The 54,663-nt window shown below is 67.4% G+C and carries 53 protein-coding genes, 1 tRNA gene and 1 pseudogene (1 of these 55 running past the window's edge); 23 read left to right on the forward strand and 32 right to left on the reverse strand.

The window, feature by feature from the left end; genetic code table 11:
- Positions 1–447, forward strand: the 3' portion of a protein-coding gene (locus tag ACN6PJ_RS10770; protein WP_427995851.1) for a DUF1828 domain-containing protein. It extends 318 nt beyond the left edge of the window; 447 of the gene's 765 nt are visible here — the last part of the coding sequence; its start codon lies off the left edge, out of view; its stop codon occupies positions 445–447.
- 8 nt (positions 448–455) lie between these two features.
- On the opposite strand, the gene ACN6PJ_RS10775 is transcribed toward ACN6PJ_RS10770, so the two are convergent.
- Together ACN6PJ_RS10775 and ACN6PJ_RS10780 are read right to left on the reverse strand one after the other, a co-directional pair.
- Complete coding sequence (locus tag ACN6PJ_RS10775) at positions 456–728, reverse strand: hypothetical protein (protein ID WP_427995852.1); 273 nt, start codon at positions 726–728, stop codon at positions 456–458.
- Positions 729–1,036: 308 nt separating this feature from the next.
- Positions 1,037–1,783, reverse strand: coding sequence for an ArsR/SmtB family transcription factor (locus ACN6PJ_RS10780; RefSeq protein ID WP_427995853.1), 747 nt, complete (start codon positions 1,781–1,783; stop codon positions 1,037–1,039).
- 85 nt (positions 1,784–1,868) lie between these two features.
- Here ACN6PJ_RS10780 and ACN6PJ_RS10785 point away from each other — a divergent pair, with 85 nt between their 5' ends.
- Positions 1,869–3,128, forward strand: a complete 1,260-nt coding sequence (locus ACN6PJ_RS10785) for an MFS transporter (RefSeq protein ID WP_427995854.1) — start codon at positions 1,869–1,871, stop codon at positions 3,126–3,128.
- Here ACN6PJ_RS10785 and ACN6PJ_RS10790 read toward each other — a convergent pair.
- Entirely contained in the window at positions 3,088–3,720 is a 633-nt protein-coding gene (locus ACN6PJ_RS10790) for an FMN-binding negative transcriptional regulator (RefSeq protein WP_427996052.1), read from the reverse strand. The genes ACN6PJ_RS10785 and ACN6PJ_RS10790 overlap by 41 nt on opposite strands.
- Before the next feature lie 528 nt (positions 3,721–4,248).
- Here ACN6PJ_RS10790 and ACN6PJ_RS10795 point away from each other — a divergent pair.
- From ACN6PJ_RS10795 to ACN6PJ_RS10850, 12 genes are all read left to right on the forward strand, one after another.
- Positions 4,249–4,866, forward strand: a complete 618-nt coding sequence (locus tag ACN6PJ_RS10795) for a YiiX family permuted papain-like enzyme (protein ID WP_427995855.1) — start codon at positions 4,249–4,251, stop codon at positions 4,864–4,866.
- Between the two features lie 27 nt (positions 4,867–4,893).
- Positions 4,894–6,258, forward strand: a complete 1,365-nt coding sequence (locus tag ACN6PJ_RS10800; RefSeq protein WP_427995856.1) for a hypothetical protein — start codon at positions 4,894–4,896, stop codon at positions 6,256–6,258.
- Between the two features lie 87 nt (positions 6,259–6,345).
- Entirely contained in the window at positions 6,346–6,543 is a 198-nt protein-coding gene (locus ACN6PJ_RS10805; protein WP_427995857.1) for a hypothetical protein, read from the forward strand.
- Between the two features lie 59 nt (positions 6,544–6,602).
- Entirely contained in the window at positions 6,603–7,031 is a 429-nt protein-coding gene (locus tag ACN6PJ_RS10810; protein WP_427995858.1) for a VOC family protein, read from the forward strand.
- A 99-nt stretch (positions 7,032–7,130) separates the two neighbouring features.
- On the forward strand, positions 7,131–8,033 hold the full coding sequence (locus tag ACN6PJ_RS10815) for a LysR family transcriptional regulator (protein ID WP_427995859.1): 903 nt from the start codon (positions 7,131–7,133) through the stop codon (positions 8,031–8,033).
- A gap of 185 nt (positions 8,034–8,218) precedes the next feature.
- Positions 8,219–9,157, forward strand: coding sequence for a hydroxymethylglutaryl-CoA lyase (locus ACN6PJ_RS10820; protein ID WP_427995860.1), 939 nt, complete (start codon positions 8,219–8,221; stop codon positions 9,155–9,157).
- Between the two features lie 10 nt (positions 9,158–9,167).
- Complete coding sequence (locus ACN6PJ_RS10825) at positions 9,168–10,139, forward strand: SMP-30/gluconolactonase/LRE family protein (protein WP_427995861.1); 972 nt, start codon at positions 9,168–9,170, stop codon at positions 10,137–10,139.
- 92 nt (positions 10,140–10,231) lie between these two features.
- Positions 10,232–11,254 (forward strand): TRAP transporter substrate-binding protein, encoded by a 1,023-nt coding sequence (locus ACN6PJ_RS10830; RefSeq protein ID WP_427995862.1) that lies wholly within the window; start codon positions 10,232–10,234, stop codon positions 11,252–11,254.
- 3 nt (positions 11,255–11,257) lie between these two features.
- Positions 11,258–11,851 (forward strand): TRAP transporter small permease, encoded by a 594-nt coding sequence (locus ACN6PJ_RS10835; RefSeq protein WP_427995863.1) that lies wholly within the window; start codon positions 11,258–11,260, stop codon positions 11,849–11,851.
- Positions 11,848–13,128 (forward strand): TRAP transporter large permease, encoded by a 1,281-nt coding sequence (locus tag ACN6PJ_RS10840; RefSeq protein WP_427995864.1) that lies wholly within the window; start codon positions 11,848–11,850, stop codon positions 13,126–13,128. The genes ACN6PJ_RS10835 and ACN6PJ_RS10840 overlap by 4 nt, the downstream gene beginning before the upstream one ends.
- 47 nt (positions 13,129–13,175) lie before the next feature.
- Positions 13,176–14,354 (forward strand): CaiB/BaiF CoA transferase family protein, encoded by a 1,179-nt coding sequence (locus ACN6PJ_RS10845; protein ID WP_427995865.1) that lies wholly within the window; start codon positions 13,176–13,178, stop codon positions 14,352–14,354.
- 114 nt (positions 14,355–14,468) lie between these two features.
- Complete coding sequence (locus ACN6PJ_RS10850) at positions 14,469–15,434, forward strand: Bug family tripartite tricarboxylate transporter substrate binding protein (protein WP_427996053.1); 966 nt, start codon at positions 14,469–14,471, stop codon at positions 15,432–15,434.
- Positions 15,435–15,949: 515 nt separating this feature from the next.
- Here ACN6PJ_RS10850 and ACN6PJ_RS10855 read toward each other — a convergent pair.
- From ACN6PJ_RS10855 to ACN6PJ_RS10865, 3 genes are read right to left on the reverse strand one after another with little or no spacing between them, the layout of a single operon-like run.
- The gene (locus tag ACN6PJ_RS10855) at positions 15,950–16,210 is read right to left on the reverse strand and encodes a hypothetical protein (RefSeq protein ID WP_427995866.1); all 261 of its coding nucleotides are present in this window, start codon (positions 16,208–16,210) and stop codon (positions 15,950–15,952) included.
- 34 nt (positions 16,211–16,244) lie between these two features.
- On the reverse strand, positions 16,245–16,715 hold the full coding sequence (locus ACN6PJ_RS10860; RefSeq protein ID WP_427995867.1) for a carboxymuconolactone decarboxylase family protein: 471 nt from the start codon (positions 16,713–16,715) through the stop codon (positions 16,245–16,247).
- A gap of 12 nt (positions 16,716–16,727) precedes the next feature.
- Positions 16,728–17,153 (reverse strand): cupin domain-containing protein, encoded by a 426-nt coding sequence (locus ACN6PJ_RS10865; protein WP_427995868.1) that lies wholly within the window; start codon positions 17,151–17,153, stop codon positions 16,728–16,730.
- 110 nt (positions 17,154–17,263) lie between these two features.
- On the opposite strand from ACN6PJ_RS10865, the gene ACN6PJ_RS10870 reads away from it, so the two are divergent.
- Positions 17,264–18,670, forward strand: a complete 1,407-nt coding sequence (locus tag ACN6PJ_RS10870) for a PLP-dependent aminotransferase family protein (protein WP_427995869.1) — start codon at positions 17,264–17,266, stop codon at positions 18,668–18,670.
- Positions 18,671–18,690: 20 nt separating this feature from the next.
- Here ACN6PJ_RS10870 and ACN6PJ_RS10875 read toward each other — a convergent pair whose 3' ends face one another.
- The 6 genes from ACN6PJ_RS10875 to ACN6PJ_RS10900 form a co-directional block, all read right to left on the reverse strand.
- Positions 18,691–19,140 (reverse strand): N-acetyltransferase family protein, encoded by a 450-nt coding sequence (locus ACN6PJ_RS10875; RefSeq protein WP_427995870.1) that lies wholly within the window; start codon positions 19,138–19,140, stop codon positions 18,691–18,693.
- Positions 19,141–19,239: 99 nt separating this feature from the next.
- On the reverse strand, positions 19,240–20,235 hold the full coding sequence (locus tag ACN6PJ_RS10880) for a tripartite tricarboxylate transporter substrate binding protein (protein ID WP_427995871.1): 996 nt from the start codon (positions 20,233–20,235) through the stop codon (positions 19,240–19,242).
- A 36-nt stretch (positions 20,236–20,271) separates the two neighbouring features.
- Positions 20,272–21,417, reverse strand: coding sequence for an alpha-hydroxy acid oxidase (locus tag ACN6PJ_RS10885; RefSeq protein WP_427995872.1), 1,146 nt, complete (start codon positions 21,415–21,417; stop codon positions 20,272–20,274).
- Positions 21,414–22,325 (reverse strand): NAD(P)-dependent oxidoreductase, encoded by a 912-nt coding sequence (locus tag ACN6PJ_RS10890; RefSeq protein WP_427995873.1) that lies wholly within the window; start codon positions 22,323–22,325, stop codon positions 21,414–21,416. The genes ACN6PJ_RS10885 and ACN6PJ_RS10890 overlap by 4 nt, the downstream gene beginning before the upstream one ends.
- Before the next feature lies 1 nt (position 22,326).
- Positions 22,327–23,520, reverse strand: coding sequence for a fumarylacetoacetate hydrolase family protein (locus ACN6PJ_RS10895; protein ID WP_427995874.1), 1,194 nt, complete (start codon positions 23,518–23,520; stop codon positions 22,327–22,329).
- Positions 23,521–23,522: 2 nt separating this feature from the next.
- The gene (locus ACN6PJ_RS10900) at positions 23,523–24,497 is read right to left on the reverse strand and encodes a Bug family tripartite tricarboxylate transporter substrate binding protein (protein WP_427995875.1); all 975 of its coding nucleotides are present in this window, start codon (positions 24,495–24,497) and stop codon (positions 23,523–23,525) included.
- A gap of 271 nt (positions 24,498–24,768) precedes the next feature.
- On the opposite strand from ACN6PJ_RS10900, the gene ACN6PJ_RS10905 reads away from it, so the two are divergent.
- Genes ACN6PJ_RS10905 through ACN6PJ_RS10915 form a run of 3 tightly spaced genes read left to right on the forward strand, consistent with a single transcriptional unit; the run spans position 24,769 to position 27,777 of the window.
- Entirely contained in the window at positions 24,769–25,551 is a 783-nt protein-coding gene (locus ACN6PJ_RS10905; RefSeq protein WP_427995876.1) for an enoyl-CoA hydratase-related protein, read from the forward strand.
- Between the two features lie 35 nt (positions 25,552–25,586).
- Entirely contained in the window at positions 25,587–26,807 is a 1,221-nt protein-coding gene (locus ACN6PJ_RS10910) for a CaiB/BaiF CoA transferase family protein (RefSeq protein WP_427995877.1), read from the forward strand.
- 40 nt (positions 26,808–26,847) lie between these two features.
- Positions 26,848–27,777: an amidohydrolase family protein gene (locus tag ACN6PJ_RS10915; protein ID WP_427995878.1), complete on the forward strand. Its 930-nt coding sequence runs from the start codon at positions 26,848–26,850 to the stop codon at positions 27,775–27,777.
- A gap of 59 nt (positions 27,778–27,836) precedes the next feature.
- Here ACN6PJ_RS10915 and ACN6PJ_RS10920 read toward each other — a convergent pair whose 3' ends face one another.
- The 4 genes from ACN6PJ_RS10920 to ACN6PJ_RS10935 form a co-directional block, all read right to left on the reverse strand.
- Complete coding sequence (locus ACN6PJ_RS10920; protein WP_427995879.1) at positions 27,837–28,754, reverse strand: transcriptional regulator GcvA; 918 nt, start codon at positions 28,752–28,754, stop codon at positions 27,837–27,839.
- A gap of 137 nt (positions 28,755–28,891) precedes the next feature.
- Complete coding sequence (locus ACN6PJ_RS10925) at positions 28,892–30,478, reverse strand: aldehyde dehydrogenase (NADP(+)) (RefSeq protein WP_427995880.1); 1,587 nt, start codon at positions 30,476–30,478, stop codon at positions 28,892–28,894.
- 45 nt (positions 30,479–30,523) lie between these two features.
- Positions 30,524–31,855, reverse strand: coding sequence for an MFS transporter (locus tag ACN6PJ_RS10930; protein ID WP_427995881.1), 1,332 nt, complete (start codon positions 31,853–31,855; stop codon positions 30,524–30,526).
- Between the two features lie 95 nt (positions 31,856–31,950).
- Positions 31,951–33,084, reverse strand: a complete 1,134-nt coding sequence (locus tag ACN6PJ_RS10935) for an iron-containing alcohol dehydrogenase (protein WP_427995882.1) — start codon at positions 33,082–33,084, stop codon at positions 31,951–31,953.
- 129 nt (positions 33,085–33,213) lie between these two features.
- Here ACN6PJ_RS10935 and ACN6PJ_RS10940 point away from each other — a divergent pair, with 129 nt between their 5' ends.
- On the forward strand, positions 33,214–34,155 hold the full coding sequence (locus tag ACN6PJ_RS10940; RefSeq protein ID WP_427995883.1) for a LysR family transcriptional regulator: 942 nt from the start codon (positions 33,214–33,216) through the stop codon (positions 34,153–34,155).
- A gap of 128 nt (positions 34,156–34,283) precedes the next feature.
- Here ACN6PJ_RS10940 and ACN6PJ_RS10945 read toward each other — a convergent pair.
- Positions 34,284–34,359, reverse strand: a tRNA-His gene (locus tag ACN6PJ_RS10945).
- Between the two features lie 184 nt (positions 34,360–34,543).
- On the opposite strand from ACN6PJ_RS10945, the gene ACN6PJ_RS10950 reads away from it, so the two are divergent.
- Positions 34,544–36,001 (forward strand): phospholipase D-like domain-containing protein, encoded by a 1,458-nt coding sequence (locus tag ACN6PJ_RS10950; protein ID WP_427995884.1) that lies wholly within the window; start codon positions 34,544–34,546, stop codon positions 35,999–36,001.
- A 32-nt stretch (positions 36,002–36,033) separates the two neighbouring features.
- Positions 36,034–36,948 carry a LysR family transcriptional regulator gene (locus ACN6PJ_RS10955; protein WP_427995885.1) on the forward strand — a complete coding sequence of 305 codons (915 nt, stop codon included), beginning with the start codon at positions 36,034–36,036 and terminating at the stop codon, positions 36,946–36,948.
- A 20-nt stretch (positions 36,949–36,968) separates the two neighbouring features.
- Here ACN6PJ_RS10955 and ACN6PJ_RS10960 read toward each other — a convergent pair whose 3' ends face one another.
- From ACN6PJ_RS10960 to ACN6PJ_RS10985, 6 genes are all read right to left on the reverse strand, one after another.
- On the reverse strand, positions 36,969–37,355 hold the full coding sequence (locus tag ACN6PJ_RS10960) for a type III secretion system chaperone (RefSeq protein ID WP_427995886.1): 387 nt from the start codon (positions 37,353–37,355) through the stop codon (positions 36,969–36,971).
- 37 nt (positions 37,356–37,392) lie between these two features.
- The gene (locus tag ACN6PJ_RS10965) at positions 37,393–37,863 is read right to left on the reverse strand and encodes a type III secretion system chaperone (RefSeq protein WP_427995887.1); all 471 of its coding nucleotides are present in this window, start codon (positions 37,861–37,863) and stop codon (positions 37,393–37,395) included.
- A 43-nt stretch (positions 37,864–37,906) separates the two neighbouring features.
- Positions 37,907–39,868, reverse strand: coding sequence for a hypothetical protein (locus tag ACN6PJ_RS10970; RefSeq protein WP_427995888.1), 1,962 nt, complete (start codon positions 39,866–39,868; stop codon positions 37,907–37,909).
- A 182-nt stretch (positions 39,869–40,050) separates the two neighbouring features.
- Entirely contained in the window at positions 40,051–40,842 is a 792-nt protein-coding gene (locus tag ACN6PJ_RS10975) for an enoyl-CoA hydratase (RefSeq protein ID WP_427995889.1), read from the reverse strand.
- Positions 40,843–40,854: 12 nt separating this feature from the next.
- Positions 40,855–41,826, reverse strand: coding sequence for a Bug family tripartite tricarboxylate transporter substrate binding protein (locus tag ACN6PJ_RS10980; protein WP_427995890.1), 972 nt, complete (start codon positions 41,824–41,826; stop codon positions 40,855–40,857).
- A 20-nt stretch (positions 41,827–41,846) separates the two neighbouring features.
- Entirely contained in the window at positions 41,847–43,028 is a 1,182-nt protein-coding gene (locus tag ACN6PJ_RS10985; RefSeq protein WP_427995891.1) for a CaiB/BaiF CoA transferase family protein, read from the reverse strand.
- Between the two features lie 258 nt (positions 43,029–43,286).
- On the opposite strand from ACN6PJ_RS10985, the gene ACN6PJ_RS10990 reads away from it, so the two are divergent.
- On the forward strand, positions 43,287–44,261 hold the full coding sequence (locus ACN6PJ_RS10990; RefSeq protein WP_427995892.1) for a Bug family tripartite tricarboxylate transporter substrate binding protein: 975 nt from the start codon (positions 43,287–43,289) through the stop codon (positions 44,259–44,261).
- A gap of 12 nt (positions 44,262–44,273) precedes the next feature.
- On the opposite strand, the gene ACN6PJ_RS10995 is transcribed toward ACN6PJ_RS10990, so the two are convergent.
- The 8 genes and pseudogenes from ACN6PJ_RS10995 to ACN6PJ_RS11030 form a co-directional block, all read right to left on the reverse strand.
- Positions 44,274–44,702 carry a PaaI family thioesterase gene (locus ACN6PJ_RS10995; RefSeq protein WP_427995893.1) on the reverse strand — a complete coding sequence of 143 codons (429 nt, stop codon included), beginning with the start codon at positions 44,700–44,702 and terminating at the stop codon, positions 44,274–44,276.
- A 92-nt stretch (positions 44,703–44,794) separates the two neighbouring features.
- On the reverse strand, positions 44,795–46,897 hold the full coding sequence (locus tag ACN6PJ_RS11000) for a 3-hydroxyacyl-CoA dehydrogenase NAD-binding domain-containing protein (protein ID WP_427995894.1): 2,103 nt from the start codon (positions 46,895–46,897) through the stop codon (positions 44,795–44,797).
- Positions 46,898–46,921: 24 nt separating this feature from the next.
- Complete coding sequence (locus ACN6PJ_RS11005) at positions 46,922–48,055, reverse strand: acyl-CoA dehydrogenase family protein (RefSeq protein WP_427996054.1); 1,134 nt, start codon at positions 48,053–48,055, stop codon at positions 46,922–46,924.
- Positions 48,035–49,219: pseudogene (locus ACN6PJ_RS11010) on the reverse strand (acyl-CoA dehydrogenase family protein); the annotation flags it as partial. The gene ACN6PJ_RS11005 and the pseudogene ACN6PJ_RS11010, both read right to left, overlap by 21 nt.
- Entirely contained in the window at positions 49,209–49,871 is a 663-nt protein-coding gene (locus tag ACN6PJ_RS11015; protein WP_427995895.1) for a 3-oxoacid CoA-transferase subunit B, read from the reverse strand. The pseudogene ACN6PJ_RS11010 and the gene ACN6PJ_RS11015, both read right to left, overlap by 11 nt.
- Entirely contained in the window at positions 49,868–50,557 is a 690-nt protein-coding gene (locus tag ACN6PJ_RS11020) for a 3-oxoacid CoA-transferase subunit A (protein ID WP_427995896.1), read from the reverse strand. Before ACN6PJ_RS11020 ends, ACN6PJ_RS11015 begins: the two co-directional genes overlap by 4 nt.
- An 8-nt stretch (positions 50,558–50,565) precedes the next feature.
- Positions 50,566–51,726: a thiolase gene (locus tag ACN6PJ_RS11025; protein WP_427995897.1), complete on the reverse strand. Its 1,161-nt coding sequence runs from the start codon at positions 51,724–51,726 to the stop codon at positions 50,566–50,568.
- Positions 51,723–52,115 carry a Zn-ribbon domain-containing OB-fold protein gene (locus ACN6PJ_RS11030; protein WP_427995898.1) on the reverse strand — a complete coding sequence of 131 codons (393 nt, stop codon included), beginning with the start codon at positions 52,113–52,115 and terminating at the stop codon, positions 51,723–51,725. The genes ACN6PJ_RS11025 and ACN6PJ_RS11030 overlap by 4 nt, the downstream gene beginning before the upstream one ends.
- Positions 52,116–52,328: 213 nt before the next feature.
- On the opposite strand from ACN6PJ_RS11030, the gene ACN6PJ_RS11035 reads away from it, so the two are divergent.
- Entirely contained in the window at positions 52,329–53,201 is an 873-nt protein-coding gene (locus ACN6PJ_RS11035; protein WP_427995899.1) for an NAD(P)-dependent oxidoreductase, read from the forward strand.
- Positions 53,202–53,207: 6 nt separating this feature from the next.
- On the opposite strand, the gene ACN6PJ_RS11040 is transcribed toward ACN6PJ_RS11035, so the two are convergent.
- A complete protein-coding gene (locus ACN6PJ_RS11040; protein WP_427995900.1) occupies positions 53,208–54,476 on the reverse strand; it encodes an MFS transporter in 1,269 nt (422 codons plus the stop codon).
- Between the last annotated feature and the right edge of the window lie 187 nt (positions 54,477–54,663).

Here is a 54,663-nt window from a genome sequence, read left to right on the forward strand (position 1 = left end):
GCGGTAAAGCTGGCGATGGCGCTGTCGTTCCAGTGCGCCAAGTGGATGCCCAGGTTCAGCCAGCTGCGCTTTCGCGCGCAGGTGGGCCGCGCATTGGCCGAGGGCGTGGGCGCGAACCGCGTGCTCAAGGGCGCCCGCGCCAAGGGCAGCAGCGGCCACGCGGCGGATTTCGCTTTCGCGGTGCGCGCATCCGGCAGCACGGCGCTGACCTATATCGAGCCGATCGCCCTGAAGGCCGGCAAGAAGATGGACTGGACCCAGGTCTATCAGACCCACGGCAAGATGTCGGACGTGAAGATGGCAGACGCGCGCAATTCGCGCATGGTCATTCTGGAAGACGGCGCCTCGGCCGACGAGTTCAAGAAGGCCGTGACCATACTCGAACAATCCGCCAGCGTGCAGACGCTGGCCAAGACCCGCGACTGGCGCGAAGTCTTTTCCGGCTGATGGCCGGGTCAGGACGGCACGTTGGTCAGGCCGTCGACAATCTCCCGCCCGTGCAGGATGGCCGCATGCACCGCTTCGCGCGGACTGAACACGAAGCCGCCATCGGCAAAGCACGGGACGGGGTATTCGTCGCCGCCTTCAAGCACGGCGCCCGCCTGGACCACCATAATCGACGCAATGAATACGGGGCCGCTGGGTGGCGCTTCAACCTCGGCGCCGGCGCCCCGGGACACTTTGGCAGTAAGCCGGTATCCCTTGTAGATCAAGTTGTTCTGATGCACTTCGGATGCCCTCTGTCTACGATCCAGCATACTCCGGCTATACATGACAGTTCAGATATGTTTTGTAACCCGGGCAGAAAATAGAAACATTGTTGCATCGCAAGGATTGCGTCCCCGTTTCTAGACCGCAGCGCTGCCGAAACGCGCATCCGCCGCATGGCCAGGCCTGACGCGGCCTGCGCGCGAATGCGCAACACTCGCGCCGCGCCGGTGGGCGCAGCTTCACGGGGATTACCCTAGCGCTGTTGCGTATCCACACTTTCGGACGGATTCACTTCCGTCACCCGCGCGCGCCGGACATGGGGGTGCTAGGCCGCGGCATGCCTGGCCTGCCGCGGGCCAGCCGCCTCCAGCCCGGCCAACGGCGCGTCCTCCTTGCCGAAGAACGCCGGAAATTGCCGCTCGCCCTTTTTCGTGACGCCGAGCGCACGCGAATCCAGGTCCTTGGTGATCCAGCCCCGCCGCAGCAACGCATCGAGCAGGGCCGCGCCCAGCGCGCCGCCCAGGTGCGAACGGCGCTCGCTCCAATCCAGGCAGGCGCAGGCGAAACGCCGGCGGCGCTGCCGCGCCTGCGCGACGTCCACGCCCACCTGCGCCAGCGCCGCCTCTCCGAGGGGCGTCAGCAGGTAGTCGCGTCCGTCGGCCTCCAGCCAGCGCCGGGCCACCATCGCATCGTGGATGCGCACGGCCAGCGTGCCCGCCATGTGGTCATAGCAAGTGCGCGCCTCGCGCAGCGCCGAAGGCGTGTTGGGCTTGAACGGGGCGCGCTCGGCGCCCGCGACCACCAGCAGGGCCTCCAGCGCATGGCCGACCTCGCCGCTGGCGAGCCGGTAATAGCGGTGCTTTCCCTGCACGGCCATGTCCACCAGCCCCTGCTCGCGCAGACGCTGGAAGTGGCCGCTGGCCGTGGAGGCGCCGATGTCGGCCACCGCCGCCAATTCCGTGGCCGTGCGGGCGCGGCCGTCCAGCAGCACGCACAGCATGCGCGCGCGCGCCGGATCGGCGATGGCGCTCGCCACGGCGGAAAGATTGATGTCGGCGAATGTGGATTCCATGATTCGCTGAAGGCCAAAGTATCGTGTACAGGCTCAAGCATACTGCGAGTCATCCAAACAAGACAGCCGGCCCCGCCGGACATCCATGCGCGCATCCAAGGCATTCTTCGGCTGGACGGTCCTGTACGCCACTTTCGTCCTGGCGGTCTTCGGCTGGGGAGTCGGGTTCTACGGCCCGCCCGTCTTCCTGCACGCCGTGGCGCAGCGCACCGGCTGGAGCGTCGCGCTCGTGTCGGGCGCCGTCACCTTGCACTTCCTGTGCGGAACGCTCGTGGTCGCCAACCTGCCCCGCCTGTACCGCCGCGTTGGCGTGCCCGCCGTCACGCTGGGCGGCGCCGTGCTGCTGGCGCTGGGCGCAAGCGGCTGGGCCAGGGCCGCCGAACCATGGCAACTCTATGCTTCGGCGCTTTTTACCGGCATGGGATGGGTGACGCTGGGCGCCGCGGCGGTCAACGCGCTGATCTCGCCGTGGTTCGTCCGGCGACGGCCCGCGGCGCTGGGCATGGCCTATAACGGCGCCAGCGTCGGCGGCATCGTGTTCTCGCCCTTGTGGGTCTACCTGATCGGCTCAGCGGGTTTCGCGCAGGCCGCGTTGTGGGTGGGAATGACGATGGTGGCGGTGATCGCGGCGCTGTCGCTAAAGGTGTTTGCCGTAACGCCCCAACAGCTGGGACAGGAACCCGACGGCGCCGCATCGCAAGGCCAGGCGCCCGCCGCGGCGCCCTCGCCGCCCCGCGTGCCCGATCTGTGGCGCGACCGGGCCTTCCTGAGCCTGGCCGCGGGCATGGCGCTGGGCCTGTTCGCGCAGATCGGATTGATCGCGCATCTGCTGTCGCTGCTGGCGCCCCTGCTGGGCGCGCAGACCGCCGGGCTCGCGATGGGGCTGGCGACGGCCAGCGCCATCGCCGGGCGCTCGCTGGTGGGATGGCTGATGCCTCCCGGCGCCGACCGGCGCGCCGTGGCCTGCCTGGCGTATGCCGTCCAGATCTGCGGCTCGCTGGTCCTCATGCTGGCCGCCGAGCATGCGTGGGCCGTATGGCTGGGCGTCCTGCTGTTCGGTTCAGGCATCGGCAACGCGACCTCGCTGCCTCCCCTGATCGCCCAGACCGAATTCGCGCGCGAAGATGCGCAGCGCGTCGTGCCGCTTATCGTCGCCATGTCGCAAGGCGCCTATGCGTTTGCTCCCGCCCTGTTCGGCGTGTTGCGCGTGGTGTCGGAACAGGCGGGGCATCCGCTGTTCTGGTTCCTGGCCGCCGCCGCCGGCCTGCAGGCCGGCGCGATCGCGAGCTTCGCGCTGGGACGCCTCACTCCAGCCCGCCGCGCCGGGCGACCAGCCCGGCCATGACGGCATCGCCGCGCTCGTTCGCCAGCCCTTGCGCCACGCCGCGCCGGTCGGCGACCGGACGGTTCTGGCTGACCTTCCACTTGCCCTCGATGCGCGCAAGCCGGATCTCCACGCCGACGATCGCGCGCATCTGCGCCGCGATGAAGTCCGCCGGCGCCTCATCCACGCGCCAGGGCTGCGCGCGGCCCTTCTCCTGGCTGTCGGTCAGCGCGTCGAGCTGGGCGCGCAGCCAGGCCGGATCGTCCTGGATCGCCGGCACGCCCCAGGCATGCACCGCGACGAAATTCCAGGTGGGCACCACTTTGTGCGTCTCCCCCTTGGTCGGATACCACGATGGGGAAACATAGGCTTGCGGCCCATGGAACACGACCAGGCACTCTCGCCCCGACGCCAGTTCGGCCAGTTGCGGATTGGCGCGGGCCACGTGCAGGCGCAGCACGCCGCAAGGCCCTTCGGGATAGAGCAGACAGGGAATGTGATTCGCCATCAGCCCGGCTTCTCCGGCGGTCGTGAGCACGCCCAGAGGGTGCGCGCGGATGAAATCGTGCTGGACGTCGAGGGAGTCTTCGCGAAAGGCGGACGGCAGGTACATGGCGGGATGCGCGGTAGCGGAAAACCACAACATACCGCCGCCGTGGCCCCATTGCCAGGGCCAGCGACAATTGTTTTCATGGGGCCACCTGGAGCGCGCCATCGCGGACATCACGACGGGCTGCGCGATCGCGCCAGGCCGCCGGGCTGCGGGCCTCGGCGGCGCAACTCCGGTCGAAGCCGCGCCGCGCGAAGCGGACGTCGACGGGACGACCGCTAGCCGGGAACAATCGCGAGCCGCTGCGTGTCGAAGCGATCTCGCTTTTTCCTTCCAATATCACGATGTGATGAATATTGACGTCAACCCTCACTTACCCATGACCCCGGCTAATGCTACTGTTCCGCCTGTGCAAGGAGTACATGCAATGGATCAGAAAACCAAGCCCTGGGCTTTTCCCAAACCCCACCCGGAAAACACCCCGCGGGGCGAACGCAACAAGCAGGAGTTCGACGCTCCCGCGCAAGACAAAAAAACCGCGCCCAAACCGCGCGGCAGGAAAGAGGCGCCGGCAGCCGGCCGGGCCCGCTCATGACCCTGTGCGCGTGGACCCGCGCCGCCGCCGCGGCAGCGTTGTCCGCGCTTTCCCTCGCCGCCCCGGCGGCGCCCGCCGTCCAGAAGGGCGATCTCATCTTCCAGCAATCCCGGTCAACGCAAAGCCTGGCCATCCAGCAAGCCACGCATTCGCCCTATAGCCATATGGGCATGATCGTCATGCGCGAGGGGCGCCCCTACGTGCTGGAGGCCGCTGCCCGGGTCAGCTACACCCCGCTGGATCAATGGGCGGCGCAAGGCGAACGCGGGCACTATGTGGTCAAGCGCCTGCGCGACGCCCACCGTCTCGCGCCGCCCGCGCGCGAGCGGCTGGCCGCCGCCGGCGCCGGTTTCGTGGGCAAGCCGTACGACCTGGCGTTTGCATGGTCGGACGAAAAAATCTACTGCTCCGAACTGGTCTGGAAGATCTACCAGCGCGCGCTGGGAATCGAAATCGGCGCGCTCGCGCCGCTCAAGCAATTCGACTTGAGCTCGCCCGCCGTGCGCGCCAAGATGCGGGAGCGCTACGGCGCGGACGTCCCTTGGGACGAACCCATCATCTCGCCCGCGGCCATGTTCGATTCGGCGCTGTTGCAGACGGTCGGCGAACACTGACGGCAAACGCCGGGGACAGCGCGAACCATGGTTATGCTCTCGGATCCGCCGCTGCGCGGAAGCGCCACGATTACCGGCGTCTTTTTCGATCGCTCGCGGGACATCGCGGCCGTCGCTTCCGAATTTCCGCTGCTGGTCAATCCCCGCGCGCGCGCGGCCTACGGCGGCCAGGCCTTGCGGTATCGCGTGGCGCTCTACCGGCGCGGCGAATCCGCGCCCTTCGCCGCCTTCGACGGCCTGCGATTTCCCGTGAACGACGTCGCCTTCCATCCAACGCAAAGCGTCGTCGCGATCGGCGCCGGCAGCTACGACGGCGGCTACCTGTTCGAAGGCGAGTTCATCGCCTGGGACTGGCGCGGCGGCCGGCATGCGCGGTTCTTCGGCGACATCCCCGAAGTCGCGCGTTGCGCCTACGACGCGGACGGAAACGGGATCACGGCCTGGGTGCGTCCATGGGATGAAGAATGGGAGGGCTTGCCCGATACGCCCGACGCGGCGTTCAACACTCTGTACCGCGTGCATGTCCCGTATGGCGATGCGACCTGGTCCGGCGCCGCCGCCCGGGTCCTGGCGCTTTCCGGCCGCGACATCGCGCCCGCGGAAGAAGCGCCGCCCGTCGCGGCTCCCGCGCCCGGCGCCCTGCTTGCGCAATGGCTGGGGCTCGATAGCCTGGAACAACGCGGCGCCATCCATGACGTGGCCTGGCTGGACGGGGACCGCGTCGCCGTGACGCATCGCGGCTGCCTGCTGGAGATCCATCACACCGGCGGCGGCCCCGCCGTGCGCTACGCGGGCGACGGATACGGGTCCCAGATCATTCTTTCCGCCGGCGTATACGTGCACGCGGCGGCGCCCGCGGAGCGTTCGTCTCCAGGATGGACGCAGGACTCCCAGCTTTACCGCCTGACGGAAGACGGCCTGGAACTCGTCCAGGCCTACCAGGGCGAGCTCGCGTTTTCCGCCTCGGCGGGCGGCGCCTTGCTGGGCCGCATGAACCGCTATCCGCCCGCGGCGCAGGCCCGCGACTTGCTGCGCGATCTTCATTCGGGCCGCGAGTTGCGCGTGGACCTGGGCCACTACGATTGCTTCAACCACCATATCCGGATCGATGGCGCGCCCTGGCTGTTCGCCTTGCAGGGCACGCCCGCAAGCTCCCACGAAAACAAGTATCTGTGCATCGTGCATGCGGAAGGCGGGATCCAGCGGCTGTGGCCGGTGCTGAAGGCGGACGGCAAGCCCGCCAGCCATGCCATGGAGCTTTCCGGCTGCTACCTGGACGACGCGCGGGGCCCGGGCATCGTCATCGGCGGCCGGCACTACGCTCCCGATGCCCGCGGCGCCTGCGCGGGTTTCATCTACCGCAAGCGGCTGGACAAAAACGAAACGCTTTGACGCCACCCGGCGCACGCCTCTCCCGCCGCCATCGTTGCGCTGCCGGAGCCGGGGCTCGTCGCCGCGGCTTTCCTGGACGGCAGCCTGATGCTGGTGGACGCGGCCACGGGCGGGATCCGGCTGAACGCGAAGCTGCGCGTGGAGGGGCTGCCGACCGTCGTTTACGCGATGAGCGCGCGCGGCGGCCGGCTGGCGATGGGCACCGCCGACGGCCGCATCGCGGTCATGGCGGCCGACGCACTGCTGCGGCAGGGCGCGGCGCAGGAGTGGGCGGAAATCGGCTGAGCCCCACGCCCGCGGCTCCCGCGATATACACTGGATTTTTGCCTTCCTGGAAGAGCGCCATGCATCCCCGCATCAGTGTCATTACCCTGGGCGTCGACGACTTGGACCGAGCGCTGCGCTTCTATCGCGACGGCCTGGGCATGCCCACCCCGGGCATCATCGGGCAGGAATTCGAGCACGGCTCAGTGGTGTTCATCGATATGCAGCCTGGCCTGCGCCTGGCCTTGTGGCCGCGCGCCAGCATCGCGCACGATACCGGCCTGCCCCAAGGCGCGGCCTCGCCCACCAATCTGACGCTGGGCCACAACGTCGGCTCCCGCGAGGAGGTGGACCGCGTCATGGCCCGGGCGGAATCGGCCGGCGCCCGCATCCTGAAGCCCGCCCAGGACACCTTCTGGGGCGGCTACGCCGGCTACTTCCAGGACCCGGACGGCCACGTCTGGGAAGCCGTCTGGAACCCTGCCTGGGAAGCGGACGACAAGGCTTGAGGTTTGCATCCGAGGGGAGCCGGCCCTACGTGTAATCCCCTAGCCATGCCTTGCGGGACACCCGCTATCCTCGCGGGCAGATAGGTCCCGGAAGCAGGCATGAATCCTCGTCTTGATCTTTACACCCTGCAAGTCTTCCTGGCGGTGCTGGAAGAAGGCAGCATCACGGCGGCCGCGACCCGCGAGCATATCGCGCCCTCGGCCCTGTCCAAGCGCCTGTCCGAACTCGAGCGCGTGCTGGATGTGCCTCTGTTCCAGCGCCATGCGCGTGGCGTGGAGCCCACCAGCGCCGCGCGCGCGCTGGCCCGGCGCGCCCGCACGCTGCTGCACCAGACGCAAGACCTGGCCGATGAAATCCGCGACTACTCGGCGGGCTTGCGCGGGCGGGTGCGCGTGGCGGCCAACCTGTCTTCGATCGCCCAGTTCCTGCCGATGGAACTGCGCCGCTTCCTGGAACGGCATCCCCACGTGCAGATCGACCTGGAAGAATCCGTCAGCGCCGGCGTCACGCGCGCGGTGGCGGACAACGCCGCCGACATCGGCGTCTACACGCAGTCCGACGACGAAGACGGCCTGGACATCTTCCCCTATCATCGCGACGTCATGGCCCTGGTCGCGCCCGCCGGGCATCCGCTGTCGCAGCGCGACGACGTTGCGTTCGCCGACACCCTGGATTACGACCACGTCGGCATGCACCGGGGCAGCGCCGCGAACTACCTCTTCACGCGCGAGGCCGCGTCCATGCACCGCTCGCTGCGGCTGCGCTTCCAGGTCACGTCCTACGACGCGCTCGTATCCATGGTGCGCGCCGATCTCGGGATCGGCATCGTTCCCGCGAAGGCGCTTTCCGTGTATGCCTGCGACGAACTCCGCGTCATTCCGCTGACCGACGCCTGGGCCCGGCGGCAATTGAAATTGTGCGTCCGCAGCAATGAATCGCTGTCCGGCGCCGCCCGCCTCCTGTTGGACCATCTGATCGCCGAAGCGGCGACGCAGCAATAAGCTCCCGGTCTTTCCCGGGCCCGCTGCCCGCGGCCTGAGGCATCGCATTTCGCGATGCCCCGCCGAACATTCACGAATTGTCCCGCCCGGATCGATCACTGAAGATAGTGACCGACAACGCCGTCCCGGACATCGACCCGCAAGCCTTTGCGGATACGGCGGCCGGGCAACAGGAGACAAGCGCCGTGAGCCTTCCAGACCGGGTTGAAATCGTCGAAGTCGGCATGCGCGACGGACTGCAGATCGAGTCCGAATTCGTGCCCACCGACACCAAAGTCGACATCCTGAACGCATTGATCGACGCGGGCGTCAGGCACTTCGAAGCAACCTCCTTCGTTTCCCCCCGCGCGGTGCCCCAGCTGCGCGACGCGCAGGAAGTCCTGGACCAGGTGCGCAGGCGCCCCGGCGTGGTGCTGGGGGCCCTCGCGCCCAACCGCAAGGGCGTCGAAAACGCGTTGCGCTCGAAGGCGGACGAGATCGTCGTTTTCCTGTCCGCCACGGAAAGCCACAACACCAAGAACCTGAATCGCCCTGTCGAACAGTCGCTGCGCGACATCGAGGAGATCGCGGAACGGCTGCAAGGCCATCCGATAAAGCGCAAGGGCGCCATCGCCGTGGCCTTTGGCTGCCCATTCGAGGGCGACGTGGACCTGGAGCGGATCCGCGCCATCTTCGGCCGCTTCGTGCGCCTGGGCTTCGATGCGGTCACGCTGGGCGACACCACGGGCATGGCCACGCCCGGGCTGGTGCGCCGCACGGTCGAGACGCTGCGCGCCGACCATCCCGACACGAAGATCTCCCTGCACTTCCACAATACGCGCGGCATCGGCCTGGTGAACGTGGTCGAGGGCCTGCGCGCGGGCGTCACCTCTTACGAGTCTTCGCTGGCGGGCCTGGGCGGCTGCCCTTTCGCGCCCGGCGCCACGGGCAATATCTGCACCGAGGACCTCGTCTACCTGCTCGACGAAATGGGCGTGGACAGCGGCATCGACCTGCGCGCGCTGATCAAGGTGGCGCAGCGGCTGGAGAACGTGATCGGCCGGAGCCTGCCCGGCCAGCTCATGAAGGCCGGCCCCAGGCTGAATCTGCATGACTATGGCGGCGCCGTGGGCGCAATCGGCTGAGGATTCCTCCATGGACCGCGAATCGACCCCCGTGATCTCCCAGTTGCCCCTGAGCGCGGTGCGCGAAACCGGCGTCAACCTGAACCGGCCGGAATGCGTGCTCGGCACCGCGGCGGGCGACCTGTACGTGTCCGACAAGGCCGGAGGCATCCGCCACATCCAGCCGGGCGGCAGCGCCCGCCTGATCGGCGCGCAGGCCGGGCTGATCCCCAATGGTTTCGCGCTGTTGCGAGACGGTTCGTTCGCCATCGCGAACCTGGCCGACAACGGCGGGATCTGGCGCGTGCAACGCGACGGCGCGGCCGCTCCCCACATCATGGAGATCGACGGCGTCGGGCTGCCCAGCGTCAACTTCGTCTGGCTGGACGACCAGGAACGGCTGTGGATCTGCGTGAGCACCGTGCGCAAGGGCGACCATCAATTCCGCCGCGATATCGCCGACGGCTTCATCGCCGTGCACGACCGCCACGGCACCCGCGTGGTCGCGCAGGACGTGCACTGGACGAACGAATGCCGCATGGATCCCACCGGCACCTATCTGTACGTCAACGAAACCTTCGGCCGGCGCCTGCTGCGCTTCCGCGTGGCGCCCAACGGCGATCTGAGCGAGCGGTCGGTGATCACGGAATTCGGCAAGGGCACCTATCCCGACGGCATGGCGGTCGACGAAACCGGCCACATCTGGGTGATCAGCGTGGTGTCGAACCGGGTCATCCGCGTCAGCCCCAGGGGGGAACAGCAGCTCTTGCTCGAAGACGGCGACCCCGCCCACATCGAGAAGCTGGAAACCGAGTACCTGGCCAACCGGCTGAGCCGGCCGCTGCTCTACGACAACCACAGCAAGAAGCTGCAGAACATTACGAGCATCGCGTTCGGCGGCCCCGACCGCAAGACCGCCTTCTTGGGCTGCATCAACGGCTCCAGCCTGGCGGTATTCGATTCGCCGGTGGCGGGACTCAAGCCCGTGCACTGGAACTGGTAGCCCGCGGCCCGCCTCGGCCGCGAACCCCGCCGTCCTCCCTGGCATGGCGGATCCACATAACCGGACACGATAAATATTCCGGGGGAGACATCATGAACAAGAAGCCATCGCCGTTCCTGCTCCGTGGCGCGGCAGCCATGCTGGCGCTGTCGGCCTCCCTGGCCGGCGCGTTCCTGCCCGCGCGGGACGCGCAGGCCCGCGAAATGAAAATCGCGACCATCGCGGCCTCCAACAGTCCTTGGGACCACGCCATGCGCGCCTTCGCCGACGAAGCCGCCAGGCAGACCGGCAACGATCTGCAGGTCCACGTCTACACGGACGGCCAGCTCGGCGACATCAGCAAGATCCTGTCGTCCATGCAGCTGGGCACGCTGGACATGGGTTACTTCGGTCTGGGGTCCGTCGTGCTGCTGCGCGGCGCCCAGCCCCTGAACATCCTGTACGCGCCCTATCTCTTCAAGAGCGGCGAACAGGCCGAGCGCGTCATCAATAGCGAAGAGTTCGCCAGGATCTTCGACGACGTCGCCAGGAAATCCGGCGTGCGCGTGTTCGCGGCGTTCGGCATCCGCTCGCCGCGGGCGCTGCAGACCGTGTCGCGCGCGATCAACAAACCCGAAGACGTCAAGGGCCTGAAGCTGCGCGTGCCCTCCATCCCGATCCTGAAAAGCACCTTCGAAAAACTGGGCGCGCAGGTCGTACCCCTGGGAATGACCGAGATCTATACCGCGCTGGGACGCGGGATGATCGACGGGCAGGACAATGGCTTCGACCTGTCGATTCCGCTGCGCTTCCACGAGGAAGCCAAATTCTGGGCCGCCACCGACCACGCATACGAGCTCACCGGCTGGTTCATCTCCGAACGCGTCTGGCAGGGCCTGGACGACAAACAGCGGCAGGCGCTGATCGACGCGGCCAAGGCCGGGGGCAAGGTCGCCACCAGGCTGGACAAGGAACTCGACGACAACGCGGTCAAGCTCCTGAAGGATGCCGGCGTGACCTACACGCAGCCGGACAAGGCCGCGTTCAAGGCCGCGCTCGCCACCGTCTACCAGCAGTACGAGGGCAAGGACTGGCCCGCCGGCATGGTGGAACGCATCCAGAAGATGCAAGAGTAGGCCATGAACGCCCCCATGCCCGCACCGGCCCGTACCCGCGCCCCGGCGTCCGAGGTGTCCGCCTGGCGCGCCGCGGTCTTGCGCGCGGACCGCGCCGTCTGCTGGATCGGCCGCCTGGCCGTGGCGCTGACGCTGGCCATGGTCCTCGTCTTCTGCTTCGCGCAGGTGCTGGACCGCTATGTGCTGAAAACGCAGTTCGACGCCTGGGACCAGATCGCCCGCATCGGCATGCTGTGGTGCGCCTTCCTGGGCGCGGCCATGGCGCTGCGCGAACGCCGCAACGTGGTGATAGACATCATCGACGGCCATCTGTCCGAGCGCGCGCGGCGCGTGCGCGACCGGCTGTTCGACGCCATGCTGCTCGCGCTGGCCGCGACCCTCTTCTACAAGGGCCTGGACGTGGTCGAGGTAGGGCACTTCCAGGACATCGTGGGCACGCCCTTCACCTACGCCGTCAGCTATGCCGCGCTGACGGCGGGCATGGCGTTCTTCATGCTGTTCCTGGCCTTGCGCCTGCTGATTCCCGACGCGCCGGTTCCGCGCGACGCCTTCGCGCGCGGCGATGGCGACAACGAAATGCCGGGGACGCATCCATGATCCTATTCTCGGTGGTTCTGTTCATCGTGCTGATCCTGCTGGGACTGGACATCGGCTTCGCCATGATCACCGCGGCCATGATCGGCATGCTGTTCAAGGGCGGCGGAGGCGTCGACATCGTGCAGGCGCCCCTGTCCATGCTGGGAGGCATCGACGAGACGGCACTGGTCGCGATCCCGCTTTTCATCCTGGCCGGCGAGCTGATGAACCGGGGCGGCGTCACGCTGCGGCTCATCAACTGGTCCATGGCCATGGTCGGCCACCTGCGAGGCAGCCTGTCGCAAGTGTCGCTGACCACCAACCTCGTCATGGCGGGCATCAGCGGCTCCGCCGTGGCGGACGCGAGCGCCATCGGCACCGCGATGATCCCCTCGATGAAAAACGAGGGCTATCGCCGCGGCTACCCTGAGGCGGTCATCGCCTGCGGCGCCATGCTGGGCCCCATCCTGCCGCCGTCGATCCCCATGATCGTCTACGCGGTGCTGGCCAACCTGTCGATCATCCGCCTGTTCCTGGCGGGCATCATTCCCGGCTTCATGCTGCTGGCCGGATACATGGCCATCTGCGCCTGGCAGGCGCGCCGCCACGGCTACAAATCGCGTCCGCGGGCGAGCTGGCCCGAACGGGCGACAGTGACCCGCGCGTCCATCTGGGCGCTGATGATGCCGGTCCTGATCATCGTCGGCATACGCTTCGGCCTCCTGACCGACACCGAGGCCGCGGCGTTCGTGGCCGTGTACGCGCTGCTGGTCGGGCTGGCCGTGTACCGGGAATTGAAACCGGGAGAACTAGGTTCGGCATTCTATGCCGCCGGACGCACCATGGCCGTCGTGCTGTTCCTGCTGGCCGCCGCGGGCCCGTTCAGCTGGCTGATCAGCGAATCGCGCATCGCGGCCACGATCGCCAAGGGCATCCTGGGCATCTCCGACGAGCACTGGGTGGTGCTGCTGACGGTGAACGTGTTCCTCATCCTGGTCGGAAAGATCCTGGAGCCGCTTCCGGCCATGATCATCACGCTGCCTGCCCTGCTGCCGATCGGCGCCCAGCTGGGCCTGGACCCCATCCAGTACGCGATGATCCTGATCCTGAACCTGATGACGGGCATGCTGACCCCGCCGGTCGGGATCCTGCTGTTCGTCACTTCCGCCGTGGGCCGCACGCCGGTCGGCCCCATCGTCCGCGAGATCATTCCGTTCTTCATCTGGTCGCTGATCGTGCTCGCGCTGATCTGCGCCTTTCCGCCCCTGACCCTATGGCTGCCCGGCCTGGGCGGCTAGGGCCGGAGCGCGCCAGACCCTCTCCGATAACCACACAGACCTACGACATGCCACTTTCCGGAATCCGCATCCTGGACCTGACCCGCATCATCTCGGGGCCGTATTGCACCTCCATCCTGGCCGACATGGGGGCCGAAGTCATCAAAATAGAGACCCCGGGGGAAGGCGATCCCGTGCGCCGCCAGGGCGTGATCAGGAACGGGCTGAGCTGGTACTTCGCGAACTACAACCGCAACAAGAAGTCGGTTGCGCTGGACCTCTACAGCGAGGAAGGCAAGGACATCCTGCGCCGGCTGATACCGAGCTGCGACGTCGTGATCGAGAATTACCGCCCCGGCATCATGGAGAGAATGGGTTTCGGCGACGAAACCCTGAAAGCGCTGCGCCCGGACATCATCCATTGCAGCATCAACGGATTCGGCACGTCCGGCCCATATCGCGACAGGCCCGCCTTCGATTTCATCGCCCAGGCGATGAGCGGGTTCATGAGCCTGAACGGCGGCGAGAACGATCCGCCCATGCGCGCGGGCCCGCCCATCAGCGACCTGGTCGCGGGCATGAACGGCGCGCTGGGCGTGCTGGCGGCGCTGCTGCGCCGCGAACGCACGGGCCGCGGGGATTCGATCAGCGTCAGCCTGATGTCCAGCATGATCGGACTGCTCAGCTTCCAGGCAGCCAACTACTTCGCCAGCGGCGAGCTTCCCCCGCGCACCGGCAACGACCACGGGATCGTCGCGCCCTACGGGCTGTTCGAGACGGCGGACGGCCAGGTCGCGATCGCGCCTTCCAACGACGCCATGTACGAGAAATTCCTGGAGGCGCTGGAACTGCAATCCCTGCGCGCGCATCCCGACTTCCAGGCCAATGCGGACCGCATGCTCAACCGCGAATCGATCAAGGCCGCCATCGAGGTCCGCACCCGCCAGGAAAGCAGCCGCTACTGGATAGAGCGCCTCAACCAGTACGGCGTGCCCTGCGGGCAGGTGCTGAACCTGCGCGAAGTGTTCGACGATCCGCAGGTGGCCGACCAGCAAATGGCGATCGACGTCCCCCACCCGGACGGCCAGCTGGTGCGCATGCTCGGGTTCCCGATCAAGTTCGCCGAATCGCCCTGCCGGGCCCGCACGCCGGCGCCGTCCCTGGGCGGCGACACCGAGGCGGTGCTCCGCGAACTGGGCCTGCCCGACCCCCGGATACAGGAGTTGCTCGCGAAGAACGCTCCCTAGACAGACCCGGCGCGGCCCATGGACGGCAGCGCAAGCCCGGAATCAGCCCGCAGTCAACAACGTCCGGCGACCAGACCGGACGCGCCCCACAAAGAAATGGAGACGACAACCATGATGCTACGTGCCTTGATGTTCTCGGCCTGCGCGCTTGCCGCGTGCGCTCCCGCCGCGGCCGCGGATCCCTATCCCAACCAGCCCATACGCGTCATCGTGCCGTTCACGCCCGGCGGCGGCACCGATTTCCTGTCTCGCACCGTGGCCGCCAAACTGTCGGATTCGGTCAAGTGGAACGTCGTCGCGGAGAACCGTCCGGGCGCCGGCGGCACCATAGGCATCGGCACGGCCGCGCGCGCCAAGCCCGACGGCTACGAGATCGTCATGGGCCAGGTCGACAACCTGGCGGTGGCTCCGTCGCTCTACGGCAAGCTGTCCTACGACCCCATCAAGGACTTCGAGCCCATCGGCATCGTCGGCGAGGCCCCCCTGGTCGTGGTCGCGGGCAAGAATGGGCCCTATCAGTCCTTGAAGGATCTGATCGACGCCGCCAAGAAGGCGCCCGGCACGATCAACTATGGCTCGCCGGGAGCCGGCACCATCACCCACCTGGCCGCCGAACTGCTGCAACTGCAGGCCGGCGTCAAGCTCGTCCATGTGCCCTACAAAGGCTCGGGGCCGGCCATGGCCGACCTGCTGGGCGGCCAGGTGCCCGTGATCTTCACCTCCATTCCTTCCGCCGCTCCGCAGATCAAGGCGGGCAGCGCCGTGCCGCTGGCTGTGACGTCGCTCAAGCGCAGCCCCGCCATGCCCGACGTGCCCACCGTCGCGGAACTGGGATACCCCGACTTCGACGTGCGAGTCTGGTACGGCCTGCTCGCGCCCGCGAAGACGCCCCAGCCCATCATCCAGACCCTGAACAAGGAATTGAACAATATCCTGGCGCTGAAGGACGTGCAGGACGCCCTGGCCGCGCAGGGCGCCACCGCCATGCCGACCACGCCCGCGCAGTTTTCTCAGACCATCGCAGCCGACCACAAGAAATGGCGCTCGGTCATCCAGGCGGCCAATGTGAAGCTTGAATAGGCCCCACGGATTATCAAGCCCCGAATCGCGGCGAAAAACGCCGTAGATCAGACGCATGCATCGCCTCATGCGTATGCACGAGCCTCCCTGGGAGGCCGCCCGCAAGCCCGCTCAACATGCGGGATTGCGGCATTGACAGCGCCAAACCCAGTTGTGACGATGACCCCGGTGCCACAGGTTTCAACGTGGCGCGAGTACGGGAGGTTCATCATGTCAATATCGTGTAGACGATTGGAGGATGTGATCGCGGTCTCCGCAGCGGGAGTCCAGTACCGAATCGAGAGACATCTCGTTCAGCAACCCACAACGGATCCGAAGGTTGACGCATGCACTGTCTTGACCTGCCGCCTTTCCACGGGCGGCGCCGTGATCAGGGAGGGTAACGGCGTGTACCGGCTCGAATCAGGGGAGATAGTCCGGGCAATCGACCGGCGCAGGAAGAAGAACGGCTACGAAGCGTGAAAACAAAGCCCGCTGACGAAAGCAGCGGGCTTTTTGATGGGCGCGCGAGGCGCCTAGCGGCCCATGCTGCGGCGCAACCGCTCGACCTCGGCCAGGTTCAGGCGCTTCGCTTCCTCTTCGGCGTAGTCCCGCTCTCCCGACTCATAAGCTCCTTCGTAGAGGCATTTGCTGCGGCTCGCTTTGCACTCGGCGGTGACCCGCGAGGCGCTGGCCGCCTGGCGCTCCGGTTTGCCGGAGCTGGTCGACGAGCACGCGGAAACCAGCGCGGCCAGACACAGTACGGCGCCATAGCGGCCCAAGGATTGAATCGACATATGCCCTACCCCTACAAAAAAGCTGCAGCCGTCTTTATAGCAAGCCTGCGGGGCCGTTCAAAACCGCCTGGGGCGTATTCCGGAAACTGATCGCCATCCGGTTGTAGGCGTTCATCAGGCTGATCGCGATGGTGAGGTCGACCAGTTCCTTCTCGGCAAACACCTTCCTGGCGGCTTCATAGGCGGCATCCGGCACCCCGCTGCGATCCACCAGCGTTACCGTTTCGGCCCAGGCCAGGGCGGCGCGCTCTGCCTCGCTGAAAAGCGCGCCGCCTTCCGGCCAGGCCTGGACCAGGGCGAGCTTCTCGATGGGCACGCCCAGCTTCACGAGATCGCGCGTGTGCATGTCCAGGCAATAGGCGCAGTTGTTGATCTGCGAGATGCGCAGATAGACCAGCGCCACCAGATCGGCGGGCAGCCCGCTCTGCATGACGTAGCCATAGACGCCGCCCAGGGCCTTGGCGCCGTTCGGGGCAACCTGGTTGTAGTCGATACGCTTGCTCATGGTCTTCATCCTTCAGGGTTGTTTGATCGGGGTGGTCAGGACGTTGTCGCCGGTGTCGACCACAAAGACGGCGAGTAACCTCGCCGGCTCGGTCTTGCTCGCGTTGCGGCTGACCGAATGGACGGCGTTGGGCGGTTCGAACCAGCTTTCGCCGGCGCGGTAGGTGCGCGTCTCGCCATCGTTCACCTTCGACTCGATCGCGCCCGACAGCACATAGGCGTAAATGAATGCGGACTTGGCGTGGGAATGCGGCACCGACGCGGCGCCGGGCGCATAGTCGACTTCCACGGTGACCAGGGATTTGCCGGGGATATTGGTGATGGGCCGGTCGAAAACCTTGCTGACGGTTTCCGCCGCTTCGCCGTGGGCCAGAACGGGGGACGCGGTCACAACCGCGAGGCAGGCCCATGCAGCCGTGGCCAGGGATTTGATCTTCATCGGGACTTGCTCCTTGCATAGGGAAGTCCTTCCAATTTATTCCCTGGCAAGGCCAATAAAAAGCACCAAAAATATAAAATAATCGTGTACCACGAACGAAACCGCCACCCATGGAACTCAGCATCGATCGTTCGGCCAGGATCCCGCTAGCCGAGCAAATCCGACAGAGAATCGCCGCCGCGATCGAAAGCGGCGCCCTCGAGCCTGGCGCGCGCCTGCCCTCCTGGCAGGACCTGGCCGCCCAGCTCGGCGTTGCCCGCGGAACCGTCCGGACCGCCTACGAGCGGCTCGACGCCGCGCAGCTGATCGTGGCGTCCCGCGCCGCCGGAACGCTCGTGGCCCAGCGTCCCCGGGCCAGGGCAAGGGCAAGGGAAGCACAGCGGGCGGACCCCGGGTCCTTCCTGGAGACCTACCAGGAAATGACCCAAGGCCCCGCCTTCTTCCAAATGGGCGTGCCGGCGGCCGAAACCCTTCCGAAGACGCTGCTGGCGCGCATCCGCGCCCATGCCATCCGCGCGGAAATCGGCGCCGCGCCCATCTATCCGGATCCCCGCGGCGAACCGGGCCTCCGGCAAGAGATTGCGGGCTACCTCGCCGTCGCCCGCGGCATCGACTGTTCGCCATCGCAAATCATCATCACGGGCGGGTATGGCGCCGGACTGGGCCTGGCGCTTCGCGCCCTGGGCCTAGAAGGGCAAAAAGCCTGGATCGAAGATCCGGGCTTTCCCTTTGCGCGCAAGGGCCTGGAGCTCGCGCGGATGTCCGTGGCGCCCATCCCCGTCGACGCCGGCGGCATCGACATCGACCACGGGCTGCGCCACGCCCCCGACGCCAAGCTGGCGGTCGTGACACCCGGCCAGCAGGCGCCGCTGGGGCCGACCCTGACCCTGGAACGCCGCCTGAAGCTGCTGGACTGGGCGGCGGCAAGCGGAGCCTGGATCGTCGAGGACGACTACCTCAGTGAACTGCAACTCACCGGACGCGCCGCTCCGGCGCTGGCCTCCCTCGACCGCGCCGGACGCGTCATCCACATCGGCTCTTTCAGCAAGACGATCACGCCCGCGCTGCGCCTGGGATTCATCGTCGTGCCGGCCGGCCTCATGGCCACATTCGCCGAGGCCGCGGCCTGTCTTGCGCCGCCCCCTGGGCCCGCCGTGCAGCTTGCAATCGCCAGGTTCATGCAGGAAGGCCACTACCTCCGGCATCTCCGGCGCACGAAGCGCGCCTACGCCGCCAAGAGGGACGACCTGCTGACGCAGCTGCGCCGGCATTTCGACGCCGACCACCTGATCGCGACGGGCCTGGCCGTCCTGCTGCGATTGCCCGATGGCGCGCCCGACCTCGCCATGGCGCGCGAGGCCTTGGCATTCGGCATGTTCCCCGCCCCGCTCTCGGCCTGGTACGCCTCGGCCCGGGGACGCCGGTCGGGGCTCCTGCTGGGCGTCGCCACGTCGCCCGCCCGGGAACTCGCGAGATCCTGCGACCGCCTGGCCGATATCGTCAAAAGGTTTGTTTGAAGCGTGAGCCGAGCGCGCCCCTAGTACCGGTATTCCAGCACCTCGTCGCCCGCGTCATTCAGCGCGCCGGTCGAACGCCAGCCCAGATGGCGATAAAAGCCATACGAGCGCACGGCCGGATCGGTTGCGCAGCCCAGGAACAAGCGGGTGTGGCCAAGCGCCTTCAAAAAGCTGGCTGCCATGTCCAGGACCGTCTTGCCCACGCCCTGCCCCTCGTACTCAGGCAGCAGCGCCAGCACGACGATTTCACCGGTATCCCGGTGGCCGAAGCAATATCCGGCAAGCTTGGCGCCGTCCAGCGCGACAAAGCCGGGATACAGGCCCTCGGCGATTCCCGCCGCCCATGTTTCGGCGGTAATCCCCGCCGCGGCCAGTTCGGCTTCGGACACCGCATTCTCGCGAGTCATGCCGCGCAGCGTGACGCAGGCGGCGGCGTCCTGCGGCATTGCGGGACGATAGGTGATGCGCATGGTTCCTCGATTCGACAGTCTTCGCAGACCGCACTCTATCACCGGCGAACGGGAAACGCCTGGCGGCGAGGGCGGCCCGCTGGCCCGGGCGCTGCGTCCTCAGGGGCGCAGCGCGATGCTGCCGGCAATCACCTTGAGCTCGGCGCTTTCCTTGTCCATGCTGGCGACGAATGCCGGCGCGTCCTCGTAGGTATCCGTGGTGAAGAACTGCTTCTCCATCACTTCCCGCAGCTCCGGATCGCGCATGGACTTCTCTGCGGCCTCCCGCAGCACCTGGACCACGGATTCCGGCGTGTCCTTGGGAACGGCCAGCCCGCGCCAGGTTCCCAGCACCAGATCCATGTTCCGCTCACGCAGGGTAGGCGTGTTCTCCAACCCCTTTATCCGCTGTTCCGACATGACGCCCAGCGCCTTGAGCTTGCCCGAATTCACGTACGGGATCACTTCCGGCGCGCTCGCGATCACGGCGTCGATGTGCCCGCCCAGCAGACCCAGCAGCGCCGGCGCCCCGCCCTGGTAGGGGATGTAGTTGAACGTGGCCTTGCCCTTCTCCGCCAGCGCCGCCGAGGCCATGTGCCACATGGAGCCCTGGCCGGCGTTGCCGATCTGGATGTTGGCGTCGGGCTTGCGCGCCTGCGCGAGAAAGTCCTCGATGCTGGCATACGGCGAGTCGCTGCGCACCACGACCACGGCGGGGTCCGCGTTCAGCTTGGCGACCGGGCGCAGCGCGCTCTGGTCGAACTTGGCCAGGCCGAGATAATGCAGGAAGGTCAGTTCCACTGTCGTCAGCGCCACCTTGTAGCCGTCCGGCTTGGCGCGGATGACCTCCTGCCAGCCGATGACGCCCGCCGCGCCGGGCTTGTTGACGATGACGATCCCCTGAGGCATCACCTTGGCCGCGGCCTTGGAAAAGGCCCGGGCCATCACGTCGGCGCCGCCTCCGGCCTGGTAGGGCACGATCAGCTGGATCGGATGCTGCGGATACCCGGCCGTCTGCGAGAAGGCCGGCGCGGCGGCCAGGGCCAGCATGCCGAGGCCCGCCAGCAGATGCTTGCGGCGAGCCGGGGACGGCGCTTTCGAAAGGAATTGATTCATGTATGTCTCCAGTTTTCTTATGTTCAAGATTGGCATTCAGGTGGGAAGCAGGATGGATGCGTCCACGTCCCGGATGTCCGTTTTGCCGCAGAACGCCATCGTCAGATCGAGTTCCTTGCGGATGATTTCCAGCGTCCGGGCCACGCCCTGCTCCCCCATGGCGCCCAGGCCGTAGAGCATGGCGCGGCCGATATAGACCCCCTTGGCGCCCAGGGCGATGGCCTTGAGCACGTCCTGGCCCGAACGCACGCCCCCGTCCATATGGACCTCGATATGCCGGCCCACCGCCTCGGCGATCGCCGGCAATGCGCGGATGGAGGACGGCGCGCCGTCCAGCTGCCGCCCGCCGTGATTGGAAACGATCAGGGCGTCCGCGCCGCTGGCCGCGGCCAGCCGCGCGTCTTCCACGTCCTGGATGCCCTTCAGGATCAGCTTGCCCTTCCACAGCCGGCGGATCCAGGCGATGTCGTCCCAGCTCAACGCGGGGTCGTACTGCTGCGAACTCCATTCGGCCAGCGACGTCATGCTATCGACGCCGTCGACGTGGCCGATGATGTTGCCGAAGGTATGCCGCCGGGTACCCAGCATGCCCAGGCACCAGCGCGGCTTGCCGGCCATGTTCAGCAGGTTGAGCAGGCTGAGCTTGGGCGGCGCCGACAGACCGTTCTTCAGGTCCTTGTGGCGCTGGCCGCTGATCTGCAGGTCGAGCGTCACCACCAGCGCGGAGCACTGCGCGGCGCTGGCCCGTTCGATCAGCCGCTGCACGAACTTGCGGTCGCGCATCACATACAGCTGAAACCAGAAGGGATGTCCGCCCGTGCCCTCCGCCACGTCCTCGATGGAGCAGATGCTGACCGTGGACAGGGTGAACGGCACGCCGAACGCCTTGGCCGCCCGGGCGGCCAGGATTTCGCCATCGGCGTGCTGCATGCCCGTGAGGCCCGTGGGCGCGATGGCCACCGGCATCGCCACCTCCTGCCCCGCCATGGTCGAACGCAGGGAGCGCCGCGACAGATCGCGCGCCACCCGCTGGCGCAGCAGGATCCGCTGGAAGTCCGCGGTATTGGCCCTGTAGGTGCTCTCCGTCCACGAGCCCACGTCCACATAGTCGTAGAACATCCGCGGCACGCGCTTTTGCGCCAGCACGCGCAGATCCTCGACGCAGGTGATGGTCTGCCTCATGCGCCCTCTCCCTCGTCGCCGCGGGACAGCCCCATTTCGTAGAGGCGGATGATGGAAGCCGAGTCGGCCAGCGCCGCGCCCGCCGCGACGTAGCGCGCAAACAGGCCGGCTGCCGCCTCCACCATCGGCAGGTCGCAACCCGCCTCCCGGGCGTATGCCTGCACGGCGTCCATGTCCTTGGACAGCTGGCGCGCATAGCCGATGGGGGGATCGAAGCGGCGCTCATGGATGCGGGGGTAGACCTTCTGCAGCAGCACGCTGTCCGCGAACCCGCCCTTCAGGCAGACGGGCAGCCGCGCGGCGTCGATGCCCGAAGCCTCCGCGAGCAGCGCGGCCTCGCTCATCAGCACAAAGCCCGCGCCGACGATGGCCTGGTTGATGATCTTCGCCGTCTGGCCGGCGCCGACGGGCCCCATGCGTGTCACCTGGCCGCCCAGCGCCTCCAGCAGCGGGCGAGCCCGCTCGAAGTCCGCCGGGCTCGCGCCCGCCATGATGGTGAGCTGACCGTCGCGCGCGGCTTGCGGCCCGCCGGAGACCGGCGCGTCGATCCACCGCATGCCCGCGTGTTCAAGCGCATGCCTCGCCAGGTCCCGCGTGGTGTCGGGCTTGATGGTCGAGAAGTCGACGATCAGCTTTCCCGTTCCCGCGTCGGCCTGCGCGATGCCCTGCGGGCCCCGGGTGCAGACGTCGACGGCCGCGTCGTCGAGCACGCACATCAGCACCACGTCGCTCCGGCGGGCAACCTGCGCCGGCGATGCCAGGGGAACGGCCCCCGCTGCCGCCACGGAGGCCAGCCGCTCGGGCTCGCGGTTCCAGACGAAGACCGGGTAGCCGAGGTCGCGCAGGCGCAGCGTCATCGCTTCGCCCATCAGGCCGATCCCGATAAAACCAATGCTGGGCAGACTCATATCAGATCAGCTTTCTCGCGGCGAGATTGCGCATCAGCGCGCCGATGCCGAAGGTCCAGGGCGGCAGGCGATCGCTGAGCCCGACCGGATTGAACAATCCGCCCAAGCGGGCGCTGTAGATGCATACTTGGTCGTCCGCATGGTGGGTAAAACCCGCCCCCGGCGCGCCGCGGTCCTCGGTCGGCGCAAACATGGTTCCGCAAAACAGGAAAATGCCGTCGGGATACTGGTGATGGCGGCCCATGGCATGCCTGACCAGGCTTTCGGGCGAACGGCTGATGCACTGCATGGAACTGCTGCCTTGCAGGACGAAACCGTCGGCGCCGGAAACCGTCATCTGCACCTCGGCGGCGGCGATGTCCTCCAGCGTGAAGTGCGTATCCAGCAGGCGCACGAACGGCCCGATGGCGCAGGAGGCATTGTTGTCCTTGGCCTTGCCGAGAAGCAGCGCGCTGCGCCCCTCAAAGTCCCGCAGGTTCACATCGTTGCCCAGCGCGGCGCCCACGATCTCGCCGCGCGCGTTCACCGCCAGCACGATCTCCGGTTCCGGATTGTTCCAATGCGATGCCGGATGCAGGCCCACCGCCGTGCAGTGCCCCACCGAAGACAGCGGGGCGGCCTTGGTGAACACTTCGGCGTCCGGCCCGATGCCGACCTCGAGGTACTGCGACCACAGGCCCTGGGCGGACAGCACCTCCTTGAGCTTGCGCGCCTCGTCGGAGCCCGGCTCGATGGCCGAAAGGTCTTCTCCCACGATGGCGGTCATCGAAGCCCGGATGGCATGCGCCTTCTCGGGCTCGCCCCTGGCCTGCTCTTCGATCACGCGCTCCAGCATGCTGGCCGCGAAAGTGACGCCCGCCGCCTTGACGACCTGCAGATCGCAAGGCGCCAGCAAATGGGGATGCTGCGGATCGCCGCCATGGCGCAGGCTGCTTGCCAGCCAGTCCGCCACCGGCCCCAGGTCCTCGCCAGCGGCACTTGCGGCAAGCTGCAGGCGGTCGTCGCGCTCCAGCAGCGCGGACAGGGTGGGCGCGTGCGCGCTCAGGTCGACCAGGCGGCCGTCCCGCACGGCCACGACGCACGGGCCCTCCAGGCGGCCATCCGCGCCCGCCGGGCGCCATACCCGGCCCACCAGGGCAGCCGCCGCCAGGTCTTGGGGCAGGCTGCGTTCGATGACAAACTTTTCCGTATTCATCTCTAGACAGTTACCTTTGCATCGCGAATCACTTGGGCCCACTTGGTTTTCTCGCTGGCGATGAACGACGCGAACTGGGCCGGCGAGCCGCCTCCGTCCTCCGCGCCGAGCGAAACCAGCTTCTCGGCCACCGCCGGCACCGACAGCGCCTCGTTGATATCCTGGCTCATCGCCTGGACCAAGGCCTCGGACATGCCGCCCGGCCCCACGATTCCATACCAGACTCGCGCATCGAAACCCGGATATCCGCTTTCGGCCAGCGTCGGAACCGAAGGCTGCGCCTTGGCGCGCCTGAGGCTGGTCTGGGCGATGGGAACCACCGCTCCGCTCTGGACGTGAGGCGAAGCGGACGCCATGGTTTCAAAGCTGTAGTCGATCTGGCCGCCCATCAGGTCCGAGATCATAGGCGCCGAGCCTCGATACGGGATGTGCAAGGCCTTCACGCCCGCGCGCAGCTGGAACATCTCCAGCGCCAGGTGCTGTATCGATCCGGCGCCCGACGAGCCGAAGCTCACCGTCCCGGGCTGCTCCTTGCATCGCTGCACGATGGCCTCGAGCGTCTGCGCCGGCAGCGCCTTGCGGCAGACGAGCAGGCAGGGTGTGGTGCCCACCAGGGTGATGGGCGTGAAATCGCGCTCGACGACGTAGCCGATATTGGGATACAGATTGGGCGCCACCACGTGGTTGCTGAAATTGGTCATCAGCAGCGTCGTCCCGTCCGCCGGCTGCTTCGCCACATACTCGGCCGCGATCACGCCCGCGGCCCCGGTCTTGTTTTCGACGACGACGGAACGCCCCCAGCGGCTGGCCAGTTGCTGGGCCAGGACCCGGGTCACGACGTCCGTTCCTCCCCCCGGCGGAAACCCCACCACGATACGGATGGGGGATCTGGGCAGCAGCGCTCCCGCGCTGCCGGCAAGGGTCAGGCCGTGCACGGCGGTCAGGCCGGCCGCGACCAGAAATTGGCGTCGTAGCATGTCTCGTCTCCTTGGTTTCCAGCTCTGCGCCTGCTTCTTTGATGAGGTCCGGATGGCCTCTTCAGGCTTTCGTCGAAAAAAGTATAGGAGCCGCGATTTGGCGGAACAACGTGGAATATTTCAGGCGATCGCCAAGTTTTTCTCATGCATCGCACGCTGAGTTTTTCTTGGGCTGACGCCCAGTTTTTCTCGGTTGAGGACGCCTGCCGGCCTACCTACACTTTTCGCATGCGATGGCAACGTCGCCCCACTCGACAAAGGCACTTGATCCATGGAAGACGCAATCCTCCTCTCCCGCGACGAACGGCAGATCGTCACCCTCACGCTGAACAATCCGCTCAAGATGAACGCCATGAACCTGGAAATGTGGCAGCGCCTGGGCGATCTGATGCAGGAGCTGGATGCCGACGATTCGGTGCGCTGCATTGTCGTTCAGGGCGCCGGCGACCGCGCCTTCTCGGCGGGCGCGGACATCGAGGAATTTCCACGCACCCGCCTGAACAAGGCGCAGGCCATGGCCTACGGCCAGGTGACGCACCGGGCCATGCAGGCCGTCTCGGCCAGCCGCCACCCCACGCTTGCGGTCATCCAGGGAGCCTGCGTGGGCGGCGGGCTGGAGCTGGCCTCGGTCTGCGACATGCGCATCTGCGGGGAATCCAGCCGCTTCGGCGCGCCGATCAACCGGCTGGGCCTGGTGATGTCCTACGGCGAGCTGGGCGGCCTCGTGGCATTGGCCGGCCGCGCCGTGGCCCTGGAGATCGTGCTGGAAGGCCGCGTATTCGACGCGGCCGAAGCCCTGCGCAAAGGTCTCGTCAACCGGGTGGTGCCCGACGCGTCGGTGCTGGAGGAAGGCGCGGCGGCCGCCCGGCGCATCGCCGCCGGCGCGCCGCTGGTCGCGCGCTGGCACAAGGAATTCGTCCGGCGGCTGGCTCGCCCCGAACCGCTGAGCGCCTCGGAACAGGAAGTGGCGTACGACTGCTTCGAGACCGAGGATTTCCAGATCGGCTACCGCGCCTTCCTGGCCAAGCAGCGTCCCGCCTTTGTCGGCCGCTGACCCCTTTCCTCATCATTCCCACGCTTCCGATTGCAATGACTCTTCCCCTTTCCCGAATCCGCGTACTCGACGTCAGCCAGATCATGGCGGGCCCCTATTGCTGCATGCTCTTGGGCGACATGGGCGCCGACGTGATCAAGGTCGAAACGCCCGGCGTTGGCGACCAGACCCGCCGCGCCATGGGCTTCAAGCTCAAGGGCGAGGACAGCGGCGGCTTCATCGCCTTGAACCGCAACAAGCGCAGCGTCGAGATCGATCTGAAGAACCCGCAGGGGCTCGAAGCCTTCTACGAGCTGGTGCGCAGCGCCGACGTGCTGGTGGAGAACAACCGCCCGGGCGTGGCCGCCCGGCTGAAGATCGACTACCCCACGCTGCAGGCCATCAATCCGCGCCTGGTCTACGCGAGCATCTCCGGCTTCGGCCAGACCGGCCCCTGGGCGCTGCGCCCCGGCCTGGACCTGATTGCGCAGGCCAGCTGCGGGGCCATGAGCGTGATGGGCGAGCCCGGCGGCGCGCCCATGAAGTCCAGCGTCCCCTTTGCGGACCTGGGCGCGGCGCTGTTTGCCTCGTACGCCATCCTGAGCGCCGTGATCGGCCGCGAGCAGACGGGCCTGGGCCAGTACATCGACGCCTCGCTGTTCGAGACCGCGCTGGGGCTGTCGATCTGGGAAACCGCCGAATTCTGGGGCACCTCCCGCCTGCCGACCCCGCTGGGCAGCGCCAACCGCATGAGCGCGCCCTACCAGGCCATCCGCGCCGCGGACCGCCATCTGGTGATCGGCGCCGCCAACCCCAAGCTGTGGGCGGCGTTGTGCGGGGTGATCGAACGCGAGGACCTGCTGGCCGATCCGCGCTTTACCAACAACGTGGAGCGGCTCAAGAACCGGAAACCGCTGATCGAGTTGCTGGAAAAGGAGTTCGCCCGCCGCCCCGCCGCCGAATGGGTCGAACTGCTGCTGGCGGCCGGCGTGCCGGCCGCGCCGATCCAGAACTACGAGGAAGCCCTGGACTGCGAACAGGCCAAGGCCCGGGACATGGTCGTGGAGGTGGATCATCCGGTCGAGGGCAAGGTCAAGATGCTGGGCTTTCCCGTCAAGCTGCGGGGCACGCCACAGCAGATCCGCCGCCCGGCGCCCCTGCTCGGCGCGCACACCGCGGAGGTGTTCTCCGAACTCGGCCTGTCTCCCGAGCGCATCGAGCAACTGCAGACCGCCGGCGCCTTCGGCCCGCAGGGCAGAACCGCCGTGGCCGCATAAGCGGTACATTTCCAACGATCTCCTGCGGCTCCTCACGGCCATGACCACAGCAACCACCGACGTTCCGGCATTCATCGACGCGCACCACCACTTCTGGGACATCGGGCGCAATCCCTATCCCTGGCTGCAGGGCGAGACCCTCGCAGACTTCCGTTACGGCAGCTACACGGCGCTCCAGCGCAACTATCTGCCCGACGACTTCACGGCGGACACCCGGGGCTGCGCGCCGATGGCCACGGTCCATATCGAAGCGGAATGGGACCGCGGCACGCCGGTCGACGAGACGCGCTGGCTGGCCTCGCTGGCGCAGCGCTACCGGCGGCCTTCCGTCGTGGTCGCGCACGCGGACCTGGGCGCTGCCGACGCCAGGCAGGTCCTGGCGGCGCAGGCCGCCTTCGACATGGTCCGAGGCATTCGCCACAAGCCCGCGGTATCGGCGCGGGCCGGCGAGTGCCGGCGCGGCGCGCCGGGTTCGATGGACGACGCGCGCTGGCGCGACGGATATGCCTTGCTGCAGCAATTCGGCTTGTCGTTCGACCTCCAGGCGCCATGGTGGCACCTGGAGCAGGCGCTGGCGCTGGCGCGCGATTTTCCGGCGACCACCCTGATACTCAATCACACGGGCCTGCCCTCGGACCGCAGCGAACAGGGCCTGGCAGGCTGGAGGAAAGCGCTCGAAACCCTGGCGCAGGCCCCCAATGCCGCCCTGAAGATATCGGGACTGGGCCAGCGCGATACGCCCTGGTCCGCCGAGGCCAACATTCCGGTGATCCGCAGCGCCATCGCCATCTTCGGCGCCGACCGCTGCATGTTCGCCAGCAATTTCCCGGTCGACAGCCTGGTCGCCACGTACCCCGCCATCGTGGCAGCCTTCGCCGAGGCCATCGCGCCCCTCGACCCCGCGCAACGGCATGCGCTGTGGGCCGGCAACGCGGCGCGCCTCTACAGGATGCATGCGGAAGCGCAATGAGCGGTAGCCCGCCCCGCGATTACGGGCCGGTGCGAGGCTCCTTTTCGTGTCAACCGGCCCTAGGGCTGGCCGTCCCTGGCCAGTTCCTCGTGCATCCAGTCCACGAAGGCCGCGATGCGCGGGTCCCCCAGGCGATTGCGGGGAAACACCAGGTAATACGCAAACTCGATGGGCAGGCTGTGCGCCGGAAACAGGCGCACCAGCTTGCCGGACGCCAGGTCCTGCTGCACCCAGCTTTTCTTGACCAGCGCCACGCCCTGTCCGTCGATCGCGGCGTCGATCACCAGATGGCTGGGCCAGAAGGAAGGCCCGCGCGTCGCGTCCAGGTCGTGCACGCCCATGTGCGCCAGCCACGTGGCCCAGTTCGGGTTGCTGACATCGTCGTAGGTGCTGTCGTCATGCAGCAGCACGTGATGCCTCAGGTCCGCGAATCCGTGGATGGGGTGCGGCCCTTGCTGGAGCGCCGGGCTGCATACGGCGAACACTTCCACGGGCAGCACCATTTCCGAATGCAGCCCGGCATATACGCCGCGTCCGTAGCGGATCTCCATGTCGACGGCGTCGCGGGAGAAGTCCGCCATGAGCTTGGAGGTGGAGACTTTCAGGTCCAGGTCCGGGTGTTCGCGGCTGAACCGGCTCAGGCGCGGAATCAGCCACTTGACGGCAAACGTCGGCGGCAGGTTGATCTTGAGCAGCGAAGCGCTTTTCTCGCGGTGCAACTGATAGGTCGCGACCTCCAGCTGCCGGAACGCCTCCTGCACCCCCGGCAGATACGCCTTGCCCGCCGGCGTAAGCGTGAGCGTCTTGGAATCCCGGACGAACAAGGCAATACCCAGGTTTTCTTCCAGCGACTTGACCTGGTGGCTGACCGCCGACGACGTCACGAACAGTTCTTCCGCCGCTTTGGTGAAGCTCATGTGCCGCGCCGAGACTTCAAACGCGCGCAGCGGGTTCAAAGGGGGAATTTTTCTAGCCATAAGAGAAGCGCGAATCCATCCGGAATGGCGTAAAGCCGCTCATTGAGCCCAATGAGCGACTTTACATGGCCCGCTGCGGGCCGCGGCCGAGCGCGGCAGCATGCCATTGCCGCCGCGAGACTGGATTCTACCCCGCTTCAGGGCTGCGCCACCGCGCCGTTCACCAGGCGCCAGAGGCCCTGCGGATTGGCGTTTTGCAGGGCGGGCGGCAGCAAGGCGTCCGGAATGTCCTGGTAGCACACCGGGCGCAGGAACCGGTCGATGGCGCTCGTTCCGACCGACGAGTACATGGCGTTGGAGGTGGCCGGGAACGGGCCGCCGTGCACCATCGCATGGCAGACCTCGACGCCGGTCGGAAAGCCATTGGCCAGGATCCGGCCGCACTTGCGCTCCAGCACCGGCAGCAGGCGGCGCGCGGCGTCGTGATCGCCCTCGTCCAGGAGCAGGGTCGCCGTGAGCTGGCCTTCGAGCAGATCGGCCACCTCCAGCAGCTCGTCGACACCGCGCGCCTTCACCACCACCGACGCGGGGCCGAACATCTCGGCCTGCAGCGCCGGGGTGCGCAACAGGCGCTGGGTGTCCGTCACGTACAGCGCGGCCTGGGCGGCATTGGCCTGTCCGGCGGCCGGCGCCCCGCACGCCACGCGCTCGACGCCTTCCAGGGCATCCACCTGCGCCCGGCCGTCCAGGTAGGCGGCGAGGATGCCGGGAGTCAGCATGGTCTGCGCCGCCTTGGCGCCCAGCGCCTTGCCGGCCGCGTCCACGAAGCGTTGCAGGTCCGGTCCGTCGATGGCGAGCACCAGGCCGGGATTGGTGCAGAACTGGCCGGCGCCCATCGTCAGCGAGTCGGCGAAGCCCTGGGCCAGCGCCTCGGCCCGCGCCGCCAGCGCCTGCGGCAACAGGAATACGGGGTTGATGCTGCTCATCTCGGCATACACCGGAATCGGCTCGTGGCGGCTGTTGGCGATGCGCAGCAGCGCCAGGCCGCCCTGGCGCGAACCCGTGAAGCCCACGGCCTTGATGCCGGGATGGGCGACGAGCGCCTCCCCGATGTTCCGGCCGGCGCCGATCAGCAGCGAAAAGACGCCCTCGGGCATCCCTAGCCGCTGCGCGGCCGTCTGGATTGCGCGGCCGACGAGCTCGGAGGTGCCCAGGTGCGCGCTATGCGCCTTCACAACGACGGGCGCGCCCGCGGCGAGCGCGGAAGCGGTATCGCCGCCGGCCACCGAAAAGGCCAGCGGGAAATTGCTGGCGCCGAACACGGCCACCGGGCCCAGCGGGATCTTGGCCAGGCGCAGGTCGGCGCGCGGCGCCGGCTGGCGCTCGGGCTGGGCGGTGTCGACGGTGGCGCGCAGGAAATGCCCGTCGCGCACCACCTGAGCGAACAGCCGCAGCTGGCCGGTGGTGCGCGCGCGCTCGCCGGTCAGGCGGGCCACGGGCAGGCCGCTCTCGGCATGCGCGCGCTCGATCAGCGCATCGCCCAGCGCCATGATCTCGTCGGCGATGGCTTCGAGGAACGCGGCGCGGCGCTCCAGCGGCAAGTTGCGATAGGGGTCGAAGGCGCGGGTGGCCAGGTCCACGGCACGGTCCACATCCTCGCGCGAGCCGAGGCCGAATTGCGGCTCGGCGATCTCGGCATTGGCCGCGGGATTGAAGGCGCGCTGGCTGCCAGCCTGGCCGCGGACGGCCCCATGGCCGATCAGCATTTCTCCGGTGAGTGGCATGAGAAAGGGTTCCTGTTGGATGGTTGGAATCGGAAAAAAAAGGGTTCAGTCGTCCAGCGGCTGGCCGCTGCGGTCGCGCGCCATGGCCACGGCCGCGATGGAGACCAGCGCGCAGGCCGCGAGGAAGAGCACCACGGGCACGTAGCTGCCGCTGAAATAGGCGATCAGCGCGGTGGCGATCAGGGGCATGGGGCCGCCCACGAGCGCGGCCCCGATCTGGTAGCCGAGCGACATGCCGGTGTAGCGGATCGACGCCGGGAACGCTTCGGCCAGCAGCGTCCCGATCATGGCGCCGTAGCTGGCCCAGATGATGCCCAGGCCCACGACGATGGCCAGCGCCGCGGCCGGAACGGACTTCTGGTCCAGCAGCCAGAAGTACGGGAAGATCCAGGCGAGGAACGCCAGGCTGCCCAGGATAAAGACCTTCTTGCGGCCTATCCTGTCGGACAGATGGCCGAAGAACAGCATGAAGGGAAACGCGATCAGCGCGCAGACCAGCACGATGTTGAGGATCGTCGAGCGCGCAAAACCGTGGTCCATCATGTAGGAAACGGTGAAGGTCGCATACAGGAAGAAGGTCGAAGTCTCGATGACCTTCGCGCCGATGGCGATCAGCACCTCGCGCCAGTGGTGCTGCAATGTCTCCTTGAGCGGAATGCGCGCGCTGCTGCGCGTGGCCTGGATCTTCTTGAAGGAAGGGGTCTCGCCAACGGCATTGCGGATCCACATGCCGACCGCCACCAGCACAATGGAACCCACGAAGGGAATGCGCCATCCCCAGGACAGAAAGGCTTCCTCGCTCATGCCGGCGCTTAGCATCGACGTAATGATGTTGCCCAGGGCCAGGCCCAGCACCGCGCCGGTCTGGGGCACGGCGCCGTAGAAGCCGCGTTTGTTACGGGGCGAGTATTCCACCGCCAGCAACACTCCTCCGCCCCACTCGCCTCCCAGCGCCAACCCCTGCAGCAGGCGCAGCAGGGTCAACAGGATGGGCGCGGCGAGGCCGATCTGCGCGTAATTGGGCAGCAGCCCCATGAGCACGGTGGACAGTCCCATTATGGACAGCGTCATCGCCAGCGTCTTCTTGCGGCCGACGCGATCGCCGATATGCGAAAAGATAACGCCTCCCAGGGGCCGGACCAGGAATGCCAGCGCGAAGGTCGCCAGCGCCAGCATCTGGCTCACCAGCGCGTTGTCGCTGGGAAAGAACTGCTTGGCAAAGATAATGGATGACATGGTTCCGTAGAGGAAATAGTCATACCATTCGATGGTGCTGCCGACGGCGCTCCCGAAGAGTGCGCGGCGGCGCTCGGAATCCGGAACCATGGTCTCCTTGGAACTCATGGAATCCAGTGCATTGAAAGAGGCGCTACTCATGTCTCCACCTGCATTTTTCTGTGATTGACTATTGTTTCGTCATGCGGACCCCTCGGCGGCTGGGCTGCCGCCGCCGGGCCGCGCCTGAATGGAAGTCACATCGACTGCCGCAGCATCTCGACGTAATCCGCGGCCGAGGCTTCCCGCGGATTGGTGCGATGGCTGTGGTCGGCCAGCGCGCCGTGCACGATGCGGTCGAACAACGCCTCCGTCACGCCCAGCTGCCCCAGGCCCGTGGGCAGTTGCAGCGCCTGGGACTTGGCGACCAGCGCATCCTCTATCGCTATCGACGCCGGCAAGCCCATGGCCTGCGACAGGCGGGCGATCTTGTCCTCCCGCGCCACCGATTCAGCGCCGCGGTTGTAGCGGATCACTGCGGGCAACAGGATGGCGTTGAGCGTGCCATGGTGCAGCTTGGGGTTGATGCCACCCAACGAATGGCTGAGACTGTGCACGCATCCCAGGCCCTTCTGAAACGCCAGCGCGCCCTGCAAGGAGGCGCTCATCATGTTGGTGCGCGCCTCGATATTGGAAGGTTCGTGGAACGCCTGCTCGATGTGGCGCCAAGCGCGCCACAGCCCATCGAGGGCAATGCCGTCCGCCGGCGGATTGAACGCCGGAGCCAGAAAGGTTTCGATGCAATGCGCAATCGCATCCATGCCGGTTGCCGCCGTGAGCCCTGCCGGCAGGCCCAGCGTGAGCGCCGGGTCGCAGACCGCCACCCTCGGAATGACGTACGGGGAAAGGATGCCGACCTTGCGGCCGTCATCAAGAATGATGATGGCGCCCCGCCCGACTTCGCTACCGGTGCCGGCGGTAGTGGGGATGGCGACAATGGGCAGCGTAGCGGCGGTGATGCGCTGCAGCCCGCCCTCGATCAGCGCGAACTGGCGCAGCGGGCCTTCATGCCGCGCGGCCACCGCCACGGCCTTGGCCAAATCGATGGACGAGCCGCCGCCCACGGCGACGATACCGTCGCAGCCGGCCGTCTTCAGGACTTCGACGCCTGCGCGCACCGCCGATTCGGACGGATTGGATGGCGTCTCGTTGAAAACGGCGCTCTGCCGGCCGAGCACGGATTGAACCTTATCGACGATGCCGGCCGCTTCCACCCCCTTGTCCGTCACGATGCAGGGATTCGCAATGCCCAGCTTGTCGCAGACCTCTTTCAGTTCAGCCAGGACGCCCGAGCCGAAACGCACTTCGGTCACGTAATTGATCACAGCCATATTGCCTCTTCGTTAAAACAGTTTGCGGGAGGCAGTCTAGGGAGACAGTGGGTTTCGGTACACTGACAGCTTGCGATAGAGATATAACTTTTACTCATAGTGAACCCCACTCCCAGCCTGAATTCCGTGATGTCACGGCTGCATGCCAAGCAGCTGCGGCTGCTTATCGCCATCGAGGAAAGCGGCTCCCTGCTTGGCGCCGCCGACAAAGTAGGGCTCACTCAGCCCGGAGCAAGCAAGGCTTTGCGCGAGCTGGAGCAGACCTTTCAGGTTGAGCTCTTCGAGCGTACGAACCGAGGGTTAATACCTAATGAGGCCGGGAAGTGCGTATTGCGATTCGCGCGCCTGATCCAGGCCGACATCAATAACCTGAGGTTTGAGCTGGATGCAATCGCCAGTGGCGCGGGCGGGCGGTTGGCGATCGGCACGATCATGGGCGCGGTGCCCCTGCTGACCGATGCGATTTCCGACCTGCTTGAACACCAGCCGCGCATGACGATAGAGGTCGTGGAGGACACCAGCGAGACCCTGCTGGACCTGGTGGATCGCGGCCGCCTGGATGCAGCCATCTGCCGCTCCTCGGTGAGCAGGAATCCGGACATCTACGAATCGCTCTTCATCAAGGACGAAACGCTGTCGGTGATCGCGAATGTGAACCACCCGGCCATCGGAGCGAAATCGGTCGAACTGACCGAGCTGCAGGACAGCCGGTGGGTTGTCTATCGCGCGCATATGCCCATGCGCCGACTGCTGGAACGAGAGTTCCACGAGGCGCAGCTCAATTTTCCGCTGCACCTGGTCGAGACCACGTCGACGCTGACGACGCTGTCCCTGCTCAGCCGCAACACCGATCTGGTGGCCCTGGTGTCCGACGACGTGGCGAACTACTTCTGCCGCCATGATCTCGTCGGAGTCCTGCCTCTGCGGCTTAAGTCGCGCAGCGAACCCTATGAATTGGTACTGAGGAAGGGTCCAAAGCGCAGTCCCACGCTCAATCTGCTGCTCGAGTCCCTGAACAAGGTCCGGAAAGGAGGGCCGGCGTGGACGGCAGACGAGGATGCGGGCCCATAGAAGAAATGCCGCCCGCGCCTTGCGCATTGCGGGTGAGCATTGCCGGAACGCCTGATTCGGCAATCCGGGCCCGAAAAGAAAAAAGGCACTTCGCTTTCGCGTAAGTGCCTGATTTCATTTGAATTCTGTGGGGTGGCTGATGGGACTCGAACCCACGACAACCGGAATCACAATCCGGGACTCTACCAACTGAGCTACAGCCACCACTGGTACTGCTTTCTTCGCCGCCGCCCTCTGAAAAGAGAAGCTCATCAACGAAGAGGCCGAATTCTAGCACGTTTTTCGAGGCGGTGTGAAAGCGGGCGGCGCAGGCCTACTTGCCAGGCTCTCCCGCCTTGATATCCTTGCGCATTGATTCCGTCTGGAGCCTGTTTCCCACGCCATCGCCATGGACCGCCTACACGCTATTTTGATCGATTACTGGCCCCATCTGGTATTTGCCATCAGCATCGTGGCGGGGACCGGCGCGGCGGTGCATGCCGCGATGACCAAACAGGACGTGCGGGCCGCCATCGGCTGGGTGGGGGTGGCGTTGTTTTCGCCCCTGTTCGGAGCGCTGGTCTATTTCGTGGCCGGCATCAACCGCATCCGCAAGACGCGGCTGTCGCAGCAACGCGACGAGGCGATGGTGGTGGACGCGGAGCAGGTCGAGACGGCGCCGGTGGACGTGGCGCCGATCTCCGGCGCGCAATTCGCCTCGCTGAAGGTGCTGGGCGACCGGGTCAGCCGGTTCCGCCTGCTGGGCGGCAACGCGGTGCAGCCCCTGGCCGGCGGCGACGAGGCCTATCCGGCCATGCTGCAGGCGATCCGCGAGGCGCGCCACGCCGTGGCGATGCAGAGCTATATCTTCGACAACGATCCGATCGGCCGCGAAATGGCGCAGGCCCTGATCGAGGCGCGGGCGCGCGGCGTGGAAGTGCGCGTGCTGATCGACGCCATCGGCTCCAAGTACTCCCGACCGCCCATCGTGCGCATGCTGTCGCGGGGCGGCGTGCCGGTGGCGCGCTTCATGACCAATCCGCTCGGCGTGCTGCGCATGCCCTACGCCAATCTGCGCAGCCACCGCAAGGTGCTGGTCGTCGACGGGCGGGTCGGCTTCACCGGCGGCATGAACGTGCGCGCCGCCTTCGTGAGCGCCCTGGCCGGGCCGGCGACCAATCGCGACACGCACTTCCGCGTGGAAGGGCCCATCGTGACGCAGCTGATGTCCGTGTTCGCGCACGACTGGAATTTCACCACGCACGAATTCTTGCCGGCCAAGCCCTGGTTCGATCCCAGCGCCCTGCCGCTCACCGGCCGCGTGCCGATGCGCTGCGTGCCGTCCGGCCCCGACCGCGCGCTGGGCAGTTCGCACAACATGCTGCTGGGCGCGCTGGCGGTGGCGCAGCGCCACGTCCGCATCCAGTCTCCCTATTTCCTGCCCGACCAGACGCTGATCGGGGCGCTGGCCACCGCGGCGCGCCGGGGGGTGGTGGTGGATATCGTCATCCCGGGCAAGAACAATCTTCGGCTGGTCGACTACGCGATGACGGCGCAGCTGGACCAGGTGGTGCGCACCGGCTGCCGGGTCTGGCGCTCGCGCGGCGCGTTCGACCATTCCAAGCTGATGACCGTGGACGACGCCTGGGCGTACGTGGGGTCGTCCAACCTGGACCCCCGCAGCCTGCGGCTGAACTTCGAACTGGACACGGAGATCTACGACCCGGGCGTGGCGCGCTGGATCGCCGCGCGGGTGGACGAGCTGATAGGCGGGGCCAAGCGCGAAACGCTGGAAGGCCTGCAGCAGGCGCCTTTCGTCAAGCGCCTGCGCAATAAGGTGATCTGGCTGGCGACGCCCTACCTGTGACGCCGCCCGCCCAACTACGGTAATCTTGCTCGATGCGCTACGAACTTACCGATCTCCGCCTGTTCCTCGCGATCGCCGAGGCGAAAAGCCTGTCCGGCGGGGCCAATGCGGTGCACCTTACCGCCTCGTCGGCCAGCTATCGCCTGAAGAACCTGGAGTTCGCCATGGGCGTGCCGCTGTTCAAGCGGGAAGCGCGCGGCATGGAACTCACGTCCGAAGGCACCTTCGTGCTCAAGCATGTGCGCTCGCTGCTGGCCGGGGTCGAGCGCATGCATGGCGAGGTCAGCGGTTTCGCCAGCGGCCTGAAGGGCAGCGTCAAGCTGTTCGCCAACAGCAGTTCGCTCAACGGCTTCATCGTGCCCAGCCTGAGCCGCTTCCTGTCGGCCAATCCCAACGTCAATATCCTGCTCGAAGAACGTTCCAGCAATACCATCGAGGCGGCCATCGCCGGCCAGGAAGCCGACATCGGCATCTTCGCCGGCCGCGCCAAGTCCGCCGGTGTCAACGCGACGCGCTACGCGGTCGATGAGCTGATCATCGCGGCGCCCTTGAACCACCCCGTGGTGGAAAGTTCGCCGGTACGCTTCCCGGCGGTGCTGGACCTGGATTTCGTGTGCATGAGCCGCGCCAGCAGCAACTATATTTTCCTGCACGATATGGCGAAGCTGGCGGGCAAGGTGCCCAAGGTGCGCATCCACGTGCACACCTTCGACGCCGTGCTGTCCATGGTGGAGGCCGGCGTGGGCGTATCGCTGGTGCCGCGCAGCGTGGCGGCCAGCGCGCTGCGCGAAGCGCGGATCGCGGCGGTGGCCCTGCGCGAGCCCTGGGCGCTGCGCGAGCTGACGCTCGTCACCCAGGCCGGCGTTCCGCCCTCGCCCTTCGTCGAACAAGTCGCCGAGTACCTGCTGGACGACCCTATCGTGGCGGCCACCCGCGAGCAGGGCTGAACCCCGCCCGCGCCCAGCCTTCAATTGCCCAGGCAGGCCTGCGCCGCGACGACGGTGCGCTGGATGCCGCGCTCCAGCCGATCTGCCGTGAGGCCATAGGCGGGCAGGCGCCGCCACAGGACCAGGCCGCCCGTCTGCGGATCTATCCCGGCGGCTGCGCCCGCCAGGTTCTGGCCGAGATAGGCGTCGCCCAGCAACTGGACGGCCGACTCCCCGTCCAGCTCCACCGGCTCCGAGCCCACGGGGGCTAGGACCAGCACCTCTTCTTCGGCTGCGTCCCAGGCCAGTATCACCGCCTGCCCGGGCTGCGGCAAGAGCACGCAATGTTCGTTTTCGAGCGTGGCGGCGGGCAGGCCGGCCCGCGTGCAGTAGGCGTTGACCAGCGCGAGGAAAGTGTCGATGTTCATAGGCAGGCGCGTTCGGCTTAAGGGGCGGGCGGGGAGATCAGGCGAAGTTTGCCGGCGTGAAGGCAGGCGGTTCCGGCTGCGCGACGGGCTGGGCCGCGCCGTCATCGCGCGACAGCTCCAGCCGGGCGCGCCAGTTGACCGCGGCGTCGCCGAACGCGTGGATTCTTCCCTCCAGGGCCTCGCTGCCGAGCTCGGCCAGGTCCAGGCGCAGGATCAGCATCGCGTGATGCCGCGCATCGTCCAGGGCCAGCGCGCCTCCCGCGACCGAACGCCAGGAGGTGTTCCCCGCCAGCATCATGGGGTAGATGCGGGCGCGCGCCTGCGGCGCGACCGCGCCCAGGTCGGCGGCCAGCACCAGTACCTGGGTGTCGCCTTCGACGAAATACTGCAGGAGCAGGGTCGTGCCATCGACGAGCAGCGCGCCCGCGCCCTGCTCATCGAAAAGCGTGCCGTCCCGGCCCAGGGCCTTCGCCACGGCGGTCAGTTTGGCGGGCAGAGAAATGGACATAGCGGATTTCCTTTGGTAGCGGAAAGAGCGGGGCCGGAAGGCCTCAATGCTTGTAGTCGAGGATGGCCGAGGGGCTGAGCAGCGCGCCGAGCTGCGCCACCACGCCGGCGGGAACGCGCAGCGTGACCGTCTTGCCGTTCGGGGAGATATCGAGGGCCGCTCCGAACTGCCCGGCGTGGCCGCCCAGGTAGCGCTGAATCGCCTTGTTCATCTTGGACACTTCGCCCTTCGACCCGGAACAGGTGAACAGCAGATCGTTGGTGCCGGGATCCTGGCTGATGTGCCACTCCTTGCGTTTGTCCGGATCGCTGATCTGCGGATGCCGCAGCTGGATGCCGCTGCCGGTTCTCGCGATGGTCGGAGAGGTCAGCTTTTCCAGCCCGTCGAGCATGTTGAGGGAAATGTCGCGCAGGTTCACGTGGTTGATATCGGCGCGTGGCACGCCGAAATCGAAATTGTCCACGGCGAGCCGTTCCTGGAATATCTGCAGGATGTCGTCGCGCCGGCCTTCATATTGCGCCTTGATGTCCTGGATGTGCTGGCCGAAATTGGCGGCGTCGGGGCGCCCGTTGCCGAATTGCTGGGCATACAGGTCGAACAGCCGGCCGTCGGCGCCGGACTCCTTCAATCTGGCGATCTGCCGCACGCCCTCCATCTTCTCGGAAAGCGGGCTTTGGTCGAACATGGAGAAGTTCTTGTAGCCCTGGGACGCGAACACGCCGGGCTGCTTGAACGAAAAATCCGAATTGATGTCGCCGCGCCGGCTCAACAGGCCGCCTTCGAGCGCATGGCCGGGGTCGATGCCGACGAAGGTATTGCCCACGTAGCCCTTATTCCCGCCCTTGGAGCCCAGCGCGTCGCGATCGGCCATCAGCAGCAGCAGGATCTTGTTGCGGCCCAGCTCGTTCATGCTGGAATCCAGCACCGGCGGCCCGCTGTACACGCCCTGGGCATCGCCCTGCGCCTTGGTGTTGCGCACCAGCATGCCGTCCTTCAGATAGCGCTCGCCGCGCAGGGGCTTGCCGTCGAAGTCGCTGAACGAGTTTCCGTCCACGCCGTCCACGTGGGTGCCGTCCAGCATGAGCTTGGGGGTGCCGTCGGCGTACTCCCCTTCAACGATCTTGAGCTTCTGGCTCTGGATGCCCAGGCTGCGCATCAGGTCGTTGGCCAGCGCCTCGCGCACGGCCCCCTCGTTGCGGTCCTTTGCCGTGGCGCCCGTGTACCAGCGATGCAGCGCGTTCTTCGCCTTGTCGCTGGGGATCTGGTAGCGGTCGCCGGACTTATCGGATTCGTAGTAATCCAGCTTGATGTAGTGATTCTTGTTGAATTTCGGCTGGGTCTCCATGATGCCCTGACGCAGCCGGTCCAGCGTTTCGTTGGCCTGCCCGGCTCGCGTCTGGTCGGCCGTCTGCGCGCTGCCGGAGAAGGCCTCCTGCATCAGGGTCGAAACCAATGCGCTCTTGAAGTCGTCTTCCAGGCCGGCATTTGCCCGCAAACCCGCCAGCACGCTGGGCGCGCCCTCTTCCTTGGCTGCCTGCAGCAGCTCGTCGGCAAGCTCGGCATGAGGGGAGCCGGACCCGGCGATGGACGCCAGCACCCGCTGCATCATCGCGTCCAGCGCCTGATCGCTCGGTCCGCCCTGCGGAGGTTGCGCTGCCAGCCAGCCTGCCGCCAGCCGCAGTGCGTGGAGATGGAATTTATGTTGCGGATCCTGCAGCTTGGCGGAATCGTCGGGCGTCCAGTCGCGCTTGGCGATGAAACCCGGCTCGACACCTTTGGCCTTGTCGCCCATGACCCGGTATCCGGCCACGTTGCCCTGGAAGTTGTTTCCATTGACCGGGGCGTAACGCTGGCCGAACTGGGGTACCGGGTCGCCCTGCCCCCTGGCCAGGACGCGGCTCAGCCCCTGCCCGATCGCCGAGGCGAAGTTCTGGAACTGATTTCCGATGCTGGCGAGCAAATTCGTCTGGAATTGGCCCGATGTTCCCTGCACTTGCGTAACCATGGCGTTCCCGTGAATCGATAGTCGAAGGACGACGGGCGCGGACTGGCCCGCCAAGCTCACGGTCTGAGTAACGGCAAGGAGAGGAAAGTTCCAACGGCAGCCGGGCCGGTTTCGCCGCGCCTTCCCGCCCCGCGCGCCCCGGCAACGCCCCCCCTGAACGGGCGCCCAGGGGGGGAAGCGGTTCAGGCCTTTTCGCGGCGCTTGCTCTCCAGGAACGCGTTCATGAATTTCTGGGGCTCGCCGGTATTGAACGCGGCCCCGAATTCCGCCACGCTGTCCTCGATCGCTTCGTCCACCGACATCGTCTCCCAGCGGCGCAGCAGCTTCTTCTGCTGGCGCAGGGCGGCCGGGCCCAGCGCGGCGAACCCCTCGGCCAGCTTGCGGATGACCCCGTCCAGTTCGGCCCCCGGCACCGCCGCATTCACCAGCCCCCAGTCCTGGGCGCGGCGGGCATCGATCAGCTCGCCGGTAAGCAGCATCCAGGCGCTGTTGGCGGCGCCGATCAGCTGGGGCATGAGGGCGGCGTGGATCACCGACGGAATGCCCACCTTCACTTCCGGCATGCCGAATTGCGCGTCGTCGGCGCTGACGCGCAGGTCGCAGGCCAGGGCGAATTCCAGCCCCCCTCCCAGGCACCAGCCCGGGATGCGCGCGATGACGGGCACCGGGAAATGGCGGACGGCATTGCAGAGGTCGCGCAGGTTCGAGATGAAACGTTGCGCCTTGGGTTCGTCCAGCGCGGCCATTTCCGCGATGTCGGCGCCGGCCACGAAGGCTCGCTCGCTGGCGCCGCGCAGCACCAGCACGCGCACCGAGTCGTCCTCGCGCAGCCTCGCCAGCGCCTCGCGGAGGCCGTCGATGACCGGCGTGCTCAGGATATTCAGCACGCCGGCGTCCTGCATGGTCAAGGTGGCGATGCCCGCCGCGTCGACGTCGGCGCGGGCATGGGGAACGGTAAAGGTCTTGGTGCTCATCAGGGTTCCTTGTTACTGCATTTTCTCGAACTTGATTTCCTCGACCACGGTCTTCCAGTGGCCGTAGGACTGGGCGATCAGCGCGCCGAATTCCTTGCGCGACATCGGGCTGGGCACGGCGCCCTGCTTCTCGATGGCCGCCGCGGTGGCGGGATCGGCCAGCGCTTCGCGCACGGCGGCATTCAGCCTGTCCAGCACGGGAGCCGGCGTTCCGGCTGGCGCGGCCAGGCCGAACCACGACGGATTGTTCATCGCCGGCAGGCCGGCCTCGGCGTAGGTCGGCACATCCGGCAACACCTTGAGCCGCTGCTTCGCCGCCACGGCGAGCGGACGTATGCGCTGGCCCTGGATCAGGGGGTAGGAAGACGGAATGTTGTCGAACACGACCTGCACCTGACCCGCCACCAGATCGTTCAGCGCCGGCCCTAATCCCTTATAGGGGACGTGCAGCATGCGGGTGCCGGTGGTTTTCAGGAACAGCTCGCCGTTCATGTGGCTCAGGCCGCCGTTGCCGGACGAACCGAAGGCGTACTTGTCCGGGCTGGCTGCCAGCAGCCGCAGGAACCCGGCGAGGTCCTGCGCGGGCAGCGCGGGATTCACCACCAGCACGTTGGGCACGTCGGCCAGGTTGCTGATGGGCGCGAAATCCTTGACCGGATCGTAGGCGCTCCGGGCGTAGACGTTCGGATTGACCGCGTGCGAGCTTTCCACGGCCATCACCAGCGTATAACCGTCGGCGGGCTGCTTGGCGGCGTAGGCCGAGCCGATGCTGCCGCCGGCGCCGGGCCGGTTTTCGATGACGACCGACTGCCCGAGACGCTCGCCGAGCTTATTGCCGACCACGCGGGCGATGATGTCCGTCGTGCCGCCGACGGCATAGGGAACGACCAGCCGGATGGGCCGGTCCGGGTACTCGGCGGCGGCCATCGCCGGCAGGGCCAGGCAGGCGCATGCCGCCGCCAGGTGGAATTTCAGGGTTTTCATTGTTGTCTCCTCGGGGGGGATTAAAGGGTCGCGGGATTGGCCAGCACCGTTTCCGTGTGCTCGCCGAGCAGCGGCGGCGCCGCGCCCAGCGCTTCGGCCGGCGTGCCCGCCAGCAAGGGGTTGCGCACCAGGCGCAACGCTCCCAGCGTGGGATGCGTAGCCGTCTGCAGCAGCCCGCGATGCAGGACTTGCGGATGCGAGAACACTTCGTCCAGCGTGTGTATCGGCCCCCATGGCACTCCCGCGGCGTCGAAGGCGTCCGTCCAGCGCTTGCGCGCGGCGCCCGCCAGCGTTCCGGCGATCAGCGGCCGCAGGCTGTCCATGTGCTCCAGGCGCGCGCTGTTGGTGGCGTAACGCGCGTCGGCCGCCCATTCGGGGTGGCCCGCCACGCCGCTGAAGCGCGCGAACTGGCCGTCGTTGCCGATGGCCAGGATCAGGTGGCCGTCGGCGCAGGCGAAAACCTCGTACGGCGCGCAGTTGGGATGCGCGTTGCCGCTGCGCTTGGGAACCTCGCCCGACACCAGGTAATTGGCGCCCTGGTTGGCGTTCAGCGCCACCGCCACATCGAGCAGGCAGATATCCAGCGGCATGCCCTGCCCGGTATGGTCGCGCTGGCGCAGGGCCGCCAGCACGGCCGAGGTGGCATACATGCCGGTCATCAGGTCCACCACCGCGACGCCCGTGCGCAGCGGCCCTGCGCCGGGCGTTCCGTCGGGCTGCCCGGTGTAGCTCATCAGCCCGCCCATGCCCTGGAACACGTAGTCGTATCCCGGCTTGCCGGCCATCGGGCCGGACTGGCCGTAGCCGGTGATCGACAGATAGACCAGACGCGGATTGATGCGCGAGAGCGAGGCGTAATCCAGCCCGTACTTGCGCAGGCCGCCGGCCTTGTAGTTCTCGACCAGCACGTCTGCGTCGGCGACCAGTTCCCGCACGCGGGCCGCGCCCTCTTCCGTGGAGAAATCGATGGCGACGGATTGCTTGCCGCGATTGCAGGCCATGAAATAGGCCGACATCGATGCGCTGCCGTCCGCCGAGCGCAGGTCGGGCGGCCCCCAGCCGCGCGTATCGTCGCCGCGACCGGGATGTTCCACCTTGATGACCTGGGCGCCAAGGTCCGACAGATTCTGCGTGCACCAGGGGCCCGCGAGGATGCGCGACAGGTCTACGACCTTTACTCCGCGCAAGGCATTGTGAAGCATAGTGTCTCCGTGATTCAGACGATCCGGAAAATTATGCAGGCCGCATTGCGCGGCGAGGAGTCGAATGTTTCGAACGCTGCGTTCGCCGGTTTTCAAGCGGCGCGCCCGTGCTCCCGGCGGGCCGGTGTTTTAGACAGACGCGAACGTTGAGTTCGAATATTTCGGATGGAGTAATGCGCGCGACGCCGCCATACTGCCCTCGCGGAGGCGCACCGTGGAAACCGCGCCGCCCTCACGATAAGACTCCTGGAGACAACCATGATCCGCAACATCCTGCGACGCGGCGCGCTCGGCGCGCTGCTTGCGAGCAGCCTGGCCACGGGCGCCGCCCGCGCCGAATATCCCGACCATCCCGTCACCGTCGTCGTGGCATTCGCGCCCGGCGGCATGACCGACATTGTTTCGCGCCTGCTGTCGGCCGAACTGGGCAAACGCTTCAATCAGACTTTCGTGGTCGAGAACAAGCCCGGCGCCGCCGGGCAGGTCGGCACCGAGCTGGTGGCCCGCCAGAAGAACGACGGCTATACGCTGCTCGTCAGCGCCACCGGCCACGTGATCGGCCCGGCGGTCAACGCCAAGGTGCGATATGACCCGGTCAAGGATTTCGAACCCATCTCCATCCTGGCGCGCGCGCCCAACCTGCTCGTGGTCAACGCGGGCCTGCCGGTCAAGACCATCCCCGAGTTCCTCGGCTGGGGCAAGTCGCAGCCCGGCGTGCCCTACGGTTCGGCGGGATTCGGCGGTTCCACCCACCTGGGCGGCGAGTGGCTGAAGAAAATCACGGGCGTGCCGATGGAGCACGTGCCGTACAAGGGCGCGTCGCCGGCCACCAACGCGGTCGTGTCCGGGGAACTCAAGGTCGCGGTGCAGGACGCCATGAGCGTGGCCCCCTTCATCAAATCGGGCCAGCTCCGCCCCATCGGGGTCGCCAGCGCCGAACGCAGCAAGCTGTTTCCCGACCTGCCCACGTTCGCCGAATCGGGAGCGCCGGGCCTGGACGTCTACACCTGGCTGGGCTTCTACGCGCCGGCGGGGACCGATCCGGCCATCGTCGCAAAGCTCAACGCCGCCACGAACGAGATCATGAACTCGCCCGAGATGGTGCAGCGGCTGGCCGGGCAGAACAGCGAACCGCTGGGGCCCATGACGCCGGAGCAGGTGTCCAGCTTCGTGGCGGAGGAAACGGCCAAATGGCGCAATGTGGTCCAGACCACCGGCGTCAAGGTGGAGTGAGCCTGCGGGCTCCTAGCCGTCCGAGGCCGGCGTGAGCGCCGCCCGCACGGCGAAGACCGCGTTGGCCTTGAGCATGACGCGGCCTTCCACTTGCAGCAGGCAGGTGGCGTAGATCAGGCGCCTGCCCTGCTTGTCGATCCGGACGTGCGCCTCAAGCCAGTCGCCCGGCTTCACCGGGTTCAGGTATTCCACCGACATCTGCACCGTCACGACGGACACCTGCGCCTGCTGCGCGATGGTGTGGCCCAGCGCGCTGTCGGCCAGGGTGGCCAGCAGCCCGCCATGGGCGATGGCATGCATATTGGTATGCGCCTGCCCCACGCGCAGCGCGAGCACGCAGTCGGCATCGCGCTTGTAGAGCGCGCCTAGATCGGCCAGATGCGTCATGAAGGGACTGCTCGGGCGCCAGAGCGCGAAACCGGAAGGAATGGAGTCTGTCATGGCAGGGGCCAAGGTTTAGGGAATTACAGTATCGCAAAGAAGGCCGCGGCCGGCATGTCGCCGGCCGCGGCCTTGGCCATGGCGCGGACGCCTCAGAACGCCGTGGCGCCCTGCTCCACCAGCCGTTCGAGCAGCGGGGCCGGCTTCCAATGCTCGCCGTGCTCGCGCCGCAGCGCCCGGATTTTCTCCAGCGTCGCCGCCAGCCCCAGCGTCTGCGCATGGAACATCGGGCCGCCTCGCGCGCCCGGGAAGCCGTAGCCGTGGACATAGACCACGTCCACGTCGGAGGCGCGCTGCGCGATGCCTTCCTCGATGATCAGGGCGCCTTCGTTGACCAGCGCCAGCATGCAGCGCTCGACGATCTCTTCGTCGCTTACCGGCCTGCGCGCGATTCCGGCCTCGCGCGCGCAATCTTCGATGATGCGGTCGACCACGGGATCCGGCAGCGGCTGGCGGCTGCCCGGTTCGTAGCGGTAATAGCCGGCCTGGGTCTTCTGACCGAAGCGCCCCAGTTCGCAGATGCGGTCCGCGACCTTGGAATAGCGCAGATGCGCCGGCCGCGTGGGCGCCAGACGCTTGCGCGTGGCCCAATTGATGTCCATGCCCGCCAGGTCCGCCATCGCCAGCGGCCCCATGGCCATGCCGAAGCGTGTCAAGGCCCCGTCGATCTGCTGCGGACTGGCGCCCTCCTCCAGCAGGAATCCCGCCTCGCGCCAATAGCCCGTCAGCATGCGGTTGCCGACGAAGCCTTCGCAAACCCCGACCAACACCGGAATCTTGCCGATCCTCTGCGCGACGGCCATGCAGGTGGCGATGACGTCGGCGCCGGTGCGCGCGCCGCGCACCACTTCCAGGAGCTTCATGACATTGGCTGGGCTGAAGAAATGCAGCCCGATCACGGCTTCGGGCCGCGCCGTGCAAGCCGCGATTTCGTCGATGTTCAGGCGCGAGGTGTTGGTGGCCAGGATCGCCCCGGGCTTGCACACGGCATCCAGCTGGCGGAACACGGCCTGCTTGACGGCCATGTCCTCGAACACGGCCTCGATGACGAGGTCGGCCTGCGCCAGATCCTGCATGTCGAGGCTGGGCGCGATGCGCGCCATCCGGGCTTCGACGCCGGCGGCGTCGAGCTTGCCTTTGGCCGCCGTGATGCCGTAGTTCTTGCGGATCAGCGCCATGCCCCGGTCCAGCGCCGCCCGATCGCGCTCGTACAGCGTGACGGGGAAGCCCGCATTGGAAAACGCCATGGCGATCCCGCCGCCCATGGTGCCCGCGCCGAGGATGCCCACGCGTCCGATCTCGGCCGGGCGGCCGCCGCCCGGAACGCGCGGCGCCTCCTTTTCGGCGAAGAACAGATGGCGCAGCGCCTTGGACGCATCGCCCTCGACAAGCGCGTCGAACAGGCGCCGCTCTTCGTCCAGCCCCGCTTCGATGGGCAGACGGGTCGCGGCCTCGACGCAATCGATCGCCGCGCGCTGGGCGATCGCATTGCGGGCCTTGGGATTGAGCCGGGCGCGCAACGCGGCGAAATCCGCCCCGTCTGCGTTCAGGGCGCGGCGCGCGGCGACCGGATGCGAGTCCAGCTTGGCGCGTTCACGGGCGTGGGACAGGGCAAACTCCAGCAGATCGCCTTCGGCGACCGCGTCCACCAGCCCGGCGGCGAGGGCGGACGCGGCGTCCAGCGGCTTGCCGGACTGGATCATCGCGGCCGCCGCCATCGCGCCGATCAGCCGCGGCAGGCGCTGCGTGCCGCCGCCGCCGGGCACCAGGCCGAGATTCACTTCCGGCAGCCCCAGCCGGGCGCCGGCCTGCGCAATGCGGTAATGGCATCCCAGGGCCAGCTCCAGTCCGCCGCCCAGCGCAAAGCCATGGATGGCGGCCACCACCGGCTTGCCGGAAGCTTCGATGGCCGCGATCACGTCCCGCAGCATGGGCTTGGCGGTCGCGGCCGGCGTGTTGAACTGGCGGATGTCGGCGCCGCCGCAAAAGGCCTTGCCGGCGCCGATGAGGACGACGGCGTCGATCCCGTCGTCGGCTTGCGCCTGGGCCAGCCCCTCATGGATGCCGCGGCGCACGGTGTCGCCCAGGCCGTTGACGGGCGGGTTATCGAGAAAGATCACGGCCACGCGTCCATGCAGGGCGTAGCGGACGGTATTGGAGAGGTCGCGCGACGGCGAAGTAACGGTCAAGTTCATGGTGAACCCTTTCGGCGGCGCGGCTCAGGCCGTCGCCAGCCGCTGATAGCGGTTGAGATGATGGCGGGTATCGCCGAGCGTGTGTTCGATGGCCAGCAGGCGCTTGACGTAATGGCCCACGGCGAGCTCATCGGTCATGCCCATGCCCCCATGCAACTGGATGCCCTGCTGGCTGATATAGCGGGCGGCCGCGCCGCAGCTGGCCTTGGCGGCCGAAGCCAGGCGGGCGCGCTTGCGCCCGTCGGAAGGGTCGGTCCCGGCCGCCAGCCAGGTCAGAGAACGCGCCTGCTCCAGAGCCAGCAGCATGTCGACCAGCCTGTGCTGCACGGCCTGGAAGCGGCCCAGCGGCTGGCCGAACTGGCGCCGCGCGGCGACGTGGTCGCGGGTGGCGTCGAGCAGCGCCTGCATGGCCCCCAGCGCTTCCGCGCACAGCGCGATGCGCGTTGCGTCGGCCGCCTGTTCCAGGGCGGCGCCCGCCGGCCCCAGGCGGGCGTCCGCGCCGACCCGGCAATTCTTCAGCGCGATGTCCGCATAGGGACGGCCGTCCAGGCCGGCCCCTCCGCGGCGTTCCAGCCCGGCAGCGCCGGCCTCCACCAGGAACACGGCCGGCCCTTCGGCGTCGCGGGCTGTGACCAGCAGCCGGCGAGCGCCCGCGCCATAGGGCACGCGCCGCTTGACTCCGTCCAGCAGCCAGCCATCGCCTTCGCGCCTGGCCGTGGCGCGCAGCCCGTCCATCGGCCAATCCGAATCCGGCTCGGCGTGGGCCAGCAGCGGAGCCGCGCCCTGGGCGATGCCGGCCAGAAGCGCCCGCGTCCGCTCGCTGTCGGGCAGGCCCGATAGCAACTGGCCGCAGAGCAGCGCGCTGGCGTCGTAGGGTTCGGCCACCAGATGGCGGCCGAACCGCTGCATCAGCACGCACAGTTCGCCAAGCCCGCCGTCCATGCCGCCGGCCGACGCCGGCAGCCCCAGGCCCAGCAGGCCCATCCCGGCGAAGGCGCGCCAATGCGGCGAGGCTTCGGGATCCGCGTCGGCCGGCAGCGCGGCCCGGGAGGCCGGCGGCGGGTATTCTTCTTGCAGGTATCGTCCGACGGCGTCGTCGAGCGCGCGCTGGTCATCGTCATAGTCGTCGGCCGCTTCCAGCGCGAGCTTGGCGATGATGTTCTTCTGAACCTCGTCCGTTCCGCCGTAGATCGAAATCTTGCGCAGGTTGAGATAGAAGCCGGGCATGGCTTCCAGCTCTTCCTCGGGCGTCGGGCCTCCTTGCGCGTAATCGCGCTCCAGCGCATCCGGGCGATAGGCGAGCGCGTGCGTGCCCGCCGTGTCGACCAGCGCCTCGCTGATGCGCTGGGCCAGCGTGGACCCGAGGTACTTCAGGATCGAGGCTTCCGCGCCATGTCCGGCGCCGCGCTGGTCGCGCGCGATCAAGCGAAGATTGGTGTGCTCCAGGGCCAGCGTGTCGATCTCCAGCTGCGCCAGCCGCTGCGCGAACACGGGGTCCTCCGCCAGCGGCCGGCCGTCGGCCTTGCGTTGGGCCGCCAGGCGTTGAAGATGGCCCAGTTCGCGCTTGGCGCGCCCCACCCGCGCCGCGCCGAAACGCTCATGCGACAGCAGGTACTTCGCGTAGGTCCATCCGCGGTCGACCTCGCCGACCAGGTGCGACGCCGGCACCACCACGTCGTCGAGGAACACTTCGTTGATCTCCTCGCCGCCGTCCAGCGTGCGGATCGGCCGCAAGGACACGCCGGGGCTGCGCATGTCGATGAGGAAAAAAGAGATGCCTTCCTGCGCCTTGGCTTCCGGGTTGGTCCGCGCCAGGCAGAACATCATGTCGGCGTACTGGGCGTAGGTGGTCCAGGTTTTCTGGCCGTTCACCACGAACGCGTCGCCCTCGCGCCGCGCGCGGGTGGTCAGCGAGGCGAGATCGGAGCCGGCGCCCGGTTCGGAATACCCCTGGCACCACCAGTCCTGTCCGCTGAGAATGCGCGGCAGGAAATGGCTCTTCTGCCAGTCGGAGCCGTAGGCCATGATGACGGGCGCGACCATGCGCAGGCCGAAAGGCACGGTTTCGGGCGCGCCCTCCAGGGCGCACTCCTCGTCGAACACGTTGCGCTGCTCGATGCTCCAGCCGGCGCCCCCATGCTCGGCCGGCCAGTTTGGAGCCACCCAGCCGCGCTCGTGCAGGATGCGGTGCCAACGCAGGAAATCCTGCTTGTCCAGGCGCTGGTGATCCAGCACCTTGCGCCGCAGGTCGGCCGGCAGGCGCTCGCGCAGGAAGGCGCGGACCTCATCGCGGAACGCATCGAGGGAGGCATCATGCGGCATCGATAAGGTCCTCCGCGAAACGCAGCGGCGCGCCGGTCGCCGCCTGCAGCGCCTCGCGCGTCAGGCCGGGGGCCATGTCGCGCACCAGGAAGCCCTCGGGCGTGACGTCCAGCGTGGCGTAGTCGGTGTAGACCCGGTCCACGCAGGCCGCGCCCGTCAGAGGCAAGTCGCACTGCCTGCGCAGCCGCGGCCGGCCGTCGCGGGTCAGGTGTTCCATCAGCACGTGGACCCGTTTTGCGCCCACGGCGAGGTCCATGGCGCCCCCCACCGCCGCGGCCACGCCGGGCTGGCCGAGCGACCAATTGGCCAGGTCGCCGGTTTCCGAAACCTGGTAGGCCCCCAGGATGCAATAGTCCAGATGGCCGCCCCGCATCATGGCGAAGGAGTCCGCGTGGTTGAAAAAGCTGCCGCCCGCGGCCATGGCGACGTTCTGCTTGGCCGCGTTGGTCAGGTCGGGATCGGCCGGATCGGCATCCGAGCGCGCCCGCATGCCCAGGATGCCGTTCTCGCTGTGCACGACGACGCCATGCTCCGGCGTCCAGTAGTCCAGGGCCTTGACCGGCAGGCCGATACCCAGGTTGACGTAGGAACCGGGCGGGATGTCGGCCGCGGCGCGCCGCGCGATGTCTTCGCGGGAATATCGTTGGATCATTGCAGGACTCCGGTCAATTGGGCGTCGGGAATGCGCAGCACGCGCTGCACGAAGATGCCGGGCGTGACGACGTGCTCGGGATCCATGCCCCCCGCCTCCGTCAGCGCATGGACCTGGACCACCGCGGTGGCCGCCGCCATGCACATCAGGGGCCCGAAGTTGCGGCCCGCCTTGCGATAGACGAGATTGCCCATGGGATCCGCGCAATAGGCCTTCACGAGCGCGTAATCGGCATGCAGCGGCTCTTCGAACACATGGCCCACACCGCGGATGACCCGCGTCTCCTTGCCCTCGGCCAGAAGCGTGCCGTAGCCGGTGGGCGTGAAGAAACCGCCCAGCCCCGAGCCCGCCGCCCGCAGGCGTTCGGCGAGCGTGCCCTGCGGCACGCACTCGTAGTCGATCAACCCATCCGCGTAGGCAGACTCGAAAGCCTGGGACTCCGCGCCGCGCGGATACGAGGCGATCAGCTTGCGCACGCGCCCCAGCCGGATCAGGCGGGCCAGGCCGCTGTCGCGGGCGCCGCTGTTATTGCATACCACGGTCAGGTCGCCGGCGCCATGCTCCACCAGCGCGTCCAGCAACTCGACGGGCTGCCCGGACAGGCCGAAGCCGCTGACCAGGACCGTGGCGCCGTCCGGGATGTCCCCCACCGCCTGGGCGGCGGTATCGATAATCTTGTTCATCATGGCGTGCATCACAGGGAATGGGAAAGAATGGCGGTGGCCTGGCTGGACAGCACGCCGCCGTTGCCGTGCACCAGCGCGACGTCGGCCTTGTCCACCTGCCGTTCGCCCGCCTCGCGGCGCAACTGCGCCACGGCCTCGATCACGAGGAAGATGCTGTACATGCCGGGATGGGTGAACGACAGCCCGCCGCCGTTGGTGTTCATCGGCAGATCGCCGCCCGGCTCGATGCGCCCGCCGCCGATGAACGCGCCGCCCTCGCCCTTGGCGCAGAAGCCCAGGTCTTCCAGGAAAAGAATGGGATTGATCGTGAACGCGTCGTAGAGCTCGACCAGGTCGATGTCGGCGGGCGTCAGGCCTGCCTCGGCGAACGCGGCGCGGCCGGAGTCCACGGCGGGCGTGACGGTGAGGTCGGGCATGCACGATATCTGGCGGTGCCAGTGCGCATGGCCCGTGCCCAGCACGTAGATCGGACGCGGATGGAGGTCGCGGGCCCGGTCGGCGCGCGTGACCACGAACGCGCCCGCGCCATCGGTCACCAGGCAGCAATCGCGCACGGTCAGGGGATCGGAGATCATCTTGGCGCCCAGCACCTCGTCGATCGTCAGCGGCGCGCGCAGGAAAGCGTCCGGATTGCGCTGCGCCCACTTGCGCGCCGCCACGGCGACTTCGGCCAGCTGGCGCCGCGTGGTGCCGTATTGGTGCATGTGGCGCGCGGCGGCCAGCGCGTAGCTGGAGACCGGATTGAACGGTTTGTACGGGTGCTCGTAGGGCTGCGGATCCAGCGCGGCGCGCATCTGGTTGATCTGGGTGCTGCTCGGCGCGCTGCGCGGATTGGCGCCGTAGCAGACCAGCACGTGCTCGCATTGGCCGGCCTCGATGGCCATCGCCGCGATCTTCAGGTCGGCGATGAACGAGGAACCGCCGAACATCGTGCTGTCGGAGAAACGCGGACGGATCCCCAGGTACTCGGCCATGCGCATCACCCACCAGGGCGAGGTCAGGCTGGAAGTGATGATGCCGTCGATATCCTGCATCTTCAGGCCGCTGGCGGCCACCGCCCGGCGGGAGGCCTGCGCGATGATTTCCTGTTCGGAACGGCCCTGGCAATCGCCCAGCCCGGCCATGCCCGTGCCCAAAACGGCGATCGCGCCGCGATAGCTCCGGTTCATGCGCTTTCTCCCGTCAGCCCCACGAACACCAGCAGCGGCGCGCCATCCACCTCGTCGATCCTGGCGCGGACCCGCAGGCCGATGGCCACATCGTCCACGGGCATGTCCACCACGCGGCTCATCAGGCGCGGGCCTTCGTCGAGATCCACGAGGCATACGGTGTAGTCGCCGCCCTTGCTGCGCACGACGGTCGTGGAATAGACCTCGCCCCGGCCGCTGGGCTCGACCCAGCGCAGGGCGTCGGAACCGCAATGCGGGCAGACCACCCTGGGATAGAAATGGTGCCTGGCGCAGGCCTGGCATTGCGGAATGACGAAGCGGCCCTGCGCGAGCTGCTCGAAATAGTGGCGCTCGGCGCTGGGCGCCGGCTCTGTTGCGGTATTGGGCATGCTGATGTGTTCCGCCCAGGGGGCGGCTGTCTCCGTTGTATTTCGATCCGCGCCTGGCAAGGCCCGCGGCAGTGGAACGATTTTAGGAATGGCTCCCCCCCCTTACCATCCGAAAGATTCGAAGGCTTCTTTCGGCATATTCGAAGCGCCGCAAGTCAGAGTAAGATTTACGCGATAACAAGCACCCTTATGACATGGCAGGAGCATTGGAAGATGGCGAAAGTCGGCATGGTTGGAATCGGCCTCATGGGCCATGGCATCGCAAGCAATCTGGTCAAGCACGGTCACGCGCTGACGGTGCTCGAGCATCCCGGCAACCAGCCGCTGGACGCGCTCAAGGCCGCCGGGGCGACCAGCGTCGCCGATGGCGCCACGCTGGCCGCGCAATCGGACGTGATCATCCTGTGCGTCACCGGCAGCCCGCAGGTCGAAGCCGTGCTGCTGTCGCCCGGGGGCGTGCTGGAGGGCATCCGTCCCGGCACGGTCATCATCGATTGCTCCACCGCCATCCCCTCCTCCACCGCAAAGGTGGCGCAGGCGGTGGCCGAAGCCGGGGGCCGCTTCCTGGACGCGCCGATGACGCGCACCCCGAAAGAGGCCGCCGAAGGCCGGCTCAATCTGCTGGTGGGCGGGGATGCCGCGCTGTTCGAAGAATGCAGGCCGCTGCTGGCCTGCTTCGCCGAGAACATCACCCACGCCGGCCCCGTCGGCGCCGGCCACCGCATGAAGCTGCTGCACAACTACGTATCGCTGGGGGTCGTCGCGCTATTGTCGGAAGCCGCGGCCTGCGCGCTGCGCTCGGATATCGATCCCGCCGTGTTTGCCGACGTGCTGGCCAAGGGCGGCGGCGGCGGCGTGGCGCTGGAGCGCATCAAGCCCTATCTGCTCGAGCAGGACCCGTCGTCGCTGCGCTTTTTCATGTCGAACGCGCAGAAAGACCTGTCCTACTACAACACCATGGCCGCGGAAACGGGCGCCGTGCGGGAAATCGGCGCCGCCGTGCAGCACACCTTCGACCAGGCCGTGACGCAGGGCGGCGGCGAACGCTACGTGCCCGAATTGGTGTCGCTGCTGAAAGACCGCTAGCCTGCTTCAGTTTCCGCCGGCGGCGGCCACCTGTCCGCGCGACAGGCCTCGCCCGGGCAGGCGCAGGGAAATCAGCGCCGCCGCCAGCAGCAGCACGCCAGCCGAACCGAAGGCGACCCAATGCGTGCCGAAGGCTTCGAAGGCCCATCCGCCCAGCCATGAACTGATCATGCCGCCCACCTGGTGCCCCAGGTAGGCCAGGCCGTACAGCACCCCCACCAGGCGTATGCCATAGACGTCGGCCAGGATCGCCGACGACAGGGCGACGCTGCCGGCCCACACGACGCCGCCGATGGTGGCCGCGGCGTACAGCTCCCAATGCGCGCCCACCATGACCAGCGCGAAGAACCCCAGCCCGCGCACCAGGTAGATGGCGGCGAGAATGTTGCGCCGCTCGACCTGGTCGGACAGCCGGCCCAGGACCAGCGTGCTGAAGATCGCCACCAGGCCGATCAGGCCGATGCCCAGCGAACTGGTGGTCGCGTCGAAGCCGTGGTCCATCAGCATGGGCACCCCATGCGTGCCCAGCAGGTTCATGCTGAACCCACAGGCGAACAGCCCCAGCGCCACCTGCCAGAACGGCAGCGAACGCAGGGCGGCGCGCACGTTGGGCGCGGGCTGCCTGGCGGCGGGCCTGGCGCTTCCCGTCTTGCCCACGATCTGGTGAGGCAGCAGGTCCGTGTGTTCCGGCGCCTCGTCGCGCATGACGAAGAGCGCCACCGGCACCGTCAGCAGGGCGAACAGCACCGCGAACCCCAGCAGCGTTTCCTTCCACCCCACGGCGGAGATGGCGAAGGTCAGGGTGGGCGTCATCAGCGCAATCCCGGCCATGGATCCGGTGGACAGGAAAAACAGCGCCATGCCGCGCTGGCGCGTGAACCAGCGGCTGATCACCGGGGTCAGCGCCACCGGGCTGGTGAATGCCAGGCCGATCGACAGCGCCACGCCGAAGGACAGCAGGAATTCGATGGGACCGGTGGCGAATACGGTCCAGATGGACGACGCGACGACGATGGCCGCCCCCGCGAGCAGCACGAAACGCGTGCCCTGCGTGCTGACCAGGTATCCCGCCAGCGGCATGCCCAGGCCATAGCACAGCATGCCGACCGCCACGATGCCCGACAGCGTGCTGCGCGTGAAGCCCAGGCTTTCCGCCATCGGCAGGAAGAACGGCCCGATGCCCATGCGCAGGCCGACGGTCAACAGGGTGAGTACCGTAGCGGCGCCAACGATGTTCCAGCCGAAATACCAGCCGCCCGACGCTTGCTTGTCCACGTATGCTTCTCCTCGATATCTTCTTTGTGGCCGCTTGCGCGCCCGGGTTCGTAAACGAGGCCGGGAGCGCGCGCAAGGCAACGCTGACGGCAAGCTGGAAGGACGAGGCGTGAATCGGCTTTTTTTTCCCGGCGGCCACCGGCCGTCGGACGCGTCATATTACTCCCCGCTATATGCGAAAAAGCGG

The sequence above is a fragment of the Achromobacter sp. genome (assembly GCF_050285585.1).
In the GTDB taxonomy this organism is placed as follows: Bacteria; Pseudomonadota; Gammaproteobacteria; order Burkholderiales; family Burkholderiaceae_B; genus Achromobacter.

Excerpts from the sequence above, each read along its gene's own strand:
- ACN6PJ_RS10785 (WP_427995854.1), top strand. The coding sequence starts at position 1,869 with ATGCGCGCATCCAAGGCATTCTTCGGCTGGACGGTCCTGTACGCCACT.
- ACN6PJ_RS10865 (WP_427995868.1), bottom strand. The coding sequence starts at position 17,153 with ATGAAGATCAAATCCCTGGCCACGGCTGCATGGGCCTGCCTCGCGGTT.
- ACN6PJ_RS10790 (WP_427996052.1), bottom strand. The coding sequence starts at position 3,720 with ATGTACCTGCCGTCCGCCTTTCGCGAAGACTCCCTCGACGTCCAGCAC.
- ACN6PJ_RS10825 (WP_427995861.1), top strand. The coding sequence starts at position 9,168 with ATGGACCGCGAATCGACCCCCGTGATCTCCCAGTTGCCCCTGAGCGCG.
- ACN6PJ_RS10890 (WP_427995873.1), bottom strand. The coding sequence starts at position 22,325 with ATGAGTCTGCCCAGCATTGGTTTTATCGGGATCGGCCTGATGGGCGAA.
- ACN6PJ_RS10935 (WP_427995882.1), bottom strand. The coding sequence starts at position 33,084 with ATGGCTGTGATCAATTACGTGACCGAAGTGCGTTTCGGCTCGGGCGTC.
- ACN6PJ_RS10845 (WP_427995865.1), top strand. The coding sequence starts at position 13,176 with ATGCCACTTTCCGGAATCCGCATCCTGGACCTGACCCGCATCATCTCG.
- ACN6PJ_RS11025 (WP_427995897.1), bottom strand. The coding sequence starts at position 51,726 with ATGAACCGGAGCTATCGCGGCGCGATCGCCGTTTTGGGCACGGGCATG.
- ACN6PJ_RS11015 (WP_427995895.1), bottom strand. The coding sequence starts at position 49,871 with ATGATCCAACGATATTCCCGCGAAGACATCGCGCGGCGCGCCGCGGCC.
- ACN6PJ_RS10985 (WP_427995891.1), bottom strand. The coding sequence starts at position 43,028 with ATGCTTCACAATGCCTTGCGCGGAGTAAAGGTCGTAGACCTGTCGCGC.
- ACN6PJ_RS10905 (WP_427995876.1), top strand. The coding sequence starts at position 24,769 with ATGGAAGACGCAATCCTCCTCTCCCGCGACGAACGGCAGATCGTCACC.
- ACN6PJ_RS10965 (WP_427995887.1), bottom strand. The coding sequence starts at position 37,863 with ATGTCCATTTCTCTGCCCGCCAAACTGACCGCCGTGGCGAAGGCCCTG.
- ACN6PJ_RS11030 (WP_427995898.1), bottom strand. The coding sequence starts at position 52,115 with ATGCCCAATACCGCAACAGAGCCGGCGCCCAGCGCCGAGCGCCACTAT.
- ACN6PJ_RS10910 (WP_427995877.1), top strand. The coding sequence starts at position 25,587 with ATGACTCTTCCCCTTTCCCGAATCCGCGTACTCGACGTCAGCCAGATC.
- ACN6PJ_RS10930 (WP_427995881.1), bottom strand. The coding sequence starts at position 31,855 with ATGAGTAGCGCCTCTTTCAATGCACTGGATTCCATGAGTTCCAAGGAG.
- ACN6PJ_RS10915 (WP_427995878.1), top strand. The coding sequence starts at position 26,848 with ATGACCACAGCAACCACCGACGTTCCGGCATTCATCGACGCGCACCAC.
- ACN6PJ_RS10975 (WP_427995889.1), bottom strand. The coding sequence starts at position 40,842 with ATGAGCACCAAGACCTTTACCGTTCCCCATGCCCGCGCCGACGTCGAC.
- ACN6PJ_RS10925 (WP_427995880.1), bottom strand. The coding sequence starts at position 30,478 with ATGCCACTCACCGGAGAAATGCTGATCGGCCATGGGGCCGTCCGCGGC.
- ACN6PJ_RS10810 (WP_427995858.1), top strand. The coding sequence starts at position 6,603 with ATGCATCCCCGCATCAGTGTCATTACCCTGGGCGTCGACGACTTGGAC.
- ACN6PJ_RS10980 (WP_427995890.1), bottom strand. The coding sequence starts at position 41,826 with ATGAAAACCCTGAAATTCCACCTGGCGGCGGCATGCGCCTGCCTGGCC.
- ACN6PJ_RS10940 (WP_427995883.1), top strand. The coding sequence starts at position 33,214 with ATGTCACGGCTGCATGCCAAGCAGCTGCGGCTGCTTATCGCCATCGAG.
- ACN6PJ_RS10870 (WP_427995869.1), top strand. The coding sequence starts at position 17,264 with ATGGAACTCAGCATCGATCGTTCGGCCAGGATCCCGCTAGCCGAGCAA.
- ACN6PJ_RS10860 (WP_427995867.1), bottom strand. The coding sequence starts at position 16,715 with ATGAGCAAGCGTATCGACTACAACCAGGTTGCCCCGAACGGCGCCAAG.
- ACN6PJ_RS10885 (WP_427995872.1), bottom strand. The coding sequence starts at position 21,417 with ATGAGGCAGACCATCACCTGCGTCGAGGATCTGCGCGTGCTGGCGCAA.
- ACN6PJ_RS10795 (WP_427995855.1), top strand. The coding sequence starts at position 4,249 with ATGACCCTGTGCGCGTGGACCCGCGCCGCCGCCGCGGCAGCGTTGTCC.
- ACN6PJ_RS10995 (WP_427995893.1), bottom strand. The coding sequence starts at position 44,702 with ATGACAGACTCCATTCCTTCCGGTTTCGCGCTCTGGCGCCCGAGCAGT.
- ACN6PJ_RS10990 (WP_427995892.1), top strand. The coding sequence starts at position 43,287 with ATGATCCGCAACATCCTGCGACGCGGCGCGCTCGGCGCGCTGCTTGCG.
- ACN6PJ_RS10895 (WP_427995874.1), bottom strand. The coding sequence starts at position 23,520 with ATGAATACGGAAAAGTTTGTCATCGAACGCAGCCTGCCCCAAGACCTG.
- ACN6PJ_RS10920 (WP_427995879.1), bottom strand. The coding sequence starts at position 28,754 with ATGGCTAGAAAAATTCCCCCTTTGAACCCGCTGCGCGCGTTTGAAGTC.
- ACN6PJ_RS10840 (WP_427995864.1), top strand. The coding sequence starts at position 11,848 with ATGATCCTATTCTCGGTGGTTCTGTTCATCGTGCTGATCCTGCTGGGA.
- ACN6PJ_RS10950 (WP_427995884.1), top strand. The coding sequence starts at position 34,544 with ATGGACCGCCTACACGCTATTTTGATCGATTACTGGCCCCATCTGGTA.
- ACN6PJ_RS10815 (WP_427995859.1), top strand. The coding sequence starts at position 7,131 with ATGAATCCTCGTCTTGATCTTTACACCCTGCAAGTCTTCCTGGCGGTG.
- ACN6PJ_RS10850 (WP_427996053.1), top strand. The coding sequence starts at position 14,469 with ATGCTACGTGCCTTGATGTTCTCGGCCTGCGCGCTTGCCGCGTGCGCT.
- ACN6PJ_RS10960 (WP_427995886.1), bottom strand. The coding sequence starts at position 37,355 with ATGAACATCGACACTTTCCTCGCGCTGGTCAACGCCTACTGCACGCGG.
- ACN6PJ_RS11000 (WP_427995894.1), bottom strand. The coding sequence starts at position 46,897 with ATGAACTTGACCGTTACTTCGCCGTCGCGCGACCTCTCCAATACCGTC.
- ACN6PJ_RS10880 (WP_427995871.1), bottom strand. The coding sequence starts at position 20,235 with ATGAATCAATTCCTTTCGAAAGCGCCGTCCCCGGCTCGCCGCAAGCAT.
- ACN6PJ_RS10805 (WP_427995857.1), top strand. The coding sequence starts at position 6,346 with ATGCTGGTGGACGCGGCCACGGGCGGGATCCGGCTGAACGCGAAGCTG.
- ACN6PJ_RS10800 (WP_427995856.1), top strand. The coding sequence starts at position 4,894 with ATGGTTATGCTCTCGGATCCGCCGCTGCGCGGAAGCGCCACGATTACC.
- ACN6PJ_RS10780 (WP_427995853.1), bottom strand. The coding sequence starts at position 1,783 with ATGGAATCCACATTCGCCGACATCAATCTTTCCGCCGTGGCGAGCGCC.
- ACN6PJ_RS10970 (WP_427995888.1), bottom strand. The coding sequence starts at position 39,868 with ATGGTTACGCAAGTGCAGGGAACATCGGGCCAATTCCAGACGAATTTG.
- ACN6PJ_RS10855 (WP_427995866.1), bottom strand. The coding sequence starts at position 16,210 with ATGTCGATTCAATCCTTGGGCCGCTATGGCGCCGTACTGTGTCTGGCC.
- ACN6PJ_RS10955 (WP_427995885.1), top strand. The coding sequence starts at position 36,034 with ATGCGCTACGAACTTACCGATCTCCGCCTGTTCCTCGCGATCGCCGAG.
- ACN6PJ_RS10900 (WP_427995875.1), bottom strand. The coding sequence starts at position 24,497 with ATGCTACGACGCCAATTTCTGGTCGCGGCCGGCCTGACCGCCGTGCAC.
- ACN6PJ_RS10835 (WP_427995863.1), top strand. The coding sequence starts at position 11,258 with ATGAACGCCCCCATGCCCGCACCGGCCCGTACCCGCGCCCCGGCGTCC.
- ACN6PJ_RS11020 (WP_427995896.1), bottom strand. The coding sequence starts at position 50,557 with ATGATGAACAAGATTATCGATACCGCCGCCCAGGCGGTGGGGGACATC.
- ACN6PJ_RS10830 (WP_427995862.1), top strand. The coding sequence starts at position 10,232 with ATGAACAAGAAGCCATCGCCGTTCCTGCTCCGTGGCGCGGCAGCCATG.
- ACN6PJ_RS11035 (WP_427995899.1), top strand. The coding sequence starts at position 52,329 with ATGGCGAAAGTCGGCATGGTTGGAATCGGCCTCATGGGCCATGGCATC.
- ACN6PJ_RS10875 (WP_427995870.1), bottom strand. The coding sequence starts at position 19,140 with ATGCGCATCACCTATCGTCCCGCAATGCCGCAGGACGCCGCCGCCTGC.